A 55,941-nucleotide genomic window follows, 5' to 3' on the forward strand; every position below is an offset into this window, starting at 1 on the left:
TGAAGAGTCACATCTCCAGCGTCCTGAGCCAGCTCAACCTCCGGGACCGGACCCAGCTGGCGGTCTTCGTCCACCAGCACCTCCCCGGTCGCTGAACCTATCGGCGCTTCAGGTCGCTGGCGAGAACGTGGGCGATGTTGCGTTCGGCCAGAGCGGTGATGGTGACGAAGGGATTGACGCCGAGGCTGCCCGGGATCAGCGAGCTGTCGGTGACGTAGAGGCCCGGGTGGTTGCGGACGCGGCCGTAGTTGTCGGTCGCTTTGCCGAGCAGGGCGCCGCCGAGCGGGTGGTAGCAGAAGTCGGCGGCGAAGGCTCGGTTGCCGGTGAACAGGTCGCGCCGGTACGTCGTACCGATCGCCTTGTTGATCTTGTCGAACAAGAACTGGGCTGACCGGAGTGACTGCGTGCTCTGGCCGGCTGACCAGTGCAGATCGGCGCGGTCGGAGTTGTGGTTGTAGGTGAAGCGGCCGCGCTCGGGGTTGACCGTGATCGCGAGGTAAAGGCTGGCCCAGGTTTCCAGACCGACCGGCAGTGGAGCGATCTCGGCGAACGACGGATACTTCGGATGGTTCCAGTTGTCGATCGCGAGCGTCGGGATGGTCGACTGGAGGGTGCCGGTCGGATCCCAGAGGTGGTTGGCGCGGGCCGTCATCACGTTGCCGTTGGTGCCCCAGCCGTTGCCGATCGCGGCCGGTAGGTCGGGCAGCGTCCCGGTTTCTCTTGCCCTGAGCAACAACTCGGTGGTACCGATGCTGCCGGCGCCGAGGAACAGGGATCCGCAGGAGATCTCGCTCCGGCGGACCACCTTGCCCCAGGCATCAATCTGCTCGAGTCCGACCAGATAACCCTTACCCTGCTTGCGAATCGTGGTCACCCGGGTGAGCGTGCGGATGGTGACGTTGCCGGTGCCGAGAGCGTCGGCGAGGTAGGTCTTGTCCAGCGACTGCTTGCCGTGGTTGTTGCCGTAGATCACCTCACCGGCCAGTGCCGACCGCGGCGCTTGCCTCTTCTCCTCCCGCCGCAGGTAGTTGAAGTCGTAGACGTTCGGTACGACGCTCGTCCGGAAGCCGGCCTGATGAGCGTGCCGCCGGGAGACCCGCGCGTACTTGTAGACCGGGGTCTGCTCCAGGTAGCGGGGATCGATCGTGTTCACGCCGAGCATCCGGCGGGCCAGCGGGAAGTACCGCTTGTACATCGCGTCCGCATCCACCTGCGGCAGCATCTTCTCGAAGTACGCGCGCTGCGGAGTCGGTGCCATCCCGCCGTTGACGAGCGAACCGCCGCCGACCCCGCGACCGACGTACACGCCCATGTTCGGGTAGTCGATCCGGTCCAGGACCCCGGCGTACGGCGTCCCTAGGTCGCGGTTGACCACGTCGAGCCAGAGGAAGGTGTCGAGTGGTGCCTTGGTCCGGCGGTGGAACCACATCGACCGGCGGTCCGGGTTCAGGGTCGAGCAGAACACCTTGCCGTCCTTTCCGGCGGTGTTCCACAACTGGCCCATCTCGATCATCGTGGTCCGGATCCCGGCCGCGCCGAGCCGCAGCGCGGTGACGGCGGCGCCGTACCCGGTACCGACGACGAGAGCAGGAACGTACGGCGCGGCCGTGTCTGATCCATGGGCCGGCCCGATCCGGGTGAGGCCGGTCGCGGCGGCCGCGGTGAGGGCGGTCAGGCCGGCGAACCGGCGGCGGGTCATTGCGGACGGATTGGTCTCGAAAGTCACTCCACGCACCGTAGTCGAGTGATCACGGAAGTGAAATACATTCGGCATGTCGCCGGTCCGCGCCTAGAGTGACGGTTGCCCCTTCGTGCAGAGCTGCAAAATTGCATCCCATAATAGTTTGCAGTGACTGCAAGAATCTGCCTACCCTGTTCGGGTGAGTCAAGGTGAGGGTGGGTTACGGGAGCGGAAGAAGCTCCAGACCAGGGCGGCGCTGACGGATGCCGCGCTGCGGCTGGCGTTGGCGAAGGGGCCGGACAACGTCACGGCCGAGGAGATCGCCGAGGCGGCCGATGTTTCGGTGCGGACGTTCTTCAACTACTTCCCGCACAAGGAGTACGCGATCCTCGGGCGCAATCCCGCGCATCTGGAGAGCGCGCTGGAGCTGATCGCAACGGCGCCGGCCGAGCAGTCGCCGCTGACCACGATGTGGCTGATCGTGCGCGACGTCCTGCGGGACCTGATGGCCGAAGGTGAGTTGAGCCGGCGGGGTGAGCTGATCATGGGGTCGCCCAGCCTGCTCTATCACCTGATGCTGTCGAGTATGGACGACGAGCGGCAGCTGTCCGCGGCGCTGACCGAGCGGATCGGCGACCCGCTCCGGGCGCGGCTCATCGTCAGCGCGGCCGGGACGGCCTGCCGGGTCGCCGTCGAGCTCCACAAGGACGCTCCGGACTCCGCACCCGCCGACCTTGTCGACGCAGCGTTCCAACTACTTGCTCAGGGCATCGACCCTGACTACCAGAAAGGTTCTTCATGACGACGACCTCGGCCGAGGGGGCCGGTTCCGTCGCGACGCTCACGCCGCGGCAGACCGTGCAGGCCATGTCCGGTCTGATGATGGGGCTGTTCGTGGCGATCCTGGCCGGCACCGTGGTGTCGACCGCGTTGCCGCGGATCATCAGCGACCTGCAGGCGAGTCAATCGTCCTACACCTGGGTCGTGACGGTGGAGCTGCTCGCGATGACGGCCACCGTGCCGTTGTGGGGCAAGCTGGCCGACCTCTACAACAACAAACTGCTCGTCCAGCTCTCGCTCGGGTTCTTCGTGGTCGGGTCGCTGGTTGCCGGCTTCGCGCCGAACATCGAGGTGCTGCTGGGCAGCCGGGTCCTGCAGGGCCTGGGTGGCGGCGGACTGACCGCGCTCGTGCAGATCGTGATGGCGGCGATCATCCCGCCGCGTGAGCTCGGCCGGTACTCCGGTGTCTTCGGTGCGGTCTTCGCGTCGGCCACTGTCGGTGGGCCGCTGCTCGGTGGCTTCCTGGTCGACTCGCCGCTGGGCTGGCGGGCCTGCTTCCTGATCGGTGTGCCGTTCGTGATCGCCGCGATCATCCTGCTGCAGCGCACCCTGAACCTGCCGACCGTACGCCGTGAGGCCAAGATCGACTGGTGGGGCGCGTTCTTCATCACGGCCGGTGTGAGCACCCTGCTGATCTGGGTCACCTTCGCCGACAAGAAGTTCGACTGGGTGTCCGGCTGGAGCTTCCTGATGGTCGGTGCGGCGCTGGTCGCGCTGGTTGCCGCGGTGTTCGTCGAGCGCCGGCACCCGGAGCCGATCATTCCGCTGGACCTGTTCCGCAACCGCACGGTCACGTTGTCCATCGTCGCCAGCGCGCTGGTCGGTGTCGCGATGTTCGGTGGCTCGGTGTTCCTCGCGCAGTACTTCCAGACCGCGCAGGGCTACTCGCCGACCAAGGCCGGCCTGATGAGCCTGCCGATGATCATCGGCATGATGGGTGCCTCAACGGTCGCCGGTGGCCTGATCACGAAGACCGGCAAGTGGAAGGTCTACCTGGTCCTCGGCAGCGTGCTGCTCCCGATCGGGCTGGCCCTGTTCGGCACGATCGACGCGCACACCTCGAAGTACCTGCTCTGGGCCTTCATGCTCGTCCTCGGTATCGGCATCGGCCTCGTCATGCAGAACCTGGTCCTCGCCGCACAGAACGACGTACCGGCCAGCCAGCTCGGCGCAGCCACCTCCGCGGTCAGCTTCTTCCGCAGCATGGGCGGCACCATCGGCGTCAGCGTCCTCGGCGCCATCCTCGCCAACCAGATCCTGGACCGCCTCAACCCCGGCGGCGCGGCCGGTGGCGAGAGCGACGTCGTACCGAATGTCGCCGAGCTCCCGCCCGCCGTCCGCACGGTCGTCGAAAACGCCTACGGCGACGCCACCGCCGACCTCTTCATGATGTCGGTCCCCTTCGCCGTCCTGGCCCTCATCGCCGTCCTCTTCATCAAGGAGAAGCCCCTCCTCACCACCACCGGCGCCGAACGCCGCGCCGCTGAAGAGGGAGGGGCTGACAAACTGGATGCATGATCGTTGCGTTCAGTATCAGTCCGTTGGCGGGTGATGAGACCGGGGGCGTGAGCGAGGCGGTGGCTGCGGCTGTCCGCGTTGTTCGCGCCTCCGGTCTTCCCAATGAGACCAATGCCATGTTCACCAACATCGAGGGGGAGTGGGATGAGGTGATGGCTGTGGTGAAGGAGGCGGTTGAGGTGGTGGCTGCGGTTTCGCCTCGGGTGAGTTTGGTGCTGAAGGCTGATATCCGGCCTGGGTACACGGGGCAGCTGACGGCGAAGGTCGAGCGGATCGAGCAGGCGCTCGCCGATTAGTGGGAGTTGAGGATCGCCACGGCTTCGGCGTGGCGGTTCTCGCGTTCGGCGGCGCGGAGGAAGTGGACTCGGTCGACGAGGATCTCGTGGGCGTCGGGGTTCTGCTGGAGCAGGGCGATGGACTCGTCGGTGAACTCGCCCAGAGGCATCCAGGTGGGGTCAGGGTCGGCGCCGTTCAGGAGGTTGGTCTGGACGGCGGGTGGGATCAGTTCGATCACCTGGATGCCGGTGTCGGCCAGTTGCAGGCGGAGGCTCTGGGTGTAGCTGTGGACCGCGGCCTTGGTGGCGTTGTACGTCGGGGTCAGGGCCAGGGGGACGAAGGCCAGGCCGGACGAGACGGTGATGATCGCCGCGTCGGGCTGCTGGAGCAGGTGCGGGGTGAAGGTGGCGATGGCGCGGATCGTGCCGAGCAGGTTGATCGCGATGGTTTCCTCGGCGACGGCCAGGTCGGGGGTGTGCAGGTCCTCGTCACGCATGATGCCGGCCATCGTGACCAGGACGTTGATGTCCGGGTACTTCGTGGTGACCGTGCTGAGGGCGTCGGGGTCGGCGACGTCCAGGACGATGCCTTCGAGGTTGTCCTCGGCGGCGATGCGGTCGAGGAGGTCCTTGCGGCGGCCGCTGATGATGACGGTGTTGCCGAGGTCGCGGAAGCGGCGGGCGAGCTCGAGGCCGATACCCGACGTACCGCCGGTCATGAAGATCGTGTTGCCAGTGGTTTTCATGGCTCCAGCCTGGAAGCGGATGCCGTCGGCAACCAGGCTCGGTGTAACCACTGCTCGGCAGGCAGTGGATAACTCCGGTGCGGCAGGGACACTGAAGACATGGAGTACGCCGATCTGTCCGACTTCCTCCGCAAACGCCGGGAGGCCCTGCAGCCCGAGGACGTCGGGATGCCTCGCGGCCGACGACGCCGTACGCCGGGACTGCGGCGCGAGGAGGTCGCCGTACTGGCGTCGATGTCGACCGACTACTACAGCCGGCTGGAAGGTGGCCGGGGGCCGCAGCCGTCGGTGGAGATGCTCGGCGCGATCGCTCGGGCGCTGCGGCTGACGCTGGAGGAGCGGGACCATCTGTTCGTGCTTGCCGGGCACGGCGTCCCACCGCGGACGACGCGTGCGTGTCACGTCGACCCCGGGATGCTGCGGATCATGGACCGCCTGCAGGACACGCCCGCGCTGCTGCTGAACCGCTGTGGTGAGACGGTCGCGCAGACGCCGGCCCATATCGCGTTCGCCGGTGAGCAGACGAATTTCGAGGGTATGGAACGCAGCGAGGTGTACCGCTGGTTCGTGCACCCGGAGCGCCGGGCGCTCTACCAGGAGCCGGAGTTGTCCCGGCACAGCCGGCTGCTGGTCTCGCTGATCCGGGTCACCGCGACCGCCGATGGACCCAAGTCGTACGCCGCTTCGATCGTGAGCACGTTGCAGAAGGAGAGCCCCGAGTTCGCCGAGATCTGGGACCGGCACGAGGTGATCCCGGCGCACAGCCGGACCAAGCAGTTCCGGCATCCGGTCGTCGGCGAGCTGGAGCTGTACTGCGAGGTGATCAACAACGCCGACCAGCAGCAGATCCTGGTGGTCTTCACCGCCGAGCCGGGCAGCGAGAGCGCCGAGAAGTTGCGGCTGCTCGGTGTTTTGGGAAGTCAGTCGATGAGCTCTGGACAGGACTTTCGTCGGGAGTTAATTTAAGTCCCGACGTCTCGGAATGCCCTTTCCGGGATCGCCCTCCGGAGAGGACCGCCCCATGCCTTCCGCTCGCTTCCGCCTGCCCGCACTCATCCTCGCCCTGCTCCTGACGGTGGCCGGGCTGACGACTTCCGCGGCCGCCCAAGTTCAAGCGACCTTCAACGTGCTGGCCTTCTACGACGGCAACACCCAGGACGCGGCGCACAACGACTGGGTGAAAGAGGCCAATCAGCGGTTCCCGCAGTTCGGCGCGCAGAACGGCTTCACCTACACCGCGACCAACGACTGGAACCGGCTGAACAACCTGCAGGCCTCGCAGTACCAGGTGGTGATGTTCCTGGACAACCGGCCGTGGGCCGCATCGCAGCAGACGGGGTTCCAGCGCTACATGGAGAACGGCGGCGCTTTCTTCGGCTTCCATGTGACCAACTACAACGACGCCGGCCAGGGCTGGCCGTGGTTCAACAACACGCTGCTCGGCACCGGCCGGTTCAACTCGAACACCTGGCTGCCGTCCGCGGTCACGCTGCGGACCGAGAACCGTTCGCACCCGTCACTGGTGAACACGGGCGCGACGTTCCGGTCGTCGGTCAGTGAGTGGTACAGCTGGCAGAACGACCTGCGGCAGAACCCGAACATCCAGGTGCTCGCCTCGATCGACCCGTCGAGCTTCCCGGTCGGCACCCAGAACGGCAACATCTGGACGTCGGGCTACTACCCGATCGCGTGGACCAACAAGAACTTCAAGGTCATCTACGCGAACTGGGGCCACAACGCGATGAACTACCAGACCAACACCCGGACCTCGTCGACCTTCGACAGTGCGGCCCAGAACCAGTTCACGATGGACGCGCTGAAGTGGCTCGGTGGGGGCGGTACGACGCCGCCGGTCGAGCAGCCGGCTCCTGGTGCGTGGTACTCGGTCTCGAACAAGGCCAACGGCAAGTGCATCGACGCCCGCGCGGCCGGTACCGCCAACGGCACGGTCGTCCAGCAGTACAGCTGCAACGCGACCACCGCACAGAACTTCCAGTTCAACCCGACCACCGACGGGTTCACCCGGGTCAACAACCGCAACGACGCGACCAAGGTGATCGACGTTTCCGGTGTCTCGACCAACGACAACGCCGGTCTGCATCTGTGGACGTACGGCGGTGGAACCAACCAGCAGTGGCAGGCAGTTTCCGAAGGCGGCGGCTTCTTCCACTTCGTCGTACGGCACACCAGCAAGTGCCTGACCGTGCCCGGCGGTTCGACTGCCGACCAGACTCAACTGGTGCAGTCCACCTGCAACGGCGGCGCGGACCAGTCCTTCAAGCTGACGGCGGCCTGATACTCCTCTAGATTGCGGCCCATGAGAATCCTGCGTGTGGCCGCAATCGCGGCAGGAGGTCTGCTGGTGCTCTCTCAACTGACACCGGCTCAGGCAGCCGGTGGTCCGTCGTACCGGTGGGAGGTGACGCCGACCGGGAGTACGGCGCAGTTCCGCGGGTTGTCGGCGGTCAGTAAGGACGTCGCCTGGATCGGCGGGTCCGCGGGGCAGGTGCTGCGGACCGTGGATGGGGGCAAGCACTGGCAGAACGTCAGCCCGGCCGGTGCGGAGACCGTTCAGTTCCGTGATGTGCAGGCCTTCGATGCGCAGCGGGCCGTGATCCTGTCGATCGGACCGGGGACCGACTCGCGCGTCTATCGGACCGCGAACGGCGGCAAAAGCTGGACCGAGACGTTCCGCAATACCGACGAGAAGGCGTTCTACGACTGCATCGCCTTCAATGACAAGAGTCGTGGGCTCGCGCTGAGTGACCCGGTGGACGGCAAGTTCCGGATCGCTGCCACTTCGGACGGCGGCAAGTCATGGAAGGTGCAGTCGAACGCCGGGATGCCGGCGGCACTGCCCGGTGAGTTCGCGTTCGCCGCGAGCGGGACGTGCCTGGTCGCCGGACCCGGTCGTACGGCGTGGTTCGCGACCGGCGGCGGTGACCGGCCGCGGGTCTTCCGCACGTTCGACGGTGGCCGGCACTGGACGGTGTCCGATTCGCCGATGGCCAGTGGCGAGGCGGCCGGCATCTTCAGTCTCGCTTTCCGTGGTTCGCTGTTCGGGGTCGCGGTCGGTGGCGACTTCCTGAAGCCGACCGAGGCCGTCAAGGCCGCCTCGATCACGTACGACGGTGGTCGGACCTGGAAGCTGGTCCCGGCCGACAAGGCGCCGAAGGGGTATCGGAGCGGATCGACATTCCTGCCACCGTCGGTCAGCCGGTCGCTGACCACGGTGATCGCGGTCGGCCCGTCCGGCAGTGACGTCAGTCGCGATGGTGGCCGGAGCTGGACGCAGTTCTCCGACGGCAACTTCGACAGCGTCGAGTGCGGTGGCCACGGGACCCAGGCAGGTTGCTGGGCGTCGGGCGCCAAGGGTGCGGTCGCGCGGCTGGTCGTCGGACGATGAGGCGCGCGTTGGTGGGCCTGGTCGCGTTGCTGATGACGATTCCCGCGATGGCCGCGGCTCAGCCCGATAGCGGTCGGCCGGGCCGGGACCTGACCGTGATGACGTACAACATCCACCATGGCGCGGGCGTCGACGCCGTACTCGATCTGGAGCGGATCGCGGCCCTGATCGAGCAGAACGGCGCGGATGTCGTCGGGCTGCAGGAGGTCGACCGGCACTGGAGTGCGCGGAGCAACTGGGTCGATCAGCCGGCCTGGTTCGCCAAGCGGCTGAAGATGCACTACGCGTACGCCGCGAACCTCGACCTGCCGCCGCTGAACCCGGGGGAGCCGCGCCGCCAGTACGGTACGGCGATCCTGTCGAAGTACCCGATCAAGGACTTCAGCAACACGCTGCTGCCGCGGTACCCGACCGGTGAGCAGCGCGGACTCGCGGTCGCGACGGTGAAGGTCCGGGGAGCCGAGCTGCGGTTCGCCAACACGCACCTGACCCATAACAACAACGCGGAGCGGCTGGAGCAGGCGCAGAAGGTGGTCGAGCTGCTCGGCGCGTCGGAGCAGGCGACGATGCTGGTCGGTGACCTGAACGCGCGGCCGAATACGCCGGAGATGAAGATACTGACCGACGTACTGGCTGACACCTGGGTCGAGGTCGGCGTCGGCCCCGGCTACACGATCGAGGCGAGTAACCCGACCGCCCGGATCGACTACCTGCTGCACAGTCCGCAGCTGGTCCCACTGAAAGCTGCTGTCCCCGTGAGCCTGGCCTCCGACCACCTGCCGGTCGTTGCCTCGTTCACCCTTCGCTGAACCGTCCATTCAGCGCAAAGCGCCCACCCGACTCCGGTCGGGTGGGCGCTTTCTTGTGAATTACAAGCTTGTAGTTTGTCAAGCCGACACGCAGGTGAAACAAAGATACTTGTGGGAAAAGTGTTCCCAATGGGGCCACAGGCAACTAGTGTCACGTATGTGGTCCAGGAGGACCAAAAGCGCTCATGGGGCCAGGGAAGGGCACCGTGACCGGGTGGAAGGGAACGACCAGATGCGCAGCACTGGGAAGACCGGAAAGTTGATGCTTTCCGGTGTGCTGGCGGTCTGTCTGGCCGGGTCGATGATGGTGGTTCCGGTCGCGGCGCAGGCCAAGCCGAAGCCGCCCGTGATCCCGTCGCAGGCCGCCGTCGAGCGGGCCAAGCAGGCCGCTGCCGACAAGGCCGGACAGGTCAAGGCGATCGAGCAGCAGCTGGCCGCGGCCGAGGCCCGGCTCGAGCAGCTCGGGATCCAGTCCGGGATTGCCGACGAGGCCTACAACGGCGCGGTCTACCGGCTGGAGCAGGCCAAGAAGGAAGCTGCCGCGGCTGCCGATCGGGCGACCAAGGCCGAGAAGACCCTGAGCACGCAGCGGCAGCAGATCGGCCGCTTCGCGGTCGCGTCGTACCAAGGTGGTGGCGACATCGCGAAGCTGGCGCCGCTGTTCACCGCGGAAGGGCCGCAGCAGCTGCTCGACTCGGCCGGTACGGCGCACACGGTGTCGAGTGCGATGCAGGGTTCGTACCTGCGGTACACGGCGAACCAGGTCGTCACCAACCTCTTCAAGGTGCAGGCCGACCAGGCCGTCACCAAGGTGAAGCACGCAACCGAAGCGGCTGCCAAGGCGAAGAAGGCGGCTGAGGCGGCCGAGGCCGCGCAGTCCGCCGCGGTGACCGCGATGGGTGTCCAGCGGCAGAAGTCGATCGCTCAGCTGGCCGTCCTGCAGAACACGTCCGTACAGGTCGCCGCACAGCGGCAGCGGGGGCTCGAGGAGCTTGCGCGACAGCGCGCCGCCGCACTTGCCGCCAAGAAGGCTGCCGAGCTGCGCCGCAAGATCGAGGCCCGCGAGGCCCGCGAGGCCGCCGAGCGCGCGCGGGAACGGGCGCGGGAGCGGGCCGAGGAGGCTCGCGAACGTGAGCAGGGTAAGAAGAATCCGGGCAAGAAGAAGCCGCCGCGGGAACGCCCGGGCAACGGTGGGAACGGCGGCTCGGGCCGCGGCGCGAGCGCTGCGATCAACTTCGCGCTGTCCCAGCTCGGCGACATGTACCTCTGGGGCGGCACCGGTCCGTCCCGCTGGGACTGCTCGGGCCTGATGATGGGCGCCTGGAAGCGGGCCGGTATCCAGCTGCCGCACTACAGCGTGGCGCAGTACGAGCAGACCAAGCACATCGACGAGGACGAACTGCGGCCGGGCGACCTGATCTTCTGGTCGATCGATCCCGATGACCCCGGCACCATCCACCACGTCGCGATGTACCTCGGCGGCGGCCGGATGATCCACGCGCCGCGGTCCGGCAAGCCGGTCCAGATCCAGAGCGTCTACTACTGGGAGCCCCCGGACTTCTTCGGGCGTCCCTGAACCAGTTAGTTGCTCCCGGCAACAGAGGATTGCCGGGAGCACCCGCGACCTAGACCAGCCGGTGTCCGCCGTCGGCGTGCAGGACGGTGCCAGTGATGAATCCATTACGCAGCAGGGCGATGATCGCTTCCGCGATGTCCTGGGTGCGACCGATCCGCCCGGCCGGCAGGCGGGCCGCCATGGCGGCCAGGGTGGCCGGAGCGGCGTCGCCCGCGACGTCCTGCCAGATCGGGGTGTCCACCCAGCCCGGCGACACGACGTTGACCCGCAGCGGCGCGAGCTCGACCGCGAGTGCCGCGGCGAGCGAGGCGAGCGCGCCGTTGAGTGCCGCCAGTAACGATGCTCCAGGCCCCGGCCGGTACGCCGCGATGCCCGACGTGAAGGTGATCGAGCCACCGGGTTCGAGCACCGGGGCTGCGTGCTTGGCGAGCAGCAGTGGGCCCAGCAACTTGGAGCCGATCGCCGGCCGGGCCGAGTTCACGTCGTACTCCCTGATCGGCTGGTAGGCGCCGCGGATATCCGCGGCTGTGGTGACGACGTGGTCGATCCGGCCGGTCGTCGCGAAGAGCCCGGCGATGTCGTCCTCGACCAGCAGATCCATGGCGACGGTCCGGACGCCGAGCTCGCGCCGGACCGCGGCGAGCCGGTCGAGGGAGCGGCCGGCCACAGTGACTTCGCTGCCCTGGGCAACGAGTTCCGCGGTGAGTGCACGACCCATACCGGAGCTGCCGCCGACGACCACTACGTGTTCTTTGCGCATGCCATGAGCCAACCAGGCAGGCCGTCAGTCCACCACGACTTGTTGCCTCACAGGCGTTAGTCCCGGGCTAACGGTCATCGCTTGCAGGACCGGGTTACGCGAGTCGGTGCGCCAGATCGCGGCGTACTGGGCGATCAGCGGGCGGCCCCTCAGTGGGCGCCACACCACATCAGGAGTCGCCGCGCGGCGTGACCCGAGGCTGATCGCAGCCCGCCGTACCAGCAGTGCCGACCGGAGTTGCGAATGGCTCATCGTGATGGCGCTCAGCCGCAGGCCGCTACCCAGACGCTGCATCGCGTCGTCGTGGAACTCGGGAGCCGCGGCGCGCGGGATCCAGATCAGCTCCAGGTCGGCCAAGTCCTCGACGGTCAGCTCGGTGGCACTCGCCAACGGGTGCGAGGCGACCATCAGGACGCCGAGCTCCTCTTCGGCCAGAATCTCCGAACTCGTTGCTGGCGGCAACGTCAAGGGCAGGCGGACCAGGCCGAGGTCGATCTCACCTGCCGCCAGCATCCGGACCTGCTCGGTGGTGGTGCCAGCCTCCAGCGTGACCGTGCTCTCCGGGAACCGCTCGGCCGCGAGCTGTTCGAGAGCCGCCGGCAACCACCCCGGTACGCCGTTCAGCAGTCCGAGCCGCAGCAGCGGTTCGTCCAGCCCTGCCGCCCGGCGTGTGTCCTTCAAGGCCAGCCCGGCCGCCTGGAGCGTCTCCCGCGCGCGAGCCAGGAAGACCTGGCCCGCCGGGTTCAGCTCAACACCCCGGCTGTGCCGGATCAGCAACGTCGTACCGACCTCGCGTTCGAGCTGTTTGATCTGCTGGCTCAGCGTCGGCGTCGAGATGTACAGCCGCTCGGCAGCCTGCCCGAAGTGGAGCTCCTCCGCCACCGCAACGAAGTACCGCATCTGCCGCAGCTCCACGCTCCAACCCTATTCCCCAGCATCGCGTTCACCACGTCACGCGCGCCGCAATCGCACCGGCTCTAGGATGAGCCGGTGCGCGATGAGCTGACGGTGGCCCTACGGCAGTTGGGTGATCTGTCCGGCCGGAGCCTGCGGCAGCTCGCCCGCGACGCCGGTGTCAGCAGCTCGTCGCTGTCGCGGTACTTCGCCGGGCAGGCGGTGCCGCCGTGGCCGACCGTCATCGCGCTCTGCAAGGTGACTGGGCGGGACCCCCGGCCGCTGCGCGAGGCGTGGGAGCGAGCGAAGGACGGTGCGCCCGCGAGTACGCCGATCGCACCGCAGATCCGCAACGAGCTGCCGCACGACATCACCGCCTTCACGGGGCGGCAAGGCCAGTTGGAGGCGCTCCTTGCCGCAGGGCGCAGCGGGTCGGTCGTCGCCATCGACGGTATGGGTGGTGTGGGCAAGTCTGCGCTGGCGGTGCACGCCGCGCATCTGCTGACCGCTGACTTCCCGGACGGGCAGCTGTACCTGGATCTGCATGGATTCACACCGGGTCGGGACGCAGTCGAGCCGGCCGAAGCTCTGCGGGTGCTGCTGGCGACGCTGGGTGTGCAGCCTGGCCGGATTCCCGATGGTGTGGCCGAGCGGGCCGCACTGTGGCGTTCGGAGCTGGCTGGGCGGCGGGCGATCGTCGTACTGGACAACGCGGCCGATGGTGGGCAGGTGCGTGCGCTGCTGCCCGGCGCGGGACCGGCGTTCGTGGTGATCACCAGTCGGCGGCGGATGGTCGAGCTGGACAACGTACTGCCGATCTCGCTGGATGTGCTGCCTGCTGAGGACGCTGCGCGGCTGTTCCTCGACTCCGCGGGTGGGAGCCGGCCTGGCGATGTCAACGAGGTACTGCGTCACTGCGGGAACCTTCCGCTGGCCATCCGGGTCGCTGCGGCGCGACTGCGGCACAGACCGTCCTGGACACTCGACACTCTGATCGAGAGGCTGCGTGACGGAGAGCTGGTGGTGACCGACGTTTTCGAGATGTCGCTGCGGCAGCTCGATCCCGCGCAACGGCGGATGTTCCGGCTGCTCGGGCTGGTGCCGGGTGAGGACATCGACGCGTACGGCGCGGCGGCGCTGGCCGGCATTCCGTTGGCCAACGCCCGCTCGCTGCTGGAGGACCTGGTCGATGTCCATCTGGTGCAGGAGCCGGCCGCGGGTAGGTACCGCATGCACGACATGCTCCGGCAGACCGCGCGAGCCGACGACACAGCGGCCGATCCGGTACCGCCGATTGCTCGCCTGGCCGACTACTACCTGAGCGGCCTGCGAGCCGTGAAGGACCGGCTCAAGGTCGTCATCCAGATCCCAGTTCCGGTCCTGCAGCCGCCGCCGGTGGTCCCGAACCTGCCGGACGTCGAGGAGGCGGTCGACTGGATGGACAACGAGTGGGCGAACCTGACAGCAGTGTTCGCGGTTGCATTGGAGCTGCGCCTCGACGGAGCAGCGGTCGGGCTCGCTCAGCTGGCGACGATCTCCCACGCACGCCGCGGCGGTGCGGCGTACCTGTGCGCTCTGCTCGAAGACAGCATGCCCGCGGCCGAGCGACTGGGAGACTCCGCACTTCTCGCTACGCACCACTACCTGTGGGGTGCCGTGCTGCTGCGGATCGGCAGGCTGGCCGAGGCGACGTCTCAGCTGGCGGTAGCCCGTGGACTGCTGGCCGCCGAGGGAGACCTCATCGGTGAGCGACTCGCTTTGCTGCAACTCGCGGAGATCCAGCTGTACGTCGGTCATCCGGCCGCCGCGGCCGATCTGGTCCGCCAGGCGGAGGTGCTCCCCGCCGCGGATGCGGTTCGCGTGCGGTTGTCCGCCGTACTCGGACAGGCATTGGTGGATCTGGGAGAGTACGACGAAGGGCGGGCCGTGGTCACCGCCGTCCTCGGGACGGCCCGCGCGCTGGATCGCCAGTCGGAGCGGATGTGCCTCGAAGTGTTGGGCCGGGCGGCACTCGGCCAGGGAGATGCCGACAGTGCACTCGACTATGCGGAGCAGGCGGTAGCGGCCAACAGGTCGACCCATCAACCCATCTTCGAAGCGGTCAGCCTCATGGACGTGGCTGTCGCACTGCTGCACCTGGGCCGCGCCGAGGCAGCGGCGTCCGAGCTTGCGGAGGCGCGGAGGATCCTCGAACAGTCCGGCGAGCCGCACCGGTTGGTCCGCGTCCACCTGCCGTACGCCGAGGCCTGTCTGGCCACTGGTGACCGTGAAACAGCCGCAGTGCATTTCCAGGCGGCCTTCGACCTCGCTACCGCGAACGGGTTCGAACACTTCGTTGCGCGCTCCAAAGACGGCCTGTCCCGAACGACCTGAGCTGTCCCGTCCCGTCCCGGGACACTTGGTCGCTACGGCGAATGCGCAGCTCAGGTGCGTATCCCGTGTCCCGGGAGCCGCAGCGCGCGTTGTTCGGCCCTGGTGGCCCGGCCGACAGTTCTGTCATGCACACCACGCCGGCACTTCTCGATGAGTTGGACGCACTGCCCGCTCAGTGGGAAGTGCGGGACACGGTTCCCGCATCTGCGTCGGCGGTGGCCGCGTTGCTGCTTGCCGTGGCCGATGGGCGCGTCGGCGACGACAACCTGTTGGTGCTCGCCAGAGCCTCAGCAGCACGTCGAGGAGCGATGACTGTCGTCTCTGAGGCCGGCTACTACCGGACCGAGCTCGCCGGGCCACTGGAGCCGGTACGGATCCAGGTCGACCACACCCGGCATCGGCTGGCTGTGCAGAGCTGGTACGGCGGTGTCCACACTGTCGACGCCGTCCCCGAGGGAACCCGGGTGACGCATCGCGTCCACCGGGTGCTGCCGGAGCATCCGGGATTCGCCCCGGGCCTCGCCGAGCTCGGGCTGCAGGTCCGGATAGCACGGGATCTCCGGCAGGTGCTTGCTGTTGTCGCCGACCGGCTCGGTTGCTGAAACACCAATCCGCTCAACTGAAGGAGTACCGACATGACCACCTCCACGCGTGGCTTCTCGCCGGCCGGGCTGCGCCGGCTGCACGACGTACTGGCCCGGGCTGTCGAGTCCGGGAAGATTCCTGGAGTGGTCGCACTCGTCAGCCGTGGCAACGAGACGCATGTCGAAACCATCGGGGCGACGCGCCACGACGGCGGTCCGGCGATGCAGCGCGACACCATCTTCCGGATGGCGTCGACCTCCAAGCCGGTTGCGGTCTCGGCGGCGATGGTGCTGCTGGACGAGTGCCGGTTGCGGCTCGACGACCCGGTCGACCAGTGGTTGCCCGAGCTGGCCGACCGTCAGGTCCTGCGGCAACTGGACGGACCGCTCGACGACACGGTCCCGGCCAACCGGCCGATCACAGTCCGGGACGTGCTGACTTCCACCTTCGGGCTCGGTATGGACATGACCGTGCTGGGAACGCCGATCATGGGCGCGGTCTTCGAACAGGGCATCACGCCGAACCTGCCGGAACCGATGCCGGAGCCGGACGAGTGGATGCGCCGCCTGGGCACCCTGCCCCTGATGCACCAACCGGGGGAGCGCTGGCAGTACCAGATCAGCAGCGACCTGCTGGGGGTGCTCGTCGCCCGGGTCAGCGGTCAGTCGTACGGAGCCTTCCTGCAGGACCGGGTCTTCGGCCCGCTGGGCATGCGGGACACCGGCTTCTTCGTGCCTGCCGAGGAACTGCACCGGCTGCCGCCGCTGTACGCACCGGACCCGACGACTGGTGAGTTCCACGTCTGGGACGAGGCCGAAGGCGGTCGGCACAGCAAGCCACCGGCGTTCGAAGGCGGTGGCGGTGGCCTGAACTCGACGGCGGACGACTACCACGCCTACTTCCGGATGCTGCTCGCCCACGGCACTCACGGCGGTGAGCGGATCCTCTCAAGGCCCGCTGTCGAGCTGATGACGACGAACCGCCTCGGGGCAGCGCAGCTGGCCGCTCGGGAGGCCATGGCCCGTGACAACGTGCACATCTCGTTCGGCCAGGGACAGCACGGTGGCTGGGGCTTCGGGATGGCGGTCCGGACGTTCCGCGGCGACTACGCCCCGGTCGGCCAGTTCGGCTGGGACGGCGGCAGCGGGACATCGACGTACGCCGACCCTGCCAATGACCTGATCGGCATCCTCTGTACTCAGGTCGGAGCGTCCACGCCGGACTCGGTCCGGCTCATGCACGACTTCTGGACCACGCTCTACCAGGCCCTCGAGGACTGAAACAGAACCGCCGGCTCGCGCGAGACGCGGGCCGGCGGTCGGGTGGAGCTGTCAGTGGCCTTCGGTCTTCAGGCGCTCGAAGGAGGCCTTGATCTCGGCCTCGGCGTCGGCGCGGCCGACCCAGGTGGCGCCCTCGACGGACTTGCCCGGCTCGAGGTCCTTGTAGACCTCGAAGAAGTGCTGGATCTCGAGGCGGTCGAACTCCGGCACGTGGTGGATGTCGCGCAGGTGCTCCTGGCGCGGGTCACCGGCGGGGACGCAGAGGACCTTGTCGTCCGGGCCCTTCTCGTCGGTCATCCGGAACATGCCGATCGCCCGGGCCTTGATCAGGCAGCCGGGGAAGGTCGGCTCGGAGAGCAGGACCAGGGCATCCAGGGGATCGCCGTCCTGACCCAGCGTCTCCTCGATGAAGCCGTAGTCGGACGGGTACTGAGTGGCCGTGAACAGGGTGCGGTCGAGCCGCAGCCGGTTCGTCTTGTGGTCCAGCTCGTACTTGTTGCGGGTGCCCTTGGGGATCTCGATGAAGACGTCGAACTCCATACGGCAGATACTGTCACGGTTCGGACCGACCAAATGACAGGAGCAGCCCGGTGGCCCGTCCTCCTCGTGCGGCGTTCGTCACGCTGCTCGCCTCGACCCTGTGTCTCGGGCTGGCGGGCGGAGCGAGCGCCGTACCTGTATCTGCTCCCGCAGTGCTGGCTCCGGCGGCGCCGGAGGGTGCGGCACCGACTACCGCGGGTGTGCAGAAGGCGCTGGCCGGAGTTCTCGCGGACCCGTCGCTGGGCAAGCACCGGGGTGTCTACGTGTACGACGTGGACCGCGGCAAGGTGGTGCTCTCGACCGGTACGGCGACGCCGTACACGCCTGCGTCGACGCTGAAGCTGCTGACCACGGTGTCGGCGCTGGCCGCTCTCGGCCCGGAGCACCGGTTCACCACGAAGGTGGTGAGCGCGGGCAAGGGCTCGATCGTGCTCGTCGGTGGCGGTGACCCGCTGCTGGCGGTGAAGCCGTCAGACGGCTATCCGGCCCCCGCCACGCTGGCGGCCCTGGCCGCGAGTACGGCGAAGGCTCTGAAGGCGCAGGGTGTCACCAGCGTGACTCTCGGGTACGACGCGTCGCTGTTCACCGGTCCGGCCGGGAACGCGAAGTGGGAGTCGAACTACCTGCCCGAAGGTATTGCCGCGCGGACGTCGGCGCTGTGGGTGGACCAGGGGCGTCTCGCCAAGGGGATGTCCAAGCGGTCGGACTCGCCCTCGCAGGCCGCGGCGGTCGCCTTCAGCAAGCTGCTGGTCGCCAATGGCGTCAAGGTCGCGGCTGCTGCGAAGCCGAAGGTCGCGCCGGCCGGTGCCGAGGCGCTGGCGAAGGTGGCGTCGCCGACGGTCGGTCAGATCGTCGAGTACGTGAACCTGCACAGCGACAACGACGGTGCCGAGGTGCTGCTGCGCCAAGTCGGACTGGCGACGAAGAACGGCGGCTCGTACACCGGTGGCGTCACTGGGCTCGAGGAGACGCTCACCAAGCTCGGACTGAACGTTGGCAAGGCGCAGATCTACGACGGCAGCGGCCTCGCCCGGACGAACAAGGTCCCGCTCGATCTGCTGGCCGGTGCGGTCCGGGTGGCTGCTTCGAAGGACCATCCGGAGCTGCGGCACCTTCTGACCGGTCTGCCGGTCGCAGGCTTCAGTGGTTCGCTTGAAGAGCGGTTCGGTGCGGGTAGTGCAGGTGCTGGGACCGGACTGGTCCGGGCGAAGACCGGCACGCTGACTGGGGTGCACAGCCTCGCCGGAATGGTCCGGACACGGAGCGGCACGTTGCTGGCCTTCGCTGTGGCGAGTGACAGTGTCCCCGTGCCCAAGACACTCGACGCCCGGGCCGCACTGGACAGAGCAGCCGCCGCACTGGCCAACTGTGGATGCTGAGGCTTGCCCCCTGGGACGAGGCCATGTCTGGCAATTCCTCGCCTACTGCGCTGCACTCGGCACGGCACCTCGCCGCACTGGGGCAAAGGCCACGATGAACCACATCGAGGCCTCCACCCCAGCACGCCGAGCTACCGCACCGAGCACATGCTCGCTACGGCGACGAATTACCAGACATGACCTAGGGTCGACTTATGAGTACGGCGGACGGCGATACTGCGGCTGAGATGGTCGATTGGCAGCTGGCGACCGGTGTGGCGCGGAAGTTGCTGCGCCCGGGTCCGGTGGTCAGCCGGGCCGAGGCGGACCAGGTGGTTGCCGAGCTGCGCCAGTTCGCGGCCGACTCCGAGCACCACGTGCGTGACTTCACCGGGCTGCAGGCCACGTCGGCCACTGCGCCGGTGGTGATCGTGGACCGGCCGGGCTGGGTGCAGGCGAACGCCGACGGCTTCCGGACGGTGATGCAGCCGCTGGCGGACAAGCTGCGCGAGAAGGCCGAGCGGACCGGTGGGCTGTCGTCCGCGGTCGGCTCCCGGGTGACCGCGATCGAGGCCGGTGCGCTGTTGGCGTTCCTGTCGTCCCGCGTGCTTGGTCAGTTCGACCCGTTCTACCCCTCTGAGCCGGATCCGACTCGTCCTGACCTCACCGGTCGGCTGCTGCTGGTCGCTCCGAACGTCATGCAGGTCGAGACCGAGCTGGGCGTCGTACCGCGGGACTTCCGGTTGTGGGTGTGTCTGCACGAGGAGACGCACCGGGTGCAGTTCACCGCGGTTCCGTGGTTGCGGGACCACCTGCGCTCCGAGATCGGGCTGTTCCTCGACCAGGCAGAGCTGGACGCATCGGCGTACGCGGCGATGTTCCGCGAGGCCGTGCAGAGGCTCGGCCGGTCGGTGCGTGGTGAGGCCGACCTGAGCCTGGTCGACCTGATGCAGTCGCCGGAGCAGCGCGCTGTGCTGGATCGGCTGACTGCGGTCATGTCGTTGCTGGAGGGGCATGCGGACTTCGTGATGGACGGCGTCGGGCCGTCGGTGATTCCGACTGTGGACACCATCCGGTCGAAGTTCACCTCGCGGCGCCAGGGCGGGAACCCGGTGGACCAGCTGCTGAAGAAGCTGCTCGGACTGGACGCGAAGCTGAAGCAGTACAAGGACGGTGCCGCGTTCGTGCGGCGCGTGGTGGAGCAGGTCGGCATGGACGGGTTCAACCGGGTCTGGACCGGGCCGAACACGCTGCCCACCAAGAACGAGATCGCGAACCCCGATGCCTGGGTCAGTCGACTCCACGGCTGAGTCCGGCGGCAGGACCGCCGAGGAGCTGGTCGCCGAGCGGCGCGGCCGGCTGCATCCTGCGATCGCCCGCACGCGCGAGGCGGTGCGGGCCGCCCTGTCCGACCTACCGGCCGGGACGACTGCTCTGGTCGCCTGCTCCGGCGGGACCGACTCACTCGCGCTTGCCGCAGCAACTGCCTTCGAGGCGCCGAAGCTGGGGCTGCGGGCAGGTGCCGTCATCGTCGACCACGGTCTGCAGCCGGACTCCGCACGGACTGCGGAGATCGCCGCGGAGCAGTGTCGCGGGGTGGGGCTCGATCCGGTCCAGGTCCGCGCGGTAGAGGTCGGCCGCGAGGGCGGACCGGAGGGTGCGGCCCGAACAGCCCGGTACGACGCTCTGCGGGCGGCCGCTGACGAGTTCGGGGCGGACGTCGTACTGCTGGCGCATACGCGGGACGACCAGGCTGAGACTGTCTTGTTGGGGCTGGGGCGCGGTTCTGGGGCCAGGTCGCTGGCTGGGATGGCCGCAGTCGCCGGACTGCTCCGGCGGCCGTTCCTGGAGGTTCCACGCGCCACCACGGCCGCAGCGTGCATCGCGGCCGGCCTGCGGCCCTGGCATGACCCGCACAACGACGACCCGACGTACACGCGGGTCAGGGTCCGCCACGAGGTGCTGCCGGTGCTCGAAGAGGCGCTGGGGCCTGGCGTGGTCGAGGCGCTGGCCCGGACGGCCGGACTGCTCCGAGCGGACGCCGACGCCCTCGACATGCTGGCGGCAGACCTCGCAGAGACGGCAGTACGGCGTACTGACGGTGAGGTGCTGTGTGACGTCGGGATGGTCGCCGACGAGCCCGCAGCGCTCCGCACGCGAGTCCTGCGGCAGGCCGCACTGGAGGCCGGGTCCAGAGCCACCGATCTGAACGCCGGCCACGTCGCAGCCGTCGACGCGCTGATCACCGACTGGCGCGGACAGCGCTGGATCGACCTGCCGCAAGGGATCCGCGCGATCCGTCGAGGCGGATTCATAATCTTCGGTCCTGATGTGACAGGCTGATCCCCGTGGATGCGGCGGACATCGAGAAGGACCTGACCCAGATCCATTACACCGAGGACCAGATCCTGGCGAAGCTGCGGGAACTGGCCGGTCGGATCGAGGCGGACTACGAGGGCAAGGACCTGTTACTGGTCGGCGTTCTGCGCGGGGCGGTGATGGTGATGGCCGACCTGGCCCGCTCCTTCACGCGGCACGTGGAGATGGACTGGATGGCGATCTCGTCGTACGGGTCGGGCACCAAGTCGTCCGGTGTGGTCCGGATCCAGAAGGACCTGGACACCGACATCACCAACCGGCACGTGCTGATCGTCGAGGACATCATCGACACCGGCCTGACGCTGAGCTGGCTGGTCAGCAACCTGGAGTCACGCAAGCCGGCCTCGCTGGAGCTGTGCACGGCGTTCGTGAAGCCGGGTGCGGCCAAGATGCAGGTCCCGGTGAAGTACGTCGGCCTGGAGCTCCCGGACGAGTTCGTGGTCGGCTACGGCCTCGATTACGCGGAGAAGTACCGCAACCTGCGCTGCGTCGCGACGCTGGCGCCGCACGTGTACTCCTGATCCTCTCGTCAGGGCAGACTTGGTGACAGCCTGTACAACAGGTCGTACCGTCTATCGGTGACCCTCGTGGTCGGCCACCTTGCCCGGCACGAGACACTTGGACTGGTAGTACCGTCTCAAGCCCGCGAAACCCGGGCCTGCCGAGCTAGGAGGGACGGGGCGTAGGCCTCGATCATGGACGTGAAGCGCATCTTCCGCGGACCCCTGTTCTGGATCATCCTCGCCTTCCTGGGCGTGCTGGTGATCGGACAGCTCCTGACCGGCTCGTCCGGCTACAAGACCCAGCCGACCGGTGAGGTCGTCAAGGTGATCAAGCAGGCCACCGACGCCCCGGCCGGCGAGAAGGTGATCAAGACCGTCACGCTGGTCGACCCGAACCAGGAGATCCGGCTCGAGAAGGCCGACGGCACCAAGATCCGGGCGTTCTGGGTCGACGGCCAGGCGAACTCGCTGGGCGCGTCGCTGCAGGACCTCTACCAGAACGGCAAGGTCGAGAAGTACAACGTCGAGAACCCGAAGCCGAGCTTCATCGGCCAGGTGTTCCAGACGCTGATCCCGTTCCTGCTGATCGCCGTGGTCTTCATCTTCCTGATGAACTCGATGCAGGGCGGTGGCTCGCGGGTGATGAGCTTCGCCAAGTCGAAGGCCAAGCTGATCACCAAGGACACCCCGAAGACCACGTTCGCCGACGTGGCCGGCTGTGACGAGGCGATCGAGGAGCTCGGCGAGATCAAGGAGTTCCTCCAGGAGCCCGGCAAGTTCCAGGCCGTCGGCGCCAAGATCCCCAAGGGTGTGCTGCTCTACGGCCAGCCCGGTACCGGTAAGACCCTGCTGGCCCGTGCGGTCGCCGGTGAGGCCGGGGTGCCGTTCTACTCGATCTCCGGTTCGGACTTCGTCGAGATGTTCGTCGGTGTCGGTGCCTCCCGGGTCCGCGACCTGTTCGAGCAGGCCAAGACCAACGCGCCCGCGATCGTCTTCATCGACGAGATCGACGCCGTCGGCCGGCACCGCGGCGCCGGTATGGGCGGTGGCCACGACGAGCGCGAGCAGACGCTGAACCAGCTGCTGGTCGAGATGGACGGTTTCGACGTCCGTGGCGGAGTGATCCTGATCGCGGCCACCAACCGGCCCGACGTGCTCGACCCGGCCCTGCTGCGGCCCGGCCGCTTCGACCGGCAGATCGCCGTCGACGCGCCGGACCTGCCGGGCCGTGAGCAGATCCTGAAGGTGCACTCCCGGGGCAAGCCGATGTCGCAGGACGTCGACCTGCGGGCAGTGGCCCGCCGGACGCCGGGCTTCACCGGTGCCGACCTGGCCAACGTGCTGAACGAGGCAGCCCTGCTGACCGCCCGCTCGAACATGCAGGTGATCGACAGCAAGGCGCTGGACGAGGCGATCGACCGCGTGATCGCGGGCCCGCAACGTCGTACCCGCTTGATGTCGGACAAGGAGAAGGTGCTCACCGCGTACCACGAGGGTGGACACGCCCTGGTCGCCGCGGCGCTGCCGCACTCCGACCCGGTGCACAAGGTGACGATCCTGCCGCGTGGCCGCGCACTGGGTTACACGATGGTGCTGCCGGACGAGGACAAGTACTCGACCACCCGGTCGGAGATGCTCGACAAGCTGGCCTACATGCTCGGTGGCCGTGCCGCCGAGGAGATGGTCTTCCACGACCCGACCACCGGCGCCAGCAACGACATCGAGAAGGCGTCGGCGCTGGCCCGCGCGATGGTCACGCAGTACGGCATGACCGAGCGGCTGGGCGCGATCAAGTTCGGCTCGGACGGCAGTGAACCGTTCCTGGGCCGCGACTTCGGCAGCCAGCGCAACTACTCCGAGGAGATCGCGGCCGCGGTCGACGAAGAGGTCGGCAAGCTGATCCTGAACGCGCACCAGGAGGCCTTCGACATCCTGGTCGAGAACCGCGTGGTGCTGGACCACCTGGTCGAGGAGCTCCTGGAGAAGGAGACCCTGGACAAGGGCCAGATCGCCGAGATCTTCGGCCCGATCGTGAAGAAGGAACGCCGGCCGGCCTGGACCGGGTCCGCGACCCGGATCCCGTCCGACCAGCCCCCGGTGATGCCCCTGCCGACCGCCCAGCAGAACGGCTCGCTGTCCGACGTCATCCCCGGTGGTTCGGTCGGTCCGGACGAGGCGGCGAACCCGCCGAACTACGGTGGCGGCCCGACCCCGCCGTTGCCGAGCGAGTGATCTAGCACTCCCCGAAGCCCCGCCATCCATCAGGTTGGCGGGGCTTCTGCTTACGCTGGCGCAATGACCTCACCGAACTTCGACCACGCGCGGGCCGAACGCGCCGTACGGGAGCTGCTGTTCGCGATCGGCGAGGACCCGGACCGCGACGGGCTGCGGGAGACCCCGGCCCGGGTGGCGCGCTCGTACGCCGAGATCACCGCCGGGCTCGGTCAGCGGGCCGAGGACGTGCTCAGTACGACGTTCGAGCTCGAACACGACGAGATGGTCCTGGTGAAGGACATCGAGGTCTGGAGCGTCTGTGAGCACCACCTGGTGCCGTTCACCGGTGTCGCCCACGTCGGCTACATCCCGAACCGCGACGGCCGGATCACCGGCCTGTCCAAACTCGCCCGCCTGGTCGACGTCTACGCCAAACGCCCCCAGGTCCAGGAACGCCTCACCACCCAGATCGCCGAATCCCTGGTCGAACTCCTCGAACCCCGCGGCGTCATCGTCGTGATCGAGTGCGAACACCTCTGCATGACCATGCGCGGCGTCCGCAAGGCCGGCGCCAAAACCATCACCTCCGCCGTCCGCGGCCAGCTCCGCAACCCCGTCACCCGAGCCGAAGCCATGAGCCTCATCGTCGGCTGAAACTTGTTCGTAGCCCGGGAGAGACCTGAGTCGTTGGGATTGTGAGCTGGTAGCTGTGGACATTCCGTGGCAGAACGTTTACTTTCCGTAAGGGCGTTCGATCGACGGGGAACGGGCGCCGGCGGTGAGGAGGACAAGGAATGTCGGGGCGTTACCGGGTCGGCGCCGCACTCGCCGGCGCAGCTGTACTGACTGCCGCTGGACTGGTGGCGGCGAACTGGGCCACCGCGGATGACGCCAAGCGTCAGGTGGTGGACGGGCCGCGGGTGGAGCCGACGAAGCTGGTCGGGCCGGCCGCGAAATCTTCGGTGACGGCCGACGCGCTGGAGACCCAGCTCGGGTCGCGGGCGATCGGTAGTTACTACGACCGCACGGGTGCGCTGGTGGTCGCGGTGTCGGATGCGGCGTCGGCCGAGCTGGTCCGGGCTGCTGGTGCGGTTCCGAAGCTGGTGCGCTTCACCGCCTCCGAGCTGAACTCCGTGCAGGCCGAGCTGAACCGGCTGGCCGTGAAGTCGCGGCCCGGCAAGGTGCGCTCCTGGTACGTCGATCCGATCAGCGGCACGGTCGTGGTGAGTGTCCCGAAGGGGGCGCGCGATGTGCTCACCGAGCGGTTCCTGGAGCGGGCCAAGCGGCACGGCGAGCAGGTCACGGTGCGGACGGTCTACGGCCACGTGACCCCGACGGCTGACGACTTCAGCCTGCGCGGCGGCCTCCAGGTCGACAAGAACACCGGCTATGTCTGCTCACTCGGCTTCAACGCCCGCAGCAGCAAGGGCACCCGGGTCTTCCTGACCGCCGGCCACTGCACCAACGGCAAACCGTCGTTCTCGCGCAACGGCTACATCCTCGGCAACACGGTCACCTCGAGCTTCCCGGACAACGACTTCGGCAGTGTCGACGTGATCGAAGGCTGGGACCAGCAGGGGTACGTCGAGGGCTGGGGTTCCGGCAGTGTCGCGGTGTACGGGACGGCGAGTCCCACGGTCGGATCCGAGCTGTGCAAGTCGGGCAAGAGCACCGGGTGGACCTGCGGCCGGATCGTGGCCAACAACGTGACGGTGAACTACGGCAACAACCGGATCGTCCGCGGCCTGTTCCAGCACACCGCCTGTGTCGAGTCCGGTGACTCCGGCGGTGCCAACATGACCGGCCACTACGCCCAGGGCATCACCAGCGGCGCGGCGCTGATCGACGGCAAGTGCCTGGACAAGTCGAACCGGCCCAACGAGTCCTACTCGCAGCCGATCGAAGAAGCCCTCCGCGGCACCCAGACAAGCCTCGTCCTAGGTAGCTGATTCGAGGGGTGTCGGTGCCGCCCACTACGGTGGGCGGGTGGGAATCGGTTCGTGGGGTCACGTGGACGGGCTACCGGTGCTGGACCGGAGTCTCGTCATGGGTGTCGTGAACGTGACACCGGACTCGTTCTCCGACGGTGGTGAGTGGTTCGAGCCCGCTGCCGCGATCAAGCACGGCCGCGAGTTGCTCGCCGAGGGTGCCGACCTGCTCGACGTCGGTGGTGAGTCGACCCGGCCGGGAGCCGTGCGGCCGTCGCAGGCGGAGGAGATCCGCCGCGTGCTGCCGGTGATCGAGGCGTTGGCCGCCGAGGGTGCGCTGATCTCGGTCGACACCATGCGCTCCGAGGTCGCCGCGCTGGCACTCTCCGCGGGCGCCACGATGATCAACGACGTATCCGCCGGCCAGTCCGATCCGGACATGCTCGCGCTGGTGGCCGAGCGCCGTACTCCGTATGTCGCGATGCACTGGCGTGGTCATTCGATCGACATGCAGAACAAGGCCGAGTACGGCGATGTCGTGGCCGAGGTGATCGCGGAGCTGGCCGAGCGGCTCGAGGTGATCCGCGCCGCCGGGGTGGACCTGAAGCGGGTCGCCCTCGACCCCGGGCTCGGTTTCGCCAAGAACGCGGACCACAACTGGGAGATCCTGCGGCGGCTGCCGGAATTCGCCGTACTGGGCCGGCCGTTGCTGATCGGTGCGTCCCGCAAGACGTTCCTCGGTAGGCTGCTCGCCGATGAGGAGACCGGTGCACTACGGCCGGCTGTACGACGAGACGACGCGAGCCTGGCTGTGAACGTCCTGGCCGCTGCCGCAGGAGCCTGGTGTGTCCGGGCCCATGTGGTGGCGCCCACCGCGGACGCGGTCCGAGTGGCGAAGAGATGGGGAACCGTATGACGGACGGATCCGGGAACCCCCGGCCGAGCGAAGGCGCCCGCGGGACGACCGTCGAGGACGTCGTGCTGAACGCCAACACCGCGTTCTACAACGCGTTCGAGGCCGGCGACCTGGATCTGATGGCGGCCGTCTGGCTGCCGGAACCGGACCCGGTCTGTATCCACCCGGGCAACGCCGCCATCTACGGGTACTCCGAGATGATGCGGGCCTGGGCGATGATCTTCGCGAACACGCCGTACATCCAGTTCTTCCTCACCGACGTCCAGGTGCGGGTGGATGAAGACGTGGCATACGTCACGTGTACGGAGAATGTCCTGTCCTCGGGGGACGGTGCTCCGGAAGAGGGTTTCGCGGGTGGCAAGGCGCTGGCGACCAATGTCTTCCGCAGAACTTCCACCGGCTGGCGGTTGTGGATCCACCATGCCTCCCCGGTACTGTCGTCTGGGGGTCAACAGGAGGAGGCGCCGTGACCGAGCGGAGCGAGGTTACACAACACAGCGTCCTCCCTTCTGATGTGATCGAGATCCGTGGCATTCGCGGCTTCGGGCGCCACGGGGTGTTCGATCACGAGCGGGCCGACGGGCAGGAGTTCGTCGTGGACGTCCGGCTGGAGCTGGACACCCGTCCCGCCGCGGCCTCCGACGACCTGGCCGACACCGTGAACTACGGCGTGGTCGCCGAGCAGGTGCACCGGGCGATCGAGAACGATCCGGTGGACCTGATCGAGACCCTCGCCCAGCGCATCGCCGACCTGTGTCTCGCCGACCGGCGGGTGACAGCGACCGCGGTGACCATCCACAAACCCTCGGCGCCGATCTCGGTGCCGTTCGACGACGTTGTCCTGACCGTGCAGCGCAGAGCCGGAGATTCCTCGTGACCGAGACCCCAAGTCCTTACGTCATCGACGCGGACACCCTGAGCGGTGGCCTCAAGCCGATTCGCCAGGTGATCCTGTCGCTCGGCAGTAATCTCGGCGACCGTGAGGCGAACCTGCAGGGCGCGATCGACGCGCTGCGGGACACCCCGGACGTCGTCGTGGTCGACGTCTCGCCGGTCTACGAGACCCAGCCGATCGGCGGGCCGGACGAGTCCGGCCCCTATCTGAACGTCGTCCTGCTGGCGGACTCGACCCTGTCGGTCGAGCTGCTGCTGGACCGCGCGCACGCGATCGAGCAGGCCTTCGGCCGGGAGCGCAGTGTGAAGGGCGCGCCGCGGACGCTGGACGTCGATCTGATCACCTACGGCAAGAAGACGATCGAGTCCGAGGAGCTGACCATCCCGCACCCGCGGGCGCACGAGCGCGCGTTCGTACTGGCACCGTGGCTGGACATCGAGCCGGACGCCGTCCTGCTCGGGCACGGCCCGGTCGCGGAGTTGCTGGAGAAGGTCGGCACCGAAGGTGTGACCAAGCTCGATCTCGAGCTCCAGTAGTGGCCTCCGGCGGTCCCGAGTCCGGCCGCGCTCCTGGTTCCGGTCAGGAGCCACGGCGTCCGGGCTCGGTCCGGCCGACCTCTCGGCGGCTGCTGGCGGCGATCGCCGTACTCGGGGCCGCGGTCGGCTTCACCATGATCAGGGCGATCGAGGCCGGCGACGGTGTTGCGCCGAACATCTCCTGGCTGACGCTGGTCGCCTGGGCGTTCCTGGCCGCGCTGCTGTTCGCCGCGGCTCGCAACACCCAGCAGCGGGTTCAGGTACGGCGCGAGCGGGTCGAACCGCAGCGGGCCGTGTTCCTGTTGCTGATCGGGAAGGCCAGTGCGTTCGTCGGCGCGTTGTGCACCGGTGTGTACGCAGGGTTCGCGTTATCCTTCCTGCGAGGCGTGAGCGCCTCGGGACCTCGTAACAGAGTGATCATGGCCGGCCTCGCCGCTGTGATCTCGGTGCTGGTCGTCACGGCCGGATTGTTGCTGGAACGTGCGTGTCGTATTCCCGAGGACCCCGACGAGACCGCCTAACATGACGGTCCATGGGGTCAAGGGGTAGCCGCCGTCGAACCAGGACCACCGTTCTCACCGTCGCCAACGCTCTGTTGATCGTTGTGTGCCTCGGTGTCAGCGTTGCGCTGTTCACTCAGAACACCTGGATTCTCCGCGCTGCAGCGATTGCTGCGGTTGCGGTGGCGATCGCTGCCTCGGTGCTGTTCCGCCATCAGTTGCTGGTCGAGCGCCTGGCCCACGCCGACGAGCGGGTGCAGGTCGCGCAGGAGTACTCGCGGATCACCAGTGCCCGCGTCGTCGAGAACGCGGAGTTCGTCGATCTGATGCAGCGCCGCCTGGACAAGATCGATGCGCGGCTGGACAAGATCGACGAGGAGGTCGCCACGGTCGTTGCCGCCGGCGACAAACACTCCCAGGCCGACGCGCCCACCGTGGTGGATCTCAAGCTGCGCGGTCTCGCCGCTTCCTGATCGTCGGCAAGCGCTTGCCTGGCGTCAGGTAGGTTGGGGGGCGTGGATCTCGCTCAGCTGCTGAAAGTCGCCCAGGCTGCCGTCGACCAAGGACGGACAGTGACGGACACCCGGGGACCGGGGACGCTCACGTTCAAGAGTGACCGGGACATGGCCTCCGAGGTCGACTATGCGGTCGAGCGGAAGGTCCGGGAGTTCCTGGAGCGCGAGGCGCCGCAGATCGGTATCGAGGGCGAGGAGGAGGGTGGCCCGACCGAGGGCACCCGCTGGGTCCTGGATCCGATCGACGGGACGGTCAACTTCGTCCACGGGATGCCGTTGTGGGCGATCTCGCTCGGCCTGATTGTCGACGACCGCGCTGTCCTCGGAGTGATCGACCACCCGGCGCTCGGCACCCGGTACGCCGCCGCCGAGGGACTGGGCGCGACCTGCAACGGGAAGGCCATCCAGGGCAGCGGGTGTACGAAACTGCGCGAGTCACTGATCGCGATGGGCGACTACGCGATCAGCGAGGACGCGGCCGAGATCAACCCGAAGCGGATGGAGCTGCACAGCCTGCTGGTCCCGCGCGTGCAGCGGCTGCGCCAGATCGGTACGGCGGCGGCCGCGCTGACCTTTACTGCCAACGGCTTCTTCGACGCGACGATCATGTACTCGAACAAGCCGTGGGACACGATGGCCGGCGTCTCGATCTGCCGGGAAGCCGGTCTGCAGGTCCTCGACCTCGACGGCAGCCAGCACTCCCCGGCCTCCCGCGGCACCTTCGCGGTCGCTCCGGCACTCGCCGGTGAGCTCACCGAACTGATCGTCCAGGCCGGCGTCTGAAATACCTTCGGCACTTCGTGGGTTGTCCTTGGGTATGACGACCCTTGGGATCATCGGAAGTGGAAACATCGGGACCGTGCTGGCGAAGCTCGCGGTCGCGGCAGGTATAGACGTCGTACTGGCCAACTCGCGCGGCCCGGAGAGCCTGCGGGACAAGGCCGCCGAGCTGGGTGTGCGGGCCGGTACGGCGGTTGAGGCCGCCGAGGCGGGGGATGTCGTCGTAGTGACGATCCCCCTCGGCCGGTACGCCGAAGTCCCGGTCGAGCCGCTGGCCGGCAAGATCGTGATCGACACCATGAACTACTACCCGAGCCGCGACGGCCGGATCGACGAGCTCGACAACGAGACCGTCAACACCGCCGACCTGCTCCGGCGGCACCTGCCGGAGTCCCGGACGGTGAAGGTGTTCAACAACATCACGTCGGTCAACCTGCTCAACCTGGCCCGGCCCGCCGGTGCCGACGACCGCAGTGCACTCCCGCTCACAGGTGACGACGCGGAAGCGCGGAAGGTAGTCGTCGAGCTGCTGGACAAGCTGGGCTGGGACGCGGTCGATGCAGGACCGCTGAGCGAGAGCTGGCGGCACGAGCGGGAGACGGCCGTGTACGTCGATCCCTACGTCTCCGAAGGCAGTTCGCTGGAGCGGATCATCGGCGGGTACGACGACCCCGGCAAGCCCGCCCCCGCCGCCGACATCGAGAAGCTGATCGCCACCGCCCACCGCCCACCCGTCAAGGACCTGCAGTTCTGACCTATTTGTCGATGTCGCCGACGACGAAGAACATGCTGCCGAGGATGGCGATCATGTCCGGGATCATGGTGCCGGGCAGGAGTGCCGGTAGTGCGGAGATGTTGTTGAAGCTGGCGGAGCGGAGTTTGAGGCGCCACGGCGTCTTGTCGCCGCGGGACACCAGGTAGTAGCCGTTGATGCCGAGCGGGCTCTCGGTCCAGGCGTAGGTCTGGCCCTCGGGGACCTTGAGGATCTTGGGCAGCCGGACGTTGACCGGGCCGGCCGGCATCGACGAGAGCTTGTCGAGACATGCGTCGACCAGGTCGAGGGAGACCTTGACCTGCTCGAGCAGCACCCAGAAACGGGCGAAGCAGTCGCCGTCGGGGCGGGTGACGACCCGGAGCACGTCCTGGAGGTCGCCGTACGCGAGGTAGGGCTCGTCGCGGCGCAGGTCCGCGTCAACCCCGGAGGCCCGGGCGATCGGGCCGGACACGCCGTACTGGGCGACGAGCTCGGGGGAGAGCTTGCCGACGCCGACGGTGCGGGCGCGGAAGATCTCGTTGCCGAGGATCAGGTTCTCGATGTCCGGCAGCCGCTTGCGGACCGCGGCTGAGGCGGCGGCGGTGCGGCCGAGCCAGCCGTGCGGCAGGTCTTCCTTGAGGCCGCCGACCCGGTTGAACATGTAGTGCATCCGGCCGCCGGACAGCTCCTCCAGCACGCCCTGGATGGTCTCCCGCTCACGGAACGCGTAGAAGACCGGCGTGATCGCGCCCAGCTCCAGCGGGTACGAGCCGAGGAACATCAGGTGGTTCAGGACCCGGTTCAGTTCGGCGAGCAGGGTCCGCAGCCAGACCGCGCGGACCGGCACCTCCAGGCCCATCATCCGCTCGACTGCGATCACGACGCCGAGCTCGTTGGCGAACGCGGACAGCCAGTCGTGCCGGTTCGCGAGCACGATGATCTGCCGGTAGTCGCGGACCTCGAACAGCTTCTCCGCGCCGCGGTGCATGTAGCCGACGATCGGCTCGCACCCGGCGATCCGCTCGCCGTCCAGCGTCAGCCGCAGCCGCAGTACGCCGTGCGTCGCCGGGTGCTGTGGACCGATGTTGAGCACCATGTCGGTGGTCGGCAGCTGGGAGCCGTCGCCGGTCCCACCCCGCTCGAACGCAGGGTCGAATCCGGCAGCTCCCGCGCCGACACCAACCACCTTCTCGATACTCATAACCCCTATCGTGACAGGCTGGGTACGTGGACGACCTCTTTGCACCCTCCGATGTCAGCTGGACGCCGGTGTCACCGCAGCTCGCGTCGGTCCGGCGAGTCAGTGCGGCGATCACGGCCGCAGTGTTCGGGATCGCGGTGCTGCTCGCCTTCGGACTGACCCTTGGCTGGCTGTACGGCGTACTCGGGCTGGTCGTGATCGCGGCCGTGTTCGTCTGGTCGTGGGTGCTGATCGGCCGTAACCAGCGCTCGTGGAAGTACGCCGAGCGCGAGGACGAGCTGATGGTCAGCCACGGGATCCTGTTCCGCGAACTGATCGTGGTGCCCTACGGCCGGATGCAGTTCGTGGACGTGGCCGCCGGGCCGCTGGAGCGCGCGTTCGGGATCGCCACGGTCGAGCTGCACACGGCCACGCCGGCGACCGACGCCAAGATCCCCGGGCTGCACCCGGATGAGGCCGCCCGGCTGCGGGACCGGCTGTCCGCGCTCGGCCAGGCACAGGCGTGGGGCCTGTGACCGAGCCCGCGCCCGTCCCACCGGCCCAGCCACCAGTGGTGGAGCAGATGGGTGCGCGGCTGCACCCCCTGACACCGTTCGTGAAGGGCTGGGGGTACTTCGTCGTCGCAGCGTTCGCACTGGTCAACAACGAGGGTCTGCGCAGCAATCTGGAGGTCGCGGGGATCGGACTGGCCGGCGTACTGGTCGGTGGCATCCTGCTCGGCGCACTGTCCTGGTGGTTCACCAAGTGGCAGCTGACCGACGATGCGATCCGGGTGGACAGCGGCTTCCTGTTCCGGCGGACCAGGATCATCCGGTTCGACCGCATCCAGGCGATCGACGTGGCGCAGCCGTTCGTAGCCCGCCTGTTCGGCATGGCCGAGCTGCGCATGGACGTGGCCGGCGGTGGCAAGAGCGACGGCAAGCTGAGCTACTTCAAGTACGCCGAAGCCGGCCAGCTGCGCACCATCCTGCTGGTCCGCGCCAAGGGCGAGCAGGTAGCTCAGCAGCAGGACCAGGAACAGCAGAACGAGGCACCCCCGCTGCTGGTCGTTCCGACCAACCGCCTGCTCGGTGCGACCCTGCTGTCGTCCACAGTCCTCGGTAGCGCGGCCGCACTGATCTGGCTGATCGTCGCGACCATGGTGCTCGACTTCCACATCGGTCTGTTCGCCGGTCTGCCGCTGCTGCTCGGTGTGGTCCAGCCGATCTGGAAGCAGGTCGTCGGCAACCACGGCTTCACGCTGTCCCAGACCGACCATGGCCTGCGCACCAAGCGCGGCCTCTTCGACGTGCAACGTCAGACCATCCCACCGGGCCGTGTTCAGGGCCTGCTGATCACCGAGCCACTCATCTGGCGCCTCCTGGGCTGGTCCCGCGTGGAGTTGGACATCGCAGGTGTCGCGGGCGGCCAGGAGGACGGCGAAAGCGGGAACGAGGGTGCACAGTTGCTCCCCGTCGGCGAGCGTGGCGAAGTAGCCGCAGTACTGGCCCGCGTGCTCCCCGGCTTCAACCTCGATGCAATCGACCTCCAACGCGCCCCCGAGCGCGCCAAATGGCTCCGCCCGATCGGCTGGCGCTACCTGGCCTACGGCGCCGACGAGCAGGTCTTCGTGACCACCGCCGGCTGGATCAGCCGACGTACCTCGATAGTCCTGCACCACAAGACCCAGTCCGTCCGCCTGGCCCAAGGCCCCATCCAGCGCCGCCTCAACCTGGCCAACGTGCACATCGACACCCCCCAAGGCCCCACCAACGCCGTAGCCCTCCACCGCTCCGCCGAAGAAGCAGCCTGGCTGACCCAAGCCCAAGCCCACCAGGCCCGCCAAGCCAGACAAGCCATCGAAAGCACCCGCCCCGACCAGTCCTAGAGGTCCGCTCCGGCGATGCCTGCCAGAAGAGTTGTGTGGTTGAACAGGCTGCATGCCTCTGGCCAGGAGAGGGCCTGGCCCTGGCGGACGGACTCGGCGAACTGGGGGTCGGCTGCCACCGTGTCCAGCAGTCCGGCAACGGAGCCACCGAGTAGTCGGTAGCGTGCCGGGTCGATGCCCAGCCGGTCGCTGTGGCGACGGATAGCGGCGTACAGGCGGACGGATTGGTCGGCCGGGACCAGGGCCGCGAGGGCGAGCGCACCGGCGTACATGGCGAGCACCTGGTCGGCGTTGCTGACCTGGTCGCGAAAGATCCTGGCGCCGGCGACGGCCCAGCGGACGGCGTCGGTCGGTCGTTCGGTGGCCAGACTGGCCAAGGCAAGGAAGATCGCGCTGGTACCGCTGCCCCAGAGATAGCCGCACTCGGCACAGCGTTCGTTGGCTTCGAGGAACAGGTCGATGCCATCGTCGATCCGGCCCTTGAGCAGGTGGCTCGCCGCATCCAGGAGTAGGACGACGCAATGGATCCAGTCCGCGGTCCGTTCGTCGGCGATTGCCAGCCGCAGGTGCTCGATGACCCGATCGGCGAGGTTTGTGTCACCGCACTCGATGGCGGCAGTGCCCAGGTTGGCGAGCGCCTTGTGCTGCAGGAGGCGGGTCGCCGGTGCCGAGCCCGTCAGCATGTCGAGACAGGTCTCGATCTGCTGCTGTGCCGCGCGTGGGTCGCCGGCATGCAGGCTTCCGATGCCGAGTGCGAGCACTCCGGCCGCCCGATCCGCCACGGGCGCGTCCGGAGCAGCGTCCAGGGCGGCCTGGACCAGGCGAACGCCCTCGGCCCGGGCGCCGATGTTCATCCAGGCCCAGTCCATCGCTGCCGCGGTGCGGAGTGCTGCCACGGGTGCGTGGGTCAGGTCGTGGGTGATCGCCGCGGTGAGGTTGGCTCGCTCCAGCTCCAGTCCGCGGTTCACCTCGGCAGCACGCGGACCGACCAGCTCCAGATCGCGGCCCACGACGTACGTCCGCGCCCACCGCGCATGTGCCTCGAGCGTGGCGGCGGGCTCGGGGTCCAGCTCGCGACAGTGCCGTCTGATGGTCTCGAGCATCCGGTAGCGGGTGGAACCGCTGCTGCGATCCGCCGTGATGACCGAGCGGCCTACCAGTCCGGCCAGCGTCGACAGTGTCGGACCTGGCCGGCCCTGCACGGACTCTGCGGCCTGCCAGTCGAAACCACCTTCGAACGGCCAGAGCCGGAGGAGAAACGTGCGCTCGGCGTCGTCGAGCTGTTCGATGCTCCACTGGATCGCCGCAGCCAGTGAGCGGTGCGGTGAGGTCGAACCACGCGGTGTCGAGCCCAGTACGTCGACTCGGTCGTGCAGCCGGTCGGCAAGCTCCGGCAACCCGAACGCGCGCTCCCGGGCCGCGGCGAGCTCGATGGCCAGCGGCAGCCCGTCGAGCGACGTACAGATCCGGCGGGCCGAGTCATGGTCGGCGGGGGTCGGCACCCAGCCGGCCCTCGCTGCGGTGGCCCGGTCGAGCAGCAGCCGTACGGCGGGACCGTCGGAACCGTCGGTGTCGAGAACCGACAGCGGGCCGACCGGCAGGACGTGTTCACCGTCGACCTCCAACGCCTCTCGGCTCGTCGCCAGGATGCGCAGCTCGGGACAGACCGCCAGCAGCGCCAGGGCAAGCTCAGCCACACCGGCGACGATGTGCTCGCAGTTGTCGAGCAGGAGCAGATACGGCCGGCCCTCCAGCGCACGTCGGATCGCTGTCACCGGCTCGTCGCTGCGTCGGCTCGCACCCAACGCAGCAGCCACCGATGTCGCCACTGTCTCGGCTACCTGGATGTCAGCGAGCCGGACCGGTCGTACGTCGAGTTCGCCGGGCTGAGCGGCGTACTCCAGCGCGAGACGTGTCTTCCCAACTCCAGCCGGACCGACCAGCGTGACCAGGCGCTCCCGGGCAACCAGGTCGCTCAGTACGGCGAGATCTGTGCCGCGGCCGATCAGCGGGGAACTGGGCCGGCTCAGCGCGGTGGCCGGGAGAACGGGGGCACGCCGGCTGGATCCGCCGTGTGCAGCTGGTGCCTCGATCAGAAGCAGTTGCGCGTCGTGGGCGAGCATGCGGCGCTCGAGCTCTCGCAGCGCCGGGCCTGGTTCGATTCCGAGCTCGTCGATCAGTAGCGCGCGGACTCGGCGCAGCTCGGCCAGCGCTTGGGCCTGGCGGCCGGAGCGGTACAACCCGAGGGCCAGCAGCTCCCAGCGGCGTTCGCGGAACGGCGCCTCCGCGACAGCCTCGGTCAGCAAGGTCACGGCCTCGGTGGTAGAGCCGATGGCGAGCCGCGCCGCCGCCAGCTCCTCCACGGCGAGCTGCTGCCACTCGATCAGCCGTGAGCGTCCCCCGGCGGCGCTCACGGACTCAGCCAGCTCGGGCCACGGCTCGCCACGCCAGAGGTCGAGGGCGGCCAGCAAGGTGCTGATCCGCTCACCGGACACCTGCTGGGCCAGTGCCTGCTCGACCAACTCGGTGAAGGCAGCGTGGTCGGTACGGCCTGCTGTCAGCGCATAGCCGCTGGGCGTGCGGTCGATGTACCGATGCCCTGCCGGTCCGAGAGCTGCGCGCAGTCGAGAGACGACCACCCGCAGAGAGTTGGGCACTGCGGCTGGAAGGTTGTCGCCCCAGACCTGTTCGGCCAGCAGGTCATCTGGGACCGGAGCGCCGTCGGCGCAGGCCAGTGCGGCCAGGAGCCGGTGTGGCACCCGTCCACCGACATCGACGGTCAGACCGTCCAGTTCGACCACGAGTGGCCCCAGGTCGCGGCATAGCAGCACCTGGTCAGCGTAGGGCGCGTCGTAGCTCAAGCGTTGACTGCGGCAAGCATCGCCGGGACGTCCACCAGCACCTGGAAGCGGACGATCTGTCCGTCCCGGAGTGTGATCAGGTGGCTCTCCCTGGCCCGGAACTGCGCGCCGTTGGCCCGCACGGTCCCGACCGTGTGGCCGACCTCGACGACCGTGTCGCCGGCGTCGAACACGTCCTCGACGTCCAGCTTGGCATCGACGTAGCCGTTCAGTTTGCCGAGGAACTCGAAGAAGCCATCCGGCCCGAGGTAGCGGTCCCCCCACGGCAGTTGCTCGGGCTGGGTCATCACGACGTCCGGTGCAAGGTACGAACGGATGGTGTCCAGGTCGCCGCGGCCGTAGGCCTCGTACAGGTTGGTGACGAGCTGGACATTGGACAACTGCGCTGACATCGGGGCTCCTCGGATGGTTCGGCTTCTCGCCCGGCTACCGTCTCGCCCGGCCGTTACAACGCCCTTACAGCCACCCAGCCGAAGGCTCCTAGGCCGGAGCGGTCCAGGAGCTCGGCGGCTTCACCGGCTGCGGACAGGGCGGTCAGATAGCCGGTGGGGTCACTGGTGGCTTGGGCGAGCGGGGGGCGGCGGGCTGAGACGCCCAGTTGGGTGAGGGCGTCGTGTTGTGTCTGGAGGTGGCCGTTGACCGCGGCCGCCAGTGAGTCCAGCGCGACATGGGCCGTGATGTCACAGGTGCCGTCCAGCACGGGCTCGCACTCGCGCCCGCCTCGGAAACCCGTCAGGGTCCCGTACGGCGGTCTGTCGTCGGCTACATGCCCGTAGTCGATGGCCAGTGCGGTCCCGTGCTGGATGCGGTCAACCACGGCGGCCCAGGCCTCGTCGCGAGCCAGACCGATCTCCGCGCGGTCACCTGGCTCGCCAGGCCACCACCGTTGCAACCACTCCAGGTCGTTGCCCTCGACAACAGCACCTGGTGTCAGGTCAGCTGTCAGGTAGTGCGGTACGCCGTTCTCGTCCCACTCGGCCAGTTCGCAGGGGACGTTGTCGAGCCACTCGTTGGCCACGACCAGTCCGGTCAGGCGGTCGGGCAGTTGGTCGTCCAGCTCGATCTCGAGCACCTTCAGGCCCTCAGCCCGCAGTACTCGGCCCAGCTCCCCGGAGCCGGCTCCGATATCAGTCACCTGATCTGTACCGACCTGGCGAGCCAACCGGGCGATGGCCCGACCGAACAGCTCCGACGCGTGCACCGACGTACGGAAGTGAGCTGCCGGCCGCTCACGCCGGTAGAAGCCGTCAACGCCGTAGAGCGCGTGCTGCCAGGCGGTGCGATAGGTCATGGCTGCCGTTCGGACAGGTAGTCACCCAGCGGTACGGCGTCGAACTGGCGCCACACGCCGTTCTTGTCCTCACGCCAGAGACCCAGCTCGGTCAACCGGACCACTGGCGCTGGTTCGGCGGCCAATGCGGCCTGGGCCTCGGCCACAATCGCCGGACCGCCCTGGGCGGACGACGAGATGGTCAGATGCGGATGCGGGTCCGGGAACTCGCCGCCGTACGGCGGGCACTCGGGGAAGGCCGCGAAAACGGTCTTGAGCAATGCACTGACCGCATCGAACGGCTCTGGGCGCAGCCAGGCGGTTCCGTTCGGGAACTGGCCGGCTGTCGGGAAGCTGAGGTCGAACGGTTGCAAAGAGCGAGTGACTGCGCGGAGCCGGTCCACATCCTGCTCTGTGGGCTCTGCGACCCAGGGGACGAGCACAGTGACGTGCGGTGGGATCAGCTCGGTCAGTGGGACCTGCGGTCGCGCGGTGGACCGTGACACCGAACGCCAGCGATCCGTGTACGCCGCCAGCTCGGGGACTGTGATCAGAATCGCGGTCAGTTCGGTCCGGGCGGCCCAGGCATCAGTCACCACTCCATGCTCTCATCGCCTAGGCTGACAGCCAGATCGTCTGGTACCCACCCGTGGGACTGGAACGACGAAGAGAGTGAGCTATGGAACGGATCGGCTTGATCGGAGCCGGCCGGGCCGGAACCGCCCTGGGAGCAGCCATGGCGGCAGCCGGGTATCCCTTGGTCGGAGTCTCCGCGCGGTCGGGCGCGTCACGTGATCGCGCCGCCCGCCTCCTTCCGCATGTGCCGGTGCTGTCGCCCGACGAGGTGACCGGCCGCGCTGACGTCGTACTGGTCGCGGTGCCGGACGCTGCGATCGCTGCGGTTGCTCACACGCTTCCACTGACCACCGGGCAGTACGTCGTGCATCTGTCGGGTGCACATGGGCTCACACCACTGCAGGGGCTCCAGGCGATCCCGGTGGCGCTGCATCCGCCGATGACGTTCACCGGTGTGGATGCCGTTGAGCTGCAGGACGTGGTTTTCACCGCGACCGCGCCGGATGCGGCCCGGGACGTGGTGGAGCGGTTGGTGAAGGCACTCGGTGCACAGGTTCAGTGGGTCGCTGATGCGGAGCGGGCGCGCTATCACGCCGGTGTGGTGCACGCCGCGAACCACCTGACCACGCTGCTCTCGCAAGCGTTCGCCGTACTGCGGGAAGCCGGTGTTACAGACCCTTCTGCAACACTCCGGCCACTCCTGACGGCAACCCTCGACAACACGCTGCGATCCGGTCATCATGCGCTCACCGGGCCGATTGCCCGGGGCGATGTCGACACGGTGGCAGCACATCTGGCAGGACTGCACGGCCGTACGGCGAGCACGTACGCCGAGCTGGCGCGGGCGACGGTGGACCTGATGGTGGCGGACGGACGGCTGGACGCGGGCACGGCAGCCCGGTTCGGCGAGGTGCTGGAGCGGTATCGGACAGGGGAGGCACCGCGATGAGACTGACCCAGACGAAGGCGGAACTGCGGGCGGCGGCTGCGGTCCGGCCACGGGCCGTGGTGATGACGATGGGCGCGCTGCACGAGGGGCATGCGGCGTTGCTGGCCGAGGCCCGCGAACGTGTCGGCCCCGAGGGCAGTGTGGTGCTGACGATCTTCGTGAACCCGTTGCAGTTCGGGCCGACCGAGGACTTCGATCGCTACCCACGCACCCTGGCCAGCGATCTGGCGATCGCGAAGAACGAGGGTGTGGATCTGGTCTTCAACCCGTCCCGCGACGAGCTCTACCCGAACGAGCCCTCGATCACTGTGCATCCCGGTCCGCTCGCGGACGAGCTGGAGGGGATGGTTCGGCCCGGTCACTTCGGCGGTGTGCTGACGGTGGTGTCGAAGCTGCTGCACCTGACGCAGCCGGATCTGGCGCTGTTCGGCGAGAAGGACTATCAGCAGCTCACGCTCATCCGCGAGATGGTCTGCGACCTGGACTGGAACGTCGACATCGTCCCGGTACCGACAGTCCGCGAGCCCGATGGTCTCGCGATGTCGTCACGCAACCGGTACCTCGACGAGACCGAGCGTGACGAGGCGCTGGTCCTGTACCGCGCTCTCACGGCCGGTGCGAAGGCTGGCATGAACGGACCGGACGCCGTACTGGCTGCTGCCCACGCCGAGCTGGAGGCGGTTCCGTCGGTCAAGATCGACTACCTGGCCCTGCGTGCGCCCGACCTTGGCCCGGTCATCGGCCCAGGCGAAGCCCGCATGCTCATCGCTGCCCGCGTGGGTCAGACTCGTCTCATTGACAACATTTCCATCACCCTGCGATGAAATCCGTTGATACGGTCCTTGAATGACCGCACCCGCAGTACCGCAGCGGCTAGCTGCACCTGAGCCGGGCTGGACCGACACAGTCGACGTGGTGGTGATCGGCTCGGGTATCGCCGGGCTGACTGCCGCGCTGAAGGCCCGTGAGCTCGGGACCGTGCTGGTAGTGACAAAGGACGTTGTCGCCTCCGGCTCGACGCAGTGGGCGCAGGGCGGCATTGCTGCCGCGCTCAGCCCCGAGGACTCTCCGGAAGAGCATCTGCAGGACACTCTGGTCGCAGGGGCCGGGCTGTGCGACCCAGACGCCGTACGGGCGCTGGTGACTGAAGGGCCGGAGGCAGTTCGGGACCTGATTGAGCTGGGGGCGCGGTTCGACACCCTGGCCAACGGGGAGATCTCGCTGACGCGTGAGGGCGGGCATCACCGCAACCGCATCGCCCACTCCGGCGGTGACGCGACCGGTGCGGAGATCGAGCGCGCGCTGGTCGCTGCGGTGAAGCGGGCGCCGGACATCCGCCTGATCGAGCACGCGCTCGTCATCGACCTGCTGCGGGCCGAGGACGGTGCTATCGCTGGTGTGACCCTCCACGTGATGGGTGAGGGCCAGCTCGACGGTATCGGTGCGATCCGCAGCCGGGTCGTGATCCTGGCGTCCGGTGGGCTCGGCCAGCTGTACGCCGCGACCACCAACCCCAGCGTCTCCACGGGCGACGGTATGGCGCTCGCGCTGCGGGCCGGCGCGAAGGTGCGCGACCTGGAGTTCGTGCAGTTCCACCCGACCGTGCTGTGGCTGGGCAAGAGCGCGAAAGGCCAGCAGCCGCTGGTCTCCGAGGCGGTCCGCGGTGAGGGGGCGTTCCTTGTCGACCATGAGGGCAAACGCTTCATGCAGGGCCAGCACGAGCTGGCCGACCTGGCTCCGCGTGACGTTGTGGCGAAGGCGATCATGCGGCAGATGCTTGCCGCTGGCAAGGATCACGTGTACCTGGACGCCCGGCACTTCGGTGACGAGAAGTGGCGGGTGCGGTTCCCGACCATCCTGGCCTCCTGCCGCTCACACGGTATCGATCCGGTCCGTGAGCTGATCCCGGTCGCACCTGCCTGCCACTACTCGTCCGGTGGGGTGTGGACCGACCTGAACGGGCAGACCTCGGTGCCAGGTCTCTACGCCTGTGGTGAAGTCGCGTGTACCGGTGTCCACGGTGCCAATCGGCTCGCCTCCAACTCCCTGCTCGAAGGACTCGTGTTCGCGCACCGCATCGCCGTTCATCTGGCCAAGGGCCTGCCAGAGCTGCGTGAACCGGCTGTCGACACCCGCATCCCCGGTCTGGTCGACGCGGACGTCGTACCGGAGCTGCAGCGCGTCATGACGGTCGGAGCCGGAGTGATCCGGAGCGCGTCCGGTCTCGCCGAGGCAGGTGGCGCGCTGGCCAAGCTGATCGAGCAGCCGGCCGGCGAACCCGGCACTCCGGGCTGGGAGGCGACGAACCTGGTGACGGTCGCCTCTGCCCTGATTGCTGCCGGCACTGTGCGCGAGGAGAGCCGCGGCTCGCACTGGCGCGAGGACCACCCGGATCGCGACGACCAGCAGTGGTCAGGCAATCTGGACCTGACACTGCTCGCCGACGGCGAGCGTGCCCGCCCCGGAGCGACCTTCGTTCCACAGAGCAAGGAGAACGACCAGCATGGATGACACCGTCGACCGGCAGTGGGTCGGTGACCTCGTGCGAGCCACGCTCGAGGAGGACCTCGCCGGTGGTGTGGACGTCACGACGACCGCCACGGTCGACCCGGAGCAGGTCTCGGTCGCCGAACTGGTCGCCCGGGCCGACGGCGTGGTCGCCGGGCTGGAGATCGCCGAACTGGTGATTCGGCAGGTCGCAGCGCCCGGGCAGGTCGAGCTCGAGTACTCCGTGGCCGATGGCGCGTCGGTACGGCGGGGCGACGTACTGATGACGATTCGCGGCAAGACCCAGCAGCTGCTGACTGCCGAGCGGACATCGCTCAACCTGCTCTGCCACCTGTCCGGTGTGGCCACGCTGACCCGGCGCTGGGTGGATGCGGTCGAGGGAACCGGTGCGGTCATCCGGGACACCCGCAAGACGATGCCGCTGCTGCGCTCGCTCGAGAAGTACGCCGTCCGCTGTGGTGGCGGCAAGAACCACCGTATGGGTCTGTCCGACGCCGCACTGATCAAGGACAACCACGTGATCGCGGCCGGTGGCGTGGCGGAGGCGTTCCGGCTGGTGCGCAAGGCCTTCCCGGAGATCTCGGTTGAGGTCGAGGTGGACTCGGTCGAGGACGCGTTGATCGCAGTGGACTCAGGTGCCGAGCTGATCCTGCTCGACAACATGGATGTCCCGCTGCTGCGGGAGGCCGTCGAGAAGGTGGCCGGCCGCGCGAAGCTGGAGGCATCCGGCGGGCTGACGCTCGACCGCGCCCGGGAGGTCGCCGAGACCGGTGTGAACTTCCTGGCGGTCGGTGCGCTCACGCACTCCGCGCCGGTGCTGGACATCGCCCTGGACCTCAAGGCCGTCTGATGCTGCTGGCCGTCGCAGTCGAGAACACCAGGACCCTTGTGGGCCTGGTGTTCGAGGGCACGGTCAAACGCCACTGGTGGGTCGGCACCGACTCACGCCGTACGGCGGATGAGTGGGCGGTGCTGATCCAGGGCCTGCTCGCTGGTGAGGCCCCGGTGTCCGGGATCGCGGTCTGTTCCGCCGTACCGCAGGTGCTGCACGAATTCCGCGACCTGGTCACGCGCTACTACCAGGACGTGCCGAGCGTGGTGGTGGAACCAGGTGTGAAGACCGGTCTGCCCGTGCTGGTCGACAACCCGCGTGAGGTCGGCACGGATCGGATCGCCAACGCACTCGCTGCGGTCCAGCTGTACGGCGCTCCCTGCCTGATCGTCGACGTCGGTACGGCGATCACCATCGACGTGGTCAACCCGGCCGGTGCGTTCGCCGGGGGAGTGATTGCCCCCGGCATCGAGACTGCGACCGACGCGTTGGGTGATGTCGCTGCCCAGCTCCGCCGGGTCGAGCTGGTCCGGCCGCGCACGCTGGTCGCCAAGAACACGGTTGAGGCGCTGCAGTCCGGAGCAGTGCACGGTTTCGCGGCCATGGTCGACGGACTGGTCGACCGGATCCGCACGGACCAGTCCTTCGCTCCGGACACACCCGTCGTACTGACCGGTGCCTTGGCGCCGCTGCTGCTGCGCGACCTCGCGACGTTGGTCCAGCACGAGCCACTGCTCACGCTGCGCGGCCTGCACCAGGCATTCGCGCGTAACCACGCCTAGCTCTCGATCGGACGCCCGACCGTGAGTGCGGTCCGCAGGGTCTCCGGGAGTGCGTTGAAGACGGAGTCCGGCTGGGTGCCGGTGCCGTCCAGGGTCTTGGAGAAGAAGCAGCGCATTGCGGCGGCCAGCACGACATCCAGTACGTCGTCGTCGCCCAGACCGTGTGCCTTGAGCTCGTCCACGTCCTCCTGCGTGACCGTGTCCGCAGCCAGGGCGACTTTGCGGGCGAAGGCCATCACTGCGCGGTCCACCGGGTCACCGGCGGTCTCGCCGGCGAACTCGGTCACCTCGTCGGCCGTGTAGAAGTTGTCGGTGAGGATCTGTCCGTGCGCGAGGCTGCAGTAGCTCGACCTGAGCGCGGTGGCCGCTGCGAACGTGGCGATCTCGTAGCGGCGCAGATCCATCGATTCCTTGACGGCGGCATTCAGCTGGAGCCAGGCGTCGAAGACGGCCGGCCGAGCGCCGAAGACGCTGACGTAGTTGGGCACGTGTCCGGCCGGAGCGCGGTGCGTGTCGTAGAAATCCTGGTTCTCGGGTACAGCGATAAAGCCCATGGTGTCCCCCCATTGGTCTGCCCCCTGATGTGGCAGCTTCCACGGTATATCGTGCAGCCCGTCAGTGGTGAGGTACTGAAACGAGGTGGTCCGAGTGCGGCGGAAACTCGCCGTGGCACTGGTCATGGTGACCGGTGCCTCCGTTCTGACCGCTTGTACGGCGGATCCGTCGCCGTCGGCCGTGGCGGTCGCCTGGGTGGGCAGCGCGACGAAGTCCGTCCGGGTGACCTGGAAGGACGCCGACGCACCCAACCGGATCACGATCGAGGGTGTGCTCAGCGAAAGCCCGTCGTACGTCCAGTACCTGCCGGCCACCCAGGGGAACAGTTGGGACATCCCGACCACGGCGTTCCCGCCGGACGGCAACTACCGCGTGGTCGTCACCAACGGGACGACGAAGGAAGGGCTGACCGGCAAGCCGGCGAAGTCCCCGGTGTTCGACACCGACGGACCGGTCCGGCCGAACTCGGCGTTCGCGGTGGCCCAGGGCCGTGGTGTGCTGATCCGCTGGGCAGTGCCGCCCGCACGGCAGGACTTCACCCCGAACGACCCGCTCGACGTGGACGGTCCGAAGGCGCAGAAGTACGTGCCGATCATCGGCCGCCCCGGTACGCAGCCGGCACCGATCGGTCCGGGGACGACCTCGACCCGGAAGGTGATCAACAGCATCAAGCCGCCGTTCCTGTTCCAGTTGCGGACCGAGAACGAGTGGTCGAGCAACCTCGGTGGACAGGTGGTCGGTCTGACCAGTTCGGCGACAGTGTTCGTTCCGCCGCTGGCGCAGTACAGCCTGCCGGTGCGGGTGCGAGGCCGCGTGGTGCTGCAGGAGACGTTCTGTGCTGCTGAGACCGCCTGTGCGCTGCAGCAGACCACGTCGGCTGGTATACCGCTGACCGTGCTGACCCAGGTGACACCGAAGGCGCGCTGGAGTCCGGTTGCCCGTGGCAAGACCACGGCTGGTGGCCACTACGACATCCCGGTCGTCACTGCGGGTAGCCGCCCGTACAAGGTAGTTGCGAGTCCCTACGCCAAGCCGGGCGTGCTGACGAGTGAGGCGGCCAGTCCGGCGGTCTTCACTCGCGCGGTGGTCCGGCTGCTCGCCGGTGGCTACCTCGGCGGCAACAACAAGAAGCGCGGCGAGATGGTCACCATCTTCGCCAGAGTGGCTCCGGCGTACACGTCCACGGCGACCCTGCAGCTGTGGAACCGGCAGACCCGCAGCTGGAAGTCGGTGAAGCTGGTGGCACTGCGCCGCGGGCAGGCCGTCTTCGGGTTCAAGATCGGTGCCGTCGGCACCTACTCGTACCGCTGGGTGCTGCCACCGGCCGCATCCGGTGGCCGCAACATGGACGGGCTGACCACTCCGAAGCTGGACCTGCGGATCCGCCCCTAGGCCTCGGCGGACTCGGTCTCCAGACCGAGCTCGTCGGCCCGGTGCCGGCGGCGGATCTTGTAGTACGCGTACGCCGCGACCGCACCGACGACGACCACCACGAGCGCCCAGACCGACAGCTGGCCGAAGATCTTGTCCGCGTTGTCACCGATGTGGAAGGCAACGATCCCGATCGTGGTGGACCAGGCGATCCCGCCGGTCGCGTTCGCGATCAGGAACTTCGGGTAGGGCATCCGCAGGGTGCCGGCCATCGGGCCGGCGAAGATCCGGAGCAGGGCGACGAACCGGCCGAAGAAGACCGTCCAAACGCCGTACCGGTGGAAGTACTTCTCGGCGCGCTCGATGCGGTCGGCCGAGAAGTGTTTGGACCGGCGGCCGAGCCGGTCGAACAGGCTCCGGCCGGCTCGGCGGCCGATGTAGTAACCGACCGAGTCGCCGATGATCGCACCCGTCGCGGCGGCCCCGATCACGAACTCGAGCCGCAGGTCGCCCTGGGACGACAGCAGCGCCGCGGCGATCAGCGTGGTCTCGCCCGGCAGCGGCACCCCCATGCTCTCGATGCCGATGACGAGCCCCACCACCAGGTACGCCAGAACAGCCAATCCACCGGTCGGTATCGCAATCGCCAGCGCTTCCCCCATGTACCCATAGTGACATCGGTCGGCAAGCAGTTAACTGACAGATGAGGTACTTCGGGGGAAAATCAGGGTGCCTCGCCGGACGGTACGACGGTGAACATGATGTGGATCGAACGGGTGCCCGCCGGGTGGTCCGCCGCCGTCCGGCCCTTCCGGTAGCTGTTCACCAGCTTCTGCAGCTCGCTCCCGAGCTGTTCGGCTTCTTCGTGGGTCAGCCACACCCGGGAGCGGCTCATCGCGCTGATGTCGTCCCAGGGGTCGTCACCGGGCAGGTCGTCGAACAGTTCGAGCATCCGGTCGGTGGCGACCCGCATCATCGCCTGATTGGCGGTCCGGCCGGCCATCGAGGACTGCGACGGGATCGTCATGCCTTGGGCGGGCGCCCGCCAGGGGCGCTCCCGGCCGTCGGTGGACTCCGCGCGCTCGACGATGCCCCAGCGCTCCAGCGCCCGGAGGTGGTAGCTCATCGCGGACGGCGTCAGCCCGGCCAGCTCCGCACACTCGGTCGCGGTCAGCACCCGGCCGCTGTAGAGCTCGTCGATGACCAGTTGCCGGGCCGGGTGCGCCAGGGCGCGGATCGCCCGCGGATCGGTCAGCACCAGCTTCTTCTCGGCCACCGCGACAGCGTAGCGAGCCTTGACGCCGAAACATCTGAAGGGTTTACTTCAGATTTATGAAGCAAACCCTTCAGAGTTCTCTCTGGTCGAGCCCGGACATCCGGCTGGTGCTACCGGCCCGGGCGTTGTCGTACGCCGGGGATGCGATCGCGATGGTCGTGTTGATGCTCCGGGTCAAGGAGTACGGCGGGGCCGGGGCGATCACCGTCCTGCTGCTGGCGTTCGCCGTACCGACCGTGGTGATGATCCCGATCGCCGGGCGGATCGTGGACAGCTTCGACTCGCGTGCCGTACTGGTGTGCGCCACGTTGCTGCAGACCGCTGCAGGGGTGGCGCTGGCGTTCAGTCACGACCTGGTGAGCACGGTGGGCCTGGTGTGTCTGCTGCAAGTGGGGCAGGCGGTGGCGGGGCCGTGCTGGGGTGCGCTGATTCCACGGATCGTTGGGGAGGAGCAGGTTGGTCGGGCTACCGGGACCAGCCAGGCCCTGAACGGCGTGGCGATGCTGGCCGGTTCTGCGGTCGGCGGAGTGCTCGTGGAATGGCTTGGTGGTCGCGATGCGCTGCTGGTGAATGCGGCCACCTTCGGACTGCTGACTGTGGTGGCCGGTCTGGTGCGGACACGGCGGCGGCCCGCGCCTGGTGTCGCCCGCGCGCACGGCGGCTTCAACGCTGGGCTGCGCGCCATGCTCGGCGATCCGCTGCTGCGGGTGCTGATCGTGTGCCTCTGGGTGTTCGTGCTGGTGGGTGAGGCTGTGAACGTGGCCGAGGTCTTCCTGGTGACCGATGAGGTGGGCCTGAACTCAGCCGGATACGGGTGGGTGCTGGCCGCTCAGGGGGCGGGCGCGATCCTCGGTGCCTGGGGCTGTGGTCGGCTGAATACCTCCGCCGCCCGGGCGCGCGCTGTCATGGCGGGCATGGCCGGCATCGGCGTCGGCACAGTGGGCATGGGCGTGGCGAACGGCGTTGTCCTGCTGATCGTCGGCGCAGTGGTGACCGGGACTGGAGGCGGTCTGCTGAACGCCGCCACCAGCACCCTGATCGTGACTCGGGTTGCCGAGGAGGTTCGGGGGCGAGTGGTTGCGGCGCTGTCCGGGACGGCCAGGGCCTGCACCCTGGTTGCGCTGCCGCTCGGAGGGCTGCTCTGTGATGCGCTCAGGCCGCGGATGACCTTCCTCGCCTGCGGGGTGACCTGTGTGGTCGGTGCGGGAGTGGCCGTCGTACTGGTGGTCAGAACAAAGGATTCGGTTGTGGAGGCGGTCAGTCACTAGCCTTGGCGTATGACTGATACACACGTGGACCCGACTGACGACCTGCCCGAGCAGATGCGGGTGCGCCGGGAGAAGCGTGACCGCCTGCTGGCGGAAGGAGTGCAGCCCTACCCGATCTCGGTGCCGCGGACGCACCTGCTGAAGGACCTGCGCGCGACGTACGACGGGCAGGAGCTGGAGCCGGACACCAAGACCGGAGAGCAGGTGTCGGTGGCCGGCCGGGTCATCTTCCTGCGCAACACCGGCAAGCTCTGCTTCGTCCGGCTGCGTGAGGGGGACGGGACCGAGCTGCAGGTGATGCTGTCGCTGGCCGACCTCGGCGAGGAGGAGCTGGCCCGGTTCAAGCAGCTCGTCGACATCGGTGACCTGCTGGCTGTCCAGGGCGAGGTCGTGACGAGTCGCCGGGGCGAGCTGTCGGTGCAGGCGACCGGCTGGCAGATGGCTGCCAAGACGCTGCGCCCGCTGCCGAACGAGCACAAGCCGCTGAACGAGGAGGCCCGGGTCCGGCTGCGGTACGTCGACCTGATCGTGCGCCCCGAGGCCCGGGAGATGGTCCGGGCCAAGGCCGGCGTACTGAAGTCACTGCGGGCGACGTACGACGCGCACGGCTTCATCGAGGTGGAGACGCCGGTCCTGCAGCTCACCAACGGTGGTGCCGCGGCCCGGCCGTTCAGCACGCACCTGAACGCGTTCGACCAGGAGATGAAGCTGCGGATCGCGCTCGAGCTCGATCTCAAGCGCGCGATGATCGGTGGGGTCGACCGGGTCTTCGAGATCGGCCGCACGTTCCGCAACGAGGGCCTGGACTCCACCCATGCCGCGGAATTCTCGATGATCGAGGCGTACCAGGCGTACGGCGATTACGACACGATGGCCGAACTCATCCAGGAGCTGATCCGGAACGCCGGTGCGGCGATCGGGCGGACGACGGTGACTGCGCGCGACGGTTCGGAGATCGACTTCACCCAGCCGTTCCGCCATGCGACGCTTTTCGGGCTGCTGTCCGAAGCGGTCGGTGAGAGTGTCGACCAGACCACCGACCTGCCGGCGCTGCTGAAGTTGGCCGAGCAGCACGAGGTCGAGCTGCAGCCGGGCCGGAATGCCGGCGAGATCGCCGTCGACCTGTTCGAGAAGTTGTGCGAACACGACCTGATCCAGCCGACGTTTGTGCGTGACTATCCGGAGTCGGCGCGGCCGCTGGCCAAGCCGCACCGGGAAATCCCCGGCCTGGTCGAGGCCTGGGACCTGTTCGTCAACGGGGTCGAGCTCGGGGTCGCGTACTCGGAGCTGAACGACCCGGTGATCCAGCGGGATCGCCTGGTGGAGCAGTCGTTGCTGGCCGCCGCCGGTGATCCCGAGGCGATGGATCTCGACGAGGACTTCCTGCGGGCGATGGAGTTCGGCATGCCGCCGGCCGGCGGGATGGGGATGGGCCTGGACCGGTTGATCATGCTGTTCACCGGCGCCGGTATACGGGAGACGATTCTCTTCCCGTTGCTCCGGCCGGAGTGATTGTCACGATTTCGTGCAAGTGGGCCGTGGATGCTGCATAGCACATCCGCGGCCCGCTGCATTTTCCGGGGCTATTTGAATACGGAAGGTCACGAGGCCGGCGTCACAACTTTCCGGAACATTCCGCACGGAGAATGACAAGTGGGTGGTTTGTGCGGTACAAATCAGGTGCAAACAATTCGGCAGGGGATTGTGCCCGGTGACGGGTGCAGGAAGGATTGTCATCGATGGCGCAAAGGGTGCAGGTGGTCCTCGAGGACGATCTCGACGGCGGTAAGGCCGACGAGACCGTGACCTTCGGGCTGGACGGGACGACGTACGAGATCGACCTTTCCAAGAAGAACGCCGCCAAGCTGCGCGACGCCCTCGCCGGGTACGTCGGCTCGGCCCGCCGGGTGGCCGGTCGCCGTGGTGCCGCCGGACGGGCCCGCGGTCGCGGCCGGTCCGCATCGGACTCCGCGGACATCCGGGCCTGGGCCAAGGAGAACGGCTACGAGGTCAGTGAGCGCGGCCGGATCTCGGCCGAGGTGCGGGCGGCGTACAACGAAGCCAAGTAATTTCGGCTAGGTCTTGCGGTCCCGGTACCCTTGGGGTATCGGGACCGTCCGCATTCCGGTTGTTTCAGGATGCGGACATCTCGGTCACGACAGGCGGTCCTCGGAGTGCCTGACCGGGCAGTCATCGCCAGGAATTCGCTGGTGGCGAACATGCTGTCCGATCGTGGTCAGGCGGGAACACCCTGGAGATCCGTGGGGTTGTTCCCTTGTGATGCCGCCCGGGTGTCCGATCCAACAGTGATTGTTTGTTCGCCCAGAGCGAGCTTGTCGGTACCGGGGACTAGCATGCATGTACGGGGGTCGGCCCACACGGCACGTCCGACTCCTCTGAGGCAAGGAGCGCTTTGGCGATGTTTGAACGATTTACGGACCGCGCCCGTCGGGTAGTCGTCCTGGCTCAGGAAGAGGCCAGGATGCTCAGCCACAACTACATCGGGACCGAGCACATCCTGCTCGGCCTGATCCACGAGGGTGAAGGTGTCGCCGCCAAGGCTCTCGAGAGCCTGGGTATCTCGCTCGAGGCCGTCCGCTCCCAGGTCGAGGAGATCATCGGCCAGGGGCAGCAGGCACCGAGCGGGCACATCCCGTTCACCCCCCGCGCCAAGAAGGTGCTGGAGCTCTCCCTGCGTGAGGCCCTGCAACTGGGTCACAACTACATCGGCACCGAGCACATCCTGCTCGGCCTCATCCGCGAGGGTGAGGGTGTCGCAGCGCAGGTCCTGGTCAAGCTCGGTGCGGACCTGAACAAGGTCCGGCAGCAGGTCATCCAGCTGCTGAGCGGGTACCAGGGCAAGGAGCCCACGACAACCGGTGCACCCGCGGAAGGTGCCCCGAGCAGCTCCCTGGTGCTCGACCAGTTCGGCCGGAACTACACCCAGTCGGCTCGTGAGGCCAAGCTCGACCCGGTGATCGGGCGCGAGATGGAGATCGAGCGGGTCATGCAGGTGCTGTCCCGGCGGACCAAGAACAACCCTGTCCTGATCGGTGAGCCGGGTGTCGGCAAGACGGCGATCGTGGAGGGTCTGGCTCAGCAGATCGTCCGTGGTGACGTCCCGGAGACGCTCAAGGACAAGCAGATCTACTCCCTCGACCTCGGTGCCCTGGTGGCGGGTTCCCGCTACCGCGGTGACTTCGAGGAGCGCCTGAAGAAGGTGCTGAAGGAGATCCGCACCCGCGGCGACATCGTGCTGTTCATCGACGAGATCCACACCCTCGTCGGGGCCGGTGCGGCCGAGGGCGCGATCGACGCGGCGAGCATCCTGAAGCCGATGCTGGCCCGCGGCGAGCTGCAGACCATCGGTGCGACCACCCTCGACGAGTACCGCAAGTACGTCGAGAAGGACGCCGCGCTGGAGCGCCGCTTCCAGCCGATCCAGGTCGCCGAGCCCTCGATCGCGCACACGATCGAGATCCTCAAGGGTCTGCGCGACCGCTACGAGGCGCACCACCGGGTGACCATCACCGATGCCGCGCTGGTGAACGCCGCGCAGATGGCCGACCGCTACATCTCCGACCGGTTCCTCCCGGACAAGGCGATCGACCTGATCGACGAGGCCGGGGCCCGGTTGCGGATCCGCCGGATGACGGCGCCGCCGGACCTGCGCGAGTTCGACGAGAAGATCGCGAACGTGCGCCGGGAGAAGGAGTCGGCGATCGATGCTCAGGACTTCGAGCGCGCCGCGGGGCTCCGCGACGACGAGAAGAAGCTGATCAACGCGAAGGCCGAGCGGGAGAAGCAGTGGAAGGCCGGCGACATGGATGTCGTCGCCGAGGTCGACGAGGAGCTGATCGCCGAGGTGCTCAGCACCGCGACCGGTATCCCCGTCTTCAAGCTGACCGAGGAGGAGTCCTCGCGACTGCTCGACATGGAGAAGGTGCTGGCCAAGAGCTACATCGGCCAGACCGACGCGGTGAAGGCGCTGTCCCGCTCGATCCGGCGTACTCGCGCCGGCCTGAAGGACCCGCGCCGCCCGAGCGGCTCGTTCATCTTCGCCGGCCCGTCCGGTGTCGGTAAGACCGAGCTGTCGAAGGTGCTGACCGAGTTCCTGTTCGGCGACCAGAACGCGCTGATCAGCCTCGACATGTCGGAGTACTCGGAGAAGCACACGGCCTCCCGGCTGTTCGGCTCGCCTCCTGGGTACGTCGGCTACGAAGAGGGTGGCCAGCTGACCGAGAAGGTCCGCCGCAAGCCGTTCTCCGTGGTGCTGTTCGACGAGGTGGAGAAGGCCCACCCGGACATCTTCAACTCGCTGCTGCAGATCCTGGACGAAGGTCGCCTGACCGACGCCCAGGGCCGCGTGGTCGACTTCAAGAACACGGTCATCATCATGACCACCAACCTGGGCACCAAGGACATCTCGAAGGGGGCCCTCGGTTTCTCGCAGACCGCGGACACCTCGGGCTCGTACGAGCGGATGAAGTCCAAGGTGACGGAGGAGCTCAAGCAGCACTTCCGCCCGGAGTTCCTGAACCGGGTCGACGAGATCGTGGTCTTCCACCAGCACAGCAAGGACGACATCGTCAAGATCGTCGACCTGATGCTGGCCCAGGTGGAGGAGCGCCTGAAGGACAAGGACATGGGCATCGAGCTCACGCCGGCGGCGAAGGCACTGGTCGCCGACCGTGGCTTCGACCCGGTCCTGGGCGCCCGCCCGCTCCGCCGCGCACTCCAGCGCGACGTGGAGGACGTCCTCGCCGAGAAGATCCTGTTCGGGGAGCTGCGGCCCGGCCAGATCGTCCTGGTCGACGTCGCCCCGGACGACACCGTGGACGCCGACGGTCTGCGCGAGTACTTCACCTTCACCGGGACGCCGAAGGCCGGCGCTTCCGAGCTGGAGCTGACCGACCTCGCCGCCGGTGGCACCTCGGGTCTGCAGGACTCGTAGTAGCCAAGTAGTCAGCACAAGGGCCCCACGCTCCGGCGTGGGGCCCTTTGCCGTTCAGGGGAGGGCGACGACCTTCCCGGTCGCCTGGTCGGATTCCAGGTACGCGTGGGCCGCGGCGATCTCGCCGAGCGGGAAGGTCCGGTCGAGGTTCGGTCGGTAGGCGCCGGCCTCGACCTGGTCGACGATCTGCTGCAACGCCGCGGTGTTCCCGGCGGTGTCCTTGCTGTGGAACGACGTCAGTTTGGTGCCGGACGGGATGGCGGCGATCGGCTCGAAGTCGGGCACCAGCCACCCGCTGAGCGACCCCGAGACGCAGACGCTGCCGCCACGTCGGACGAGCTGCAACGAATCGAGCGCCGTCCGGGCACCGACGAGATCGAGGACGTGGTCCGGTCCGTCCGGCCACACGGCCCGTACGGCGGCCGCCAGCGAACTGCCGTCGTCGAGCAACGCGTGGGTGGTGTGCAGCCCGCCGAGCTTGGCCGGCTGGCGAGTCGTCGCCGCGGTCTCGGCACCGAGGGCAGTCGCGATCGACGCGGCCGCCATCCCGACCGACGACGTACCGCCGCGGATGAGTAGACGGTCGCCCGCCACGACTCCGAGTGCGTCCAGCGAGCCCTGCGCGGTCAGGTAGGTCTCGGGCAGCGCCGCCAGCACCTCCCACGGCAGCGACGTGGTGATCGGCATCAGCAGTTCGTTCGGCAGTACGGCGTACTCGGCGTACCCACCGTCGAACGCGCGGCCCATCTCGCCCATCACGGCTGCGACCGTCGACCCCGCGGGCAACCGTGGATCGGTGGACTCCGCTACGACGCCGACGCACTCGATCCCGAGGATGCGTGGGAAGGTCACGCCCGGCGAATGTCCCTGGCGGGTCCTGAGCTCGGAACGGTTCAGTCCCGCACCCTTGACCTCGACCAGGCTCCACCCGGTTCGAACGGCCGGAACCGGGACCTTCCGAAGCTCCAGCACCTCTGGCCCACCGGCCCGGACACACACTGCGGCTCGCATCATGCATCCACTGTGGTCGCTGCCGCCGCTGGCCGACCACCGGTAGGATGCCAAGTTATGCCCGATGCCCGCCAAACCCCGGAAGCGTCCCGGCTGTGGCCCTCAGGTGGTGTTCACCTTTGGCGCTCGGGCGGCGCCAGCTCGCTGCACTCCCATCCACAGGGCCACCTGGTGTACGCCGCCAGCGGCGTACTGTCCGTGCAAACAGTCCGCGGTACGTCGGTTGTGCCGGCCAATCGGGTCGCGTGGACACCGGCCGGATTCCAGCACTCCCATCGGGCGCACAGCACCACAGACATGCGGATCCTGTTCCTACCGGTCTCGCTGGCTCGCCGGGTGCCTGAGCATCCGGTCGTCTTCACCGCCTCTGCGCTGGCCCGCGAAGTCATCCTCGCGCTCACGGGTCAGCAGAGTTATGACAGCGGCGCCGAGGCCCGGCTCCGACGCGTGCTGGTCGACGAGTTGCGGGACGCCGACGAGCTGCCGCTGCACCTGCCGGAACCCACCGACGACCGGCTGCAGGCCATCGCGAGGCTCCTCGCCGAGGACCCCGCCGAGAACAGGTCGCTGGTCGAGCTCGGGCGAGCCATCGGAGCCAGCGCCCGGACTCTCAGCCGGCTGTTCCACGATGAGCTCGGGATGACGTTCTACGAGTGGCGAACGCAGCTCCGCATCTGTCACGCGCTCGTGCTGCTGGCCGAGAACCGCACCACGACCGAGGTCGCTCACGCCTGCGGCTGGTCCAATCCGAGTGGTTTCATCGAAGCCTTCGCTGCCCTGCTCGGCACCACACCCGGCCGCTATCGTGCGGGTTTTCCTGCGCAGTCCTGACGAGGTATTCGACCGTGGTCGAAAGGTGTCCGGTTTCGGGCGGTCCGCCAATTACGCTCCTACACTGCGAAGATGCCGTCGGGGCTCCGGATCGATCTGCTCGGACCGCTCACCGTCCGCAGCGGTGCGGCGGAGATCTCGGTCGGGCCGTTGCGGCAGCAGGCGATGTTCGCGGTACTGGCGCTGAATGCCGACCGGGTGCTGACGCCGGAGCAGTTGCTCGACCTGGTGTGGGACGACGATCCGCCGCCGACCGGGATCAAGGTCGTGCCGACCTACGTGTACCGGATCCGGAAGTCGTTGCCGGCGGATGCGCGGCTGGAGCGGACGACGGCGGGGTATGTGCTGCGGCTCGATCCTGGGGTCCTTGATCTGGAGCGCTTCGAGACGACTGTGCGGGCCGCTGGTCGGCACAGCGATCCAGAGCAGGCGCTGGCGTTGCATGAGCAGGCGCTGGCGCTGTTTCGCGGTCAGCCGTTGAGCGGTCTGCCGGGGCAGTACCTGGCCGGACAGCGCCGCCGGATCGCCGAACGGCGGGAGAAGGCGCTCGGTACCCGGATCCAGTTGCAGCTCGCCGCAGACAGGCACGTCGAGGCGATCCCCGAGCTGATCGGTCTGGTTGCCGACCATCCGTTCGACGAACGGTTCGCCGTACTGCTGATGAACGCGCTGGCCGGGAGTGGTCGGCAGGCCGAGGCGCTTGAGACCTATCAGCGAGTACGCCGGACGCTCGTCGAACAGCTCGGGATCGAGCCGGGCCCCGAACTGCGGGCTGCGCAGCAGACGCTCCTGCGGGTCGAGGCGCCTGCGGTGCCGTCACGCAACGAGCTCCCGTACGGCGGGGCCGCGTTCGCCGGTCGGGCTGCGGAGCTGGCCGAAGTGGTCGCTGCCTTGCGGACGACTGCTGGATCCGCGCCGCCGGTTCTGGCGATCGACGGGATGGCGGGGATCGGCAAGACCGCGCTGGCGGTCCAGGCGGGGCACCTGCTGGCGGCGCAGTACCCGGATGGTCAGTTGTTCGTCGACCTGCACGGGCACACGCCGGGGCGCGAGCCACTCGGGACCGAGCAGGCGGTCGACCACCTGCTGCGCGGCATCGGCGTACCGGCGGATCAGATTCCTGGCTGCCTCGAGGACCGGTTGTCGTTGTGGCGGTCGAAGTCGGCGCGGCTGCGGTTGCTGGTCGTGCTGGACAACGCACCAGATGCGGAGTCCGTACGGCGATTGTTGCCGGGGGCATCGGATTGTGCGGTGCTGGTGACGAGCCG

Annotated in this window: 55 protein-coding genes (2 of these 55 running past the window's edge); 41 read left to right on the forward strand and 14 right to left on the reverse strand. The window is 68.0% G+C overall.

Going from position 1 to position 55,941, the window contains the following annotated elements; all coding sequences use genetic code 11:
- Nucleotides 1-95: the end of a response regulator gene (locus ACFCV3_RS15055; RefSeq protein ID WP_376030443.1), read on the forward strand. Its footprint begins 574 nt before the window's first position; 95 of the gene's 669 nt are visible here — the last part of the coding sequence; its start codon lies off the left edge, out of view; the stop codon is at nt 93-95.
- 2 nt (nt 96-97) lie between these two features.
- On the opposite strand, the gene ACFCV3_RS15060 is transcribed toward ACFCV3_RS15055, so the two are convergent.
- On the reverse strand, nt 98-1,726 hold the full coding sequence (locus ACFCV3_RS15060) for a GMC oxidoreductase (RefSeq protein ID WP_376030445.1): 1,629 nt from the start codon (nt 1,724-1,726) through the stop codon (nt 98-100).
- Nucleotides 1,727-1,880: 154 nt separating this feature from the next.
- On the opposite strand from ACFCV3_RS15060, the gene ACFCV3_RS15065 reads away from it, so the two are divergent.
- From ACFCV3_RS15065 to ACFCV3_RS15075, 3 genes are read left to right on the forward strand one after another with little or no spacing between them, the layout of a single operon-like run.
- Nucleotides 1,881-2,483, forward strand: coding sequence for a TetR family transcriptional regulator (locus ACFCV3_RS15065; protein WP_376030447.1), 603 nt, complete (start codon nt 1,881-1,883; stop codon nt 2,481-2,483).
- The gene (locus tag ACFCV3_RS15070; RefSeq protein WP_376030448.1) at nt 2,480-4,039 is read left to right on the forward strand and encodes an MDR family MFS transporter; all 1,560 of its coding nucleotides are present in this window, start codon (nt 2,480-2,482) and stop codon (nt 4,037-4,039) included. Before ACFCV3_RS15065 ends, ACFCV3_RS15070 begins: the two co-directional genes overlap by 4 nt.
- A complete protein-coding gene (locus ACFCV3_RS15075; protein WP_376030450.1) occupies nt 4,036-4,335 on the forward strand; it encodes an MTH1187 family thiamine-binding protein in 300 nt (99 codons plus the stop codon). The genes ACFCV3_RS15070 and ACFCV3_RS15075 overlap by 4 nt, the downstream gene beginning before the upstream one ends.
- On the opposite strand, the gene ACFCV3_RS15080 is transcribed toward ACFCV3_RS15075, so the two are convergent.
- Nucleotides 4,332-5,060, reverse strand: a complete 729-nt coding sequence (locus tag ACFCV3_RS15080) for an SDR family oxidoreductase (RefSeq protein ID WP_376030452.1) — start codon at nt 5,058-5,060, stop codon at nt 4,332-4,334. The two genes, ACFCV3_RS15075 and ACFCV3_RS15080, sit on opposite strands and share 4 nt — an antisense overlap.
- A 99-nt stretch (nt 5,061-5,159) precedes the next feature.
- Here ACFCV3_RS15080 and ACFCV3_RS15085 point away from each other — a divergent pair, with 99 nt between their 5' ends.
- The 5 genes from ACFCV3_RS15085 (at nt 5,160) to ACFCV3_RS15105 (ending at nt 10,851) form a co-directional block, all read left to right on the forward strand.
- Entirely contained in the window at nt 5,160-6,026 is an 867-nt protein-coding gene (locus tag ACFCV3_RS15085) for a helix-turn-helix transcriptional regulator (RefSeq protein WP_376030454.1), read from the forward strand.
- Nucleotides 6,027-6,081: 55 nt separating this feature from the next.
- On the forward strand, nt 6,082-7,356 hold the full coding sequence (locus tag ACFCV3_RS15090; RefSeq protein WP_376030456.1) for a ThuA domain-containing protein: 1,275 nt from the start codon (nt 6,082-6,084) through the stop codon (nt 7,354-7,356).
- A 21-nt stretch (nt 7,357-7,377) separates the two neighbouring features.
- The gene (locus ACFCV3_RS15095; RefSeq protein WP_376030458.1) at nt 7,378-8,466 is read left to right on the forward strand and encodes a WD40/YVTN/BNR-like repeat-containing protein; all 1,089 of its coding nucleotides are present in this window, start codon (nt 7,378-7,380) and stop codon (nt 8,464-8,466) included.
- A complete protein-coding gene (locus ACFCV3_RS15100) occupies nt 8,463-9,275 on the forward strand; it encodes an endonuclease/exonuclease/phosphatase family protein (RefSeq protein WP_376030460.1) in 813 nt (270 codons plus the stop codon). Before ACFCV3_RS15095 ends, ACFCV3_RS15100 begins: the two co-directional genes overlap by 4 nt.
- Nucleotides 9,276-9,507: 232 nt before the next feature.
- Nucleotides 9,508-10,851 (forward strand): C40 family peptidase, encoded by a 1,344-nt coding sequence (locus ACFCV3_RS15105; RefSeq protein ID WP_376030462.1) that lies wholly within the window; start codon nt 9,508-9,510, stop codon nt 10,849-10,851.
- 49 nt (nt 10,852-10,900) lie between these two features.
- Here the strand turns inward: ACFCV3_RS15105 and ACFCV3_RS15110 are convergent, their stop codons facing one another.
- Both ACFCV3_RS15110 and ACFCV3_RS15115 read right to left on the reverse strand, forming a co-directional pair.
- Entirely contained in the window at nt 10,901-11,611 is a 711-nt protein-coding gene (locus tag ACFCV3_RS15110; RefSeq protein ID WP_376030463.1) for an SDR family oxidoreductase, read from the reverse strand.
- Between the two features lie 24 nt (nt 11,612-11,635).
- On the reverse strand, nt 11,636-12,526 hold the full coding sequence (locus tag ACFCV3_RS15115; protein WP_376030465.1) for a LysR family transcriptional regulator: 891 nt from the start codon (nt 12,524-12,526) through the stop codon (nt 11,636-11,638).
- Between the two features lie 75 nt (nt 12,527-12,601).
- Here ACFCV3_RS15115 and ACFCV3_RS15120 point away from each other — a divergent pair, with 75 nt between their 5' ends.
- From ACFCV3_RS15120 to ACFCV3_RS15130, 3 genes are all read left to right on the forward strand, one after another.
- On the forward strand, nt 12,602-14,878 hold the full coding sequence (locus tag ACFCV3_RS15120) for a helix-turn-helix domain-containing protein (RefSeq protein ID WP_376030466.1): 2,277 nt from the start codon (nt 12,602-12,604) through the stop codon (nt 14,876-14,878).
- A gap of 125 nt (nt 14,879-15,003) precedes the next feature.
- Nucleotides 15,004-15,480, forward strand: a complete 477-nt coding sequence (locus ACFCV3_RS15125) for a hypothetical protein (protein WP_376030468.1) — start codon at nt 15,004-15,006, stop codon at nt 15,478-15,480.
- A gap of 33 nt (nt 15,481-15,513) precedes the next feature.
- Nucleotides 15,514-16,743 (forward strand): serine hydrolase domain-containing protein, encoded by a 1,230-nt coding sequence (locus tag ACFCV3_RS15130; protein WP_376030469.1) that lies wholly within the window; start codon nt 15,514-15,516, stop codon nt 16,741-16,743.
- A 51-nt stretch (nt 16,744-16,794) separates the two neighbouring features.
- Here the strand turns inward: ACFCV3_RS15130 and ACFCV3_RS15135 are convergent, their stop codons facing one another.
- On the reverse strand, nt 16,795-17,283 hold the full coding sequence (locus ACFCV3_RS15135; protein ID WP_376030471.1) for an inorganic diphosphatase: 489 nt from the start codon (nt 17,281-17,283) through the stop codon (nt 16,795-16,797).
- Nucleotides 17,284-17,333: 50 nt separating this feature from the next.
- Here ACFCV3_RS15135 and dacB point away from each other — a divergent pair, with 50 nt between their 5' ends.
- The 15 genes from dacB (at nt 17,334) to ACFCV3_RS15210 (ending at nt 30,561) form a co-directional block, all read left to right on the forward strand.
- Nucleotides 17,334-18,662, forward strand: coding sequence for a D-alanyl-D-alanine carboxypeptidase/D-alanyl-D-alanine-endopeptidase (dacB, locus tag ACFCV3_RS15140; RefSeq protein ID WP_376030473.1), 1,329 nt, complete (start codon nt 17,334-17,336; stop codon nt 18,660-18,662).
- A gap of 194 nt (nt 18,663-18,856) precedes the next feature.
- Nucleotides 18,857-19,951 (forward strand): zinc-dependent metalloprotease, encoded by a 1,095-nt coding sequence (locus tag ACFCV3_RS15145; protein ID WP_376030474.1) that lies wholly within the window; start codon nt 18,857-18,859, stop codon nt 19,949-19,951.
- A complete protein-coding gene (tilS, locus tag ACFCV3_RS15150) occupies nt 19,923-20,984 on the forward strand; it encodes a tRNA lysidine(34) synthetase TilS (RefSeq protein ID WP_376030476.1) in 1,062 nt (353 codons plus the stop codon). The genes ACFCV3_RS15145 and tilS overlap by 29 nt, the downstream gene beginning before the upstream one ends.
- Before the next feature lie 5 nt (nt 20,985-20,989).
- Nucleotides 20,990-21,541 carry a hypoxanthine phosphoribosyltransferase gene (gene hpt / locus ACFCV3_RS15155; RefSeq protein ID WP_132401765.1) on the forward strand — a complete coding sequence of 184 codons (552 nt, stop codon included), beginning with the start codon at nt 20,990-20,992 and terminating at the stop codon, nt 21,539-21,541.
- Nucleotides 21,542-21,712: 171 nt separating this feature from the next.
- The gene (gene ftsH, locus ACFCV3_RS15160; protein WP_376031339.1) at nt 21,713-23,755 is read left to right on the forward strand and encodes an ATP-dependent zinc metalloprotease FtsH; all 2,043 of its coding nucleotides are present in this window, start codon (nt 21,713-21,715) and stop codon (nt 23,753-23,755) included.
- Nucleotides 23,756-23,818: 63 nt separating this feature from the next.
- Nucleotides 23,819-24,391 carry a GTP cyclohydrolase I FolE gene (gene folE, locus ACFCV3_RS15165; protein WP_376030478.1) on the forward strand — a complete coding sequence of 191 codons (573 nt, stop codon included), beginning with the start codon at nt 23,819-23,821 and terminating at the stop codon, nt 24,389-24,391.
- A 140-nt stretch (nt 24,392-24,531) separates the two neighbouring features.
- On the forward strand, nt 24,532-25,686 hold the full coding sequence (locus tag ACFCV3_RS15170; RefSeq protein WP_376030480.1) for a S1 family peptidase: 1,155 nt from the start codon (nt 24,532-24,534) through the stop codon (nt 25,684-25,686).
- 97 nt (nt 25,687-25,783) lie between these two features.
- Complete coding sequence (gene folP / locus ACFCV3_RS15175; RefSeq protein WP_376031341.1) at nt 25,784-26,581, forward strand: dihydropteroate synthase; 798 nt, start codon at nt 25,784-25,786, stop codon at nt 26,579-26,581.
- Nucleotides 26,578-27,051, forward strand: a complete 474-nt coding sequence (locus ACFCV3_RS15180; RefSeq protein ID WP_376030482.1) for a nuclear transport factor 2 family protein — start codon at nt 26,578-26,580, stop codon at nt 27,049-27,051. Before folP ends, ACFCV3_RS15180 begins: the two co-directional genes overlap by 4 nt.
- Nucleotides 27,048-27,458, forward strand: coding sequence for a dihydroneopterin aldolase (gene folB / locus ACFCV3_RS15185; protein ID WP_376030483.1), 411 nt, complete (start codon nt 27,048-27,050; stop codon nt 27,456-27,458). The genes ACFCV3_RS15180 and folB overlap by 4 nt, the downstream gene beginning before the upstream one ends.
- Entirely contained in the window at nt 27,455-28,012 is a 558-nt protein-coding gene (gene folK / locus ACFCV3_RS15190; protein ID WP_344149967.1) for a 2-amino-4-hydroxy-6-hydroxymethyldihydropteridine diphosphokinase, read from the forward strand. Before folB ends, folK begins: the two co-directional genes overlap by 4 nt.
- Nucleotides 28,012-28,533, forward strand: coding sequence for a DUF3180 domain-containing protein (locus ACFCV3_RS15195; RefSeq protein WP_376030485.1), 522 nt, complete (start codon nt 28,012-28,014; stop codon nt 28,531-28,533). The genes folK and ACFCV3_RS15195 overlap by 1 nt, the downstream gene beginning before the upstream one ends.
- Before the next feature lie 11 nt (nt 28,534-28,544).
- Entirely contained in the window at nt 28,545-28,985 is a 441-nt protein-coding gene (locus ACFCV3_RS15200; RefSeq protein ID WP_376030487.1) for a hypothetical protein, read from the forward strand.
- Nucleotides 28,986-29,027: 42 nt separating this feature from the next.
- Entirely contained in the window at nt 29,028-29,810 is a 783-nt protein-coding gene (locus ACFCV3_RS15205; RefSeq protein ID WP_376030488.1) for an inositol monophosphatase family protein, read from the forward strand.
- A 1-nt stretch (nt 29,811) separates the two neighbouring features.
- Nucleotides 29,812-30,561 carry an NADPH-dependent F420 reductase gene (locus tag ACFCV3_RS15210; RefSeq protein WP_376031343.1) on the forward strand — a complete coding sequence of 250 codons (750 nt, stop codon included), beginning with the start codon at nt 29,812-29,814 and terminating at the stop codon, nt 30,559-30,561.
- A gap of 1 nt (nt 30,562) precedes the next feature.
- On the opposite strand, the gene ACFCV3_RS15215 is transcribed toward ACFCV3_RS15210, so the two are convergent.
- On the reverse strand, nt 30,563-31,762 hold the full coding sequence (locus tag ACFCV3_RS15215) for an NADH-quinone oxidoreductase subunit D (protein ID WP_376030490.1): 1,200 nt from the start codon (nt 31,760-31,762) through the stop codon (nt 30,563-30,565).
- A 26-nt stretch (nt 31,763-31,788) separates the two neighbouring features.
- Here ACFCV3_RS15215 and ACFCV3_RS15220 point away from each other — a divergent pair, with 26 nt between their 5' ends.
- Both ACFCV3_RS15220 and ACFCV3_RS15225 read left to right on the forward strand, forming a co-directional pair.
- The gene (locus ACFCV3_RS15220; protein WP_376030492.1) at nt 31,789-32,277 is read left to right on the forward strand and encodes a PH domain-containing protein; all 489 of its coding nucleotides are present in this window, start codon (nt 31,789-31,791) and stop codon (nt 32,275-32,277) included.
- A complete protein-coding gene (locus tag ACFCV3_RS15225; protein ID WP_376030494.1) occupies nt 32,274-33,629 on the forward strand; it encodes a PH domain-containing protein in 1,356 nt (451 codons plus the stop codon). Before ACFCV3_RS15220 ends, ACFCV3_RS15225 begins: the two co-directional genes overlap by 4 nt.
- Here ACFCV3_RS15225 and ACFCV3_RS15230 read toward each other — a convergent pair.
- The 4 genes from ACFCV3_RS15230 to ACFCV3_RS15245 are packed head-to-tail and all read right to left on the reverse strand — an operon-like array spanning nt 33,626 to nt 38,356.
- Nucleotides 33,626-36,460 (reverse strand): BTAD domain-containing putative transcriptional regulator, encoded by a 2,835-nt coding sequence (locus ACFCV3_RS15230; protein WP_376030495.1) that lies wholly within the window; start codon nt 36,458-36,460, stop codon nt 33,626-33,628. The two genes, ACFCV3_RS15225 and ACFCV3_RS15230, sit on opposite strands and share 4 nt — an antisense overlap.
- A gap of 26 nt (nt 36,461-36,486) precedes the next feature.
- Entirely contained in the window at nt 36,487-36,882 is a 396-nt protein-coding gene (locus ACFCV3_RS15235) for a nuclear transport factor 2 family protein (protein ID WP_376030496.1), read from the reverse strand.
- A gap of 53 nt (nt 36,883-36,935) precedes the next feature.
- Entirely contained in the window at nt 36,936-37,781 is an 846-nt protein-coding gene (locus ACFCV3_RS15240) for an SAM-dependent methyltransferase (protein WP_376030498.1), read from the reverse strand.
- Complete coding sequence (locus ACFCV3_RS15245) at nt 37,778-38,356, reverse strand: 2'-5' RNA ligase family protein (protein ID WP_376030499.1); 579 nt, start codon at nt 38,354-38,356, stop codon at nt 37,778-37,780. The genes ACFCV3_RS15240 and ACFCV3_RS15245 overlap by 4 nt, the downstream gene beginning before the upstream one ends.
- Before the next feature lie 83 nt (nt 38,357-38,439).
- Here ACFCV3_RS15245 and ACFCV3_RS15250 point away from each other — a divergent pair, with 83 nt between their 5' ends.
- The 5 genes from ACFCV3_RS15250 to ACFCV3_RS15270 are packed head-to-tail and all read left to right on the forward strand — an operon-like array spanning nt 38,440 to nt 43,407.
- Entirely contained in the window at nt 38,440-39,285 is an 846-nt protein-coding gene (locus ACFCV3_RS15250) for a Rossmann-like and DUF2520 domain-containing protein (RefSeq protein ID WP_376030501.1), read from the forward strand.
- A complete protein-coding gene (gene panC / locus ACFCV3_RS15255) occupies nt 39,282-40,109 on the forward strand; it encodes a pantoate--beta-alanine ligase (protein ID WP_376030503.1) in 828 nt (275 codons plus the stop codon). The genes ACFCV3_RS15250 and panC overlap by 4 nt, the downstream gene beginning before the upstream one ends.
- A 22-nt stretch (nt 40,110-40,131) precedes the next feature.
- On the forward strand, nt 40,132-41,796 hold the full coding sequence (locus ACFCV3_RS15260) for an L-aspartate oxidase (protein WP_376030505.1): 1,665 nt from the start codon (nt 40,132-40,134) through the stop codon (nt 41,794-41,796).
- On the forward strand, nt 41,789-42,643 hold the full coding sequence (nadC, locus tag ACFCV3_RS15265; protein WP_376030507.1) for a carboxylating nicotinate-nucleotide diphosphorylase: 855 nt from the start codon (nt 41,789-41,791) through the stop codon (nt 42,641-42,643). Before ACFCV3_RS15260 ends, nadC begins: the two co-directional genes overlap by 8 nt.
- Nucleotides 42,643-43,407, forward strand: coding sequence for a type III pantothenate kinase (locus tag ACFCV3_RS15270; RefSeq protein WP_376030509.1), 765 nt, complete (start codon nt 42,643-42,645; stop codon nt 43,405-43,407). The genes nadC and ACFCV3_RS15270 overlap by 1 nt, the downstream gene beginning before the upstream one ends.
- Here the strand turns inward: ACFCV3_RS15270 and ACFCV3_RS15275 are convergent.
- Entirely contained in the window at nt 43,404-43,961 is a 558-nt protein-coding gene (locus tag ACFCV3_RS15275; RefSeq protein WP_376030510.1) for a carboxymuconolactone decarboxylase family protein, read from the reverse strand. The two genes, ACFCV3_RS15270 and ACFCV3_RS15275, sit on opposite strands and share 4 nt — an antisense overlap.
- Before the next feature lie 94 nt (nt 43,962-44,055).
- Here ACFCV3_RS15275 and ACFCV3_RS15280 point away from each other — a divergent pair, with 94 nt between their 5' ends.
- Nucleotides 44,056-45,354 carry a hypothetical protein gene (locus ACFCV3_RS15280; RefSeq protein ID WP_376030512.1) on the forward strand — a complete coding sequence of 433 codons (1,299 nt, stop codon included), beginning with the start codon at nt 44,056-44,058 and terminating at the stop codon, nt 45,352-45,354.
- Here the strand turns inward: ACFCV3_RS15280 and ACFCV3_RS15285 are convergent.
- A complete protein-coding gene (locus tag ACFCV3_RS15285) occupies nt 45,351-45,995 on the reverse strand; it encodes a DedA family protein (protein WP_376030514.1) in 645 nt (214 codons plus the stop codon). The two genes, ACFCV3_RS15280 and ACFCV3_RS15285, sit on opposite strands and share 4 nt — an antisense overlap.
- Before the next feature lie 62 nt (nt 45,996-46,057).
- Nucleotides 46,058-46,609: an ArsR/SmtB family transcription factor gene (locus tag ACFCV3_RS15290; RefSeq protein WP_376030516.1), complete on the reverse strand. Its 552-nt coding sequence runs from the start codon at nt 46,607-46,609 to the stop codon at nt 46,058-46,060.
- Between the two features lie 56 nt (nt 46,610-46,665).
- Between ACFCV3_RS15290 and ACFCV3_RS15295 the strand changes: the two genes are divergently transcribed.
- The 4 genes from ACFCV3_RS15295 to ACFCV3_RS15310 all read left to right on the forward strand — a co-directional run bounded on the left by ACFCV3_RS15295 (nt 46,666) and on the right by ACFCV3_RS15310 (nt 52,831).
- On the forward strand, nt 46,666-47,877 hold the full coding sequence (locus ACFCV3_RS15295) for an MFS transporter (protein ID WP_376030517.1): 1,212 nt from the start codon (nt 46,666-46,668) through the stop codon (nt 47,875-47,877).
- Between the two features lie 9 nt (nt 47,878-47,886).
- Complete coding sequence (gene lysS / locus ACFCV3_RS15300) at nt 47,887-49,389, forward strand: lysine--tRNA ligase (protein WP_376030519.1); 1,503 nt, start codon at nt 47,887-47,889, stop codon at nt 49,387-49,389.
- A 227-nt stretch (nt 49,390-49,616) separates the two neighbouring features.
- Complete coding sequence (locus tag ACFCV3_RS15305) at nt 49,617-49,946, forward strand: Lsr2 family protein (RefSeq protein ID WP_132401678.1); 330 nt, start codon at nt 49,617-49,619, stop codon at nt 49,944-49,946.
- Between the two features lie 350 nt (nt 49,947-50,296).
- On the forward strand, nt 50,297-52,831 hold the full coding sequence (locus tag ACFCV3_RS15310) for an ATP-dependent Clp protease ATP-binding subunit (RefSeq protein ID WP_376030521.1): 2,535 nt from the start codon (nt 50,297-50,299) through the stop codon (nt 52,829-52,831).
- Nucleotides 52,832-52,885: 54 nt separating this feature from the next.
- Here ACFCV3_RS15310 and ACFCV3_RS15315 read toward each other — a convergent pair whose 3' ends face one another.
- Entirely contained in the window at nt 52,886-53,845 is a 960-nt protein-coding gene (locus ACFCV3_RS15315; protein WP_376030523.1) for a zinc-binding dehydrogenase, read from the reverse strand.
- A gap of 54 nt (nt 53,846-53,899) precedes the next feature.
- Between ACFCV3_RS15315 and ACFCV3_RS15320 the strand changes: the two genes are divergently transcribed.
- Together ACFCV3_RS15320 and ACFCV3_RS15325 are read left to right on the forward strand one after the other, a co-directional pair.
- On the forward strand, nt 53,900-54,673 hold the full coding sequence (locus ACFCV3_RS15320; protein WP_376030525.1) for a helix-turn-helix transcriptional regulator: 774 nt from the start codon (nt 53,900-53,902) through the stop codon (nt 54,671-54,673).
- 72 nt (nt 54,674-54,745) lie between these two features.
- Nucleotides 54,746-55,941: the beginning of a BTAD domain-containing putative transcriptional regulator gene (locus ACFCV3_RS15325; RefSeq protein WP_376030526.1), read on the forward strand. 1,654 nt of this gene lie beyond the right edge of the window; only the first 1,196 of its 2,850 coding nucleotides appear in the window; it begins with the start codon at nt 54,746-54,748; the stop codon falls past the right edge of the window.

The organism is Kribbella sp. NPDC056345, from assembly GCF_042262745.1.
Classification (GTDB): domain Bacteria; phylum Actinomycetota; class Actinomycetes; order Propionibacteriales; family Kribbellaceae; genus Kribbella.

What these genes read in the sequence shown, in the direction of transcription:
- ACFCV3_RS15070 (WP_376030448.1), top strand. Translation starts at nt 2,480, where the DNA reads ATGACGACGACCTCGGCCGAGGGGGCCGGTTCCGTCGCGACGCTCACG.
- ACFCV3_RS15075 (WP_376030450.1), top strand. Translation starts at nt 4,036, where the DNA reads ATGATCGTTGCGTTCAGTATCAGTCCGTTGGCGGGTGATGAGACCGGG.
- ACFCV3_RS15080 (WP_376030452.1), bottom strand. Translation starts at nt 5,060, where the DNA reads ATGAAAACCACTGGCAACACGATCTTCATGACCGGCGGTACGTCGGGT.
- ACFCV3_RS15085 (WP_376030454.1), top strand. Translation starts at nt 5,160, where the DNA reads ATGGAGTACGCCGATCTGTCCGACTTCCTCCGCAAACGCCGGGAGGCC.
- ACFCV3_RS15090 (WP_376030456.1), top strand. Translation starts at nt 6,082, where the DNA reads ATGCCTTCCGCTCGCTTCCGCCTGCCCGCACTCATCCTCGCCCTGCTC.
- ACFCV3_RS15095 (WP_376030458.1), top strand. Translation starts at nt 7,378, where the DNA reads ATGAGAATCCTGCGTGTGGCCGCAATCGCGGCAGGAGGTCTGCTGGTG.
- ACFCV3_RS15100 (WP_376030460.1), top strand. Translation starts at nt 8,463, where the DNA reads ATGAGGCGCGCGTTGGTGGGCCTGGTCGCGTTGCTGATGACGATTCCC.
- ACFCV3_RS15105 (WP_376030462.1), top strand. Translation starts at nt 9,508, where the DNA reads ATGCGCAGCACTGGGAAGACCGGAAAGTTGATGCTTTCCGGTGTGCTG.
- ACFCV3_RS15110 (WP_376030463.1), bottom strand. Translation starts at nt 11,611, where the DNA reads ATGCGCAAAGAACACGTAGTGGTCGTCGGCGGCAGCTCCGGTATGGGT.
- ACFCV3_RS15125 (WP_376030468.1), top strand. Translation starts at nt 15,004, where the DNA reads ATGCACACCACGCCGGCACTTCTCGATGAGTTGGACGCACTGCCCGCT.
- ACFCV3_RS15130 (WP_376030469.1), top strand. Translation starts at nt 15,514, where the DNA reads ATGACCACCTCCACGCGTGGCTTCTCGCCGGCCGGGCTGCGCCGGCTG.
- ACFCV3_RS15135 (WP_376030471.1), bottom strand. Translation starts at nt 17,283, where the DNA reads ATGGAGTTCGACGTCTTCATCGAGATCCCCAAGGGCACCCGCAACAAG.
- ACFCV3_RS15145 (WP_376030474.1), top strand. Translation starts at nt 18,857, where the DNA reads ATGAGTACGGCGGACGGCGATACTGCGGCTGAGATGGTCGATTGGCAG.
- tilS (WP_376030476.1), top strand. Translation starts at nt 19,923, where the DNA reads ATGCCTGGGTCAGTCGACTCCACGGCTGAGTCCGGCGGCAGGACCGCC.
- folE (WP_376030478.1), top strand. Translation starts at nt 23,819, where the DNA reads ATGACCTCACCGAACTTCGACCACGCGCGGGCCGAACGCGCCGTACGG.
- ACFCV3_RS15170 (WP_376030480.1), top strand. Translation starts at nt 24,532, where the DNA reads ATGTCGGGGCGTTACCGGGTCGGCGCCGCACTCGCCGGCGCAGCTGTA.
- folP (WP_376031341.1), top strand. Translation starts at nt 25,784, where the DNA reads ATGGGTGTCGTGAACGTGACACCGGACTCGTTCTCCGACGGTGGTGAG.
- ACFCV3_RS15180 (WP_376030482.1), top strand. Translation starts at nt 26,578, where the DNA reads ATGACGGACGGATCCGGGAACCCCCGGCCGAGCGAAGGCGCCCGCGGG.
- ACFCV3_RS15200 (WP_376030487.1), top strand. Translation starts at nt 28,545, where the DNA reads ATGGGGTCAAGGGGTAGCCGCCGTCGAACCAGGACCACCGTTCTCACC.
- ACFCV3_RS15215 (WP_376030490.1), bottom strand. Translation starts at nt 31,762, where the DNA reads ATGAGTATCGAGAAGGTGGTTGGTGTCGGCGCGGGAGCTGCCGGATTC.
- ACFCV3_RS15235 (WP_376030496.1), bottom strand. Translation starts at nt 36,882, where the DNA reads ATGTCAGCGCAGTTGTCCAATGTCCAGCTCGTCACCAACCTGTACGAG.
- ACFCV3_RS15240 (WP_376030498.1), bottom strand. Translation starts at nt 37,781, where the DNA reads ATGACCTATCGCACCGCCTGGCAGCACGCGCTCTACGGCGTTGACGGC.
- ACFCV3_RS15250 (WP_376030501.1), top strand. Translation starts at nt 38,440, where the DNA reads ATGGAACGGATCGGCTTGATCGGAGCCGGCCGGGCCGGAACCGCCCTG.
- panC (WP_376030503.1), top strand. Translation starts at nt 39,282, where the DNA reads ATGAGACTGACCCAGACGAAGGCGGAACTGCGGGCGGCGGCTGCGGTC.
- ACFCV3_RS15260 (WP_376030505.1), top strand. Translation starts at nt 40,132, where the DNA reads ATGACCGCACCCGCAGTACCGCAGCGGCTAGCTGCACCTGAGCCGGGC.
- nadC (WP_376030507.1), top strand. Translation starts at nt 41,789, where the DNA reads ATGGATGACACCGTCGACCGGCAGTGGGTCGGTGACCTCGTGCGAGCC.
- ACFCV3_RS15270 (WP_376030509.1), top strand. Translation starts at nt 42,643, where the DNA reads ATGCTGCTGGCCGTCGCAGTCGAGAACACCAGGACCCTTGTGGGCCTG.
- ACFCV3_RS15275 (WP_376030510.1), bottom strand. Translation starts at nt 43,961, where the DNA reads ATGGGCTTTATCGCTGTACCCGAGAACCAGGATTTCTACGACACGCAC.
- ACFCV3_RS15285 (WP_376030514.1), bottom strand. Translation starts at nt 45,995, where the DNA reads ATGGGGGAAGCGCTGGCGATTGCGATACCGACCGGTGGATTGGCTGTT.
- ACFCV3_RS15295 (WP_376030517.1), top strand. Translation starts at nt 46,666, where the DNA reads ATGAAGCAAACCCTTCAGAGTTCTCTCTGGTCGAGCCCGGACATCCGG.
- lysS (WP_376030519.1), top strand. Translation starts at nt 47,887, where the DNA reads ATGACTGATACACACGTGGACCCGACTGACGACCTGCCCGAGCAGATG.
- ACFCV3_RS15305 (WP_132401678.1), top strand. Translation starts at nt 49,617, where the DNA reads ATGGCGCAAAGGGTGCAGGTGGTCCTCGAGGACGATCTCGACGGCGGT.
- ACFCV3_RS15310 (WP_376030521.1), top strand. Translation starts at nt 50,297, where the DNA reads ATGTTTGAACGATTTACGGACCGCGCCCGTCGGGTAGTCGTCCTGGCT.
- ACFCV3_RS15315 (WP_376030523.1), bottom strand. Translation starts at nt 53,845, where the DNA reads ATGATGCGAGCCGCAGTGTGTGTCCGGGCCGGTGGGCCAGAGGTGCTG.
- ACFCV3_RS15320 (WP_376030525.1), top strand. Translation starts at nt 53,900, where the DNA reads ATGCCCGATGCCCGCCAAACCCCGGAAGCGTCCCGGCTGTGGCCCTCA.